This is a genomic window from Nocardioides sp. Root151 (genome assembly GCF_001427925.1).
GTDB lineage: Bacteria > Actinomycetota > Actinomycetes > Propionibacteriales > Nocardioidaceae > Nocardioides.
This window is the reverse complement of record NZ_LMGG01000003.1, coordinates 1-54,672: the sequence shown is the minus strand read 5'-3', so window position 1 is coordinate 54,672 and position 54,672 is coordinate 1. Positions and strand designations below refer to the sequence as shown.

At 69.5% G+C, this 54,672-nt stretch carries 60 protein-coding genes; 22 read left to right on the top strand and 38 right to left on the bottom strand.

From position 1 onward, the window contains the following. The first annotated feature begins 19 nt into the window (after positions 1 to 19). From ASD66_RS08320 to ASD66_RS08310, 3 genes are all read left to right on the top strand, one after another. The gene (locus ASD66_RS08320; protein ID WP_156388601.1) at positions 20 to 583 is read left to right on the top strand and encodes a hypothetical protein; all 564 of its coding nucleotides are present in this window, start codon (positions 20 to 22) and stop codon (positions 581 to 583) included. Positions 584 to 879: 296 nt separating this feature from the next. After that, positions 880 to 2,688, top strand: a complete 1,809-nt coding sequence (locus ASD66_RS08315; protein WP_235530009.1) for an integrase — start codon at positions 880 to 882, stop codon at positions 2,686 to 2,688. Then, positions 2,685 to 3,116, top strand: coding sequence for a hypothetical protein (locus ASD66_RS08310; RefSeq protein ID WP_056890662.1), 432 nt, complete (start codon positions 2,685 to 2,687; stop codon positions 3,114 to 3,116). The genes ASD66_RS08315 and ASD66_RS08310 overlap by 4 nt, the downstream gene beginning before the upstream one ends. Before the next feature lie 495 nt (positions 3,117 to 3,611). On the opposite strand, the gene ASD66_RS08305 is transcribed toward ASD66_RS08310, so the two are convergent. Next, complete coding sequence (locus ASD66_RS08305) at positions 3,612 to 4,814, bottom strand: PucR family transcriptional regulator (RefSeq protein WP_056890661.1); 1,203 nt, start codon at positions 4,812 to 4,814, stop codon at positions 3,612 to 3,614. Between the two features lie 332 nt (positions 4,815 to 5,146). On the opposite strand from ASD66_RS08305, the gene ASD66_RS08300 reads away from it, so the two are divergent. Then, positions 5,147 to 6,037 carry an AraC family transcriptional regulator gene (locus ASD66_RS08300; protein ID WP_056890660.1) on the top strand — a complete coding sequence of 297 codons (891 nt, stop codon included), beginning with the start codon at positions 5,147 to 5,149 and terminating at the stop codon, positions 6,035 to 6,037. A gap of 12 nt (positions 6,038 to 6,049) precedes the next feature. Here the strand turns inward: ASD66_RS08300 and ASD66_RS08295 are convergent, their stop codons facing one another. The 4 genes from ASD66_RS08295 to ASD66_RS08280 form a co-directional block, all read right to left on the bottom strand. Then, a complete protein-coding gene (locus ASD66_RS08295; protein WP_235530008.1) occupies positions 6,050 to 7,753 on the bottom strand; it encodes an AMP-binding protein in 1,704 nt (567 codons plus the stop codon). Beyond that, on the bottom strand, positions 7,750 to 9,255 hold the full coding sequence (locus ASD66_RS08290) for an aldehyde dehydrogenase family protein (RefSeq protein WP_056890659.1): 1,506 nt from the start codon (positions 9,253 to 9,255) through the stop codon (positions 7,750 to 7,752). Before ASD66_RS08290 ends, ASD66_RS08295 begins: the two co-directional genes overlap by 4 nt. 122 nt (positions 9,256 to 9,377) lie before the next feature. Further along, the gene (locus ASD66_RS08285; RefSeq protein WP_200949972.1) at positions 9,378 to 11,075 is read right to left on the bottom strand and encodes a flavin-containing monooxygenase; all 1,698 of its coding nucleotides are present in this window, start codon (positions 11,073 to 11,075) and stop codon (positions 9,378 to 9,380) included. 38 nt (positions 11,076 to 11,113) lie between these two features. Then, positions 11,114 to 11,464, bottom strand: coding sequence for a DUF4286 family protein (locus ASD66_RS08280; protein ID WP_056890691.1), 351 nt, complete (start codon positions 11,462 to 11,464; stop codon positions 11,114 to 11,116). A gap of 250 nt (positions 11,465 to 11,714) precedes the next feature. On the opposite strand from ASD66_RS08280, the gene ASD66_RS08275 reads away from it, so the two are divergent. Both ASD66_RS08275 and ASD66_RS08270 read left to right on the top strand, forming a co-directional pair. Beyond that, positions 11,715 to 12,650 carry an alpha/beta hydrolase gene (locus ASD66_RS08275; protein WP_056890658.1) on the top strand — a complete coding sequence of 312 codons (936 nt, stop codon included), beginning with the start codon at positions 11,715 to 11,717 and terminating at the stop codon, positions 12,648 to 12,650. Between the two features lie 231 nt (positions 12,651 to 12,881). Beyond that, positions 12,882 to 13,562, top strand: a complete 681-nt coding sequence (locus tag ASD66_RS08270; protein ID WP_056890657.1) for a DUF1097 family protein — start codon at positions 12,882 to 12,884, stop codon at positions 13,560 to 13,562. A gap of 296 nt (positions 13,563 to 13,858) precedes the next feature. Here the strand turns inward: ASD66_RS08270 and ASD66_RS08265 are convergent, their stop codons facing one another. From ASD66_RS08265 to ASD66_RS08250, 5 genes are all read right to left on the bottom strand, one after another. Continuing rightward, a complete protein-coding gene (locus ASD66_RS08265; RefSeq protein ID WP_056890656.1) occupies positions 13,859 to 14,077 on the bottom strand; it encodes a hypothetical protein in 219 nt (72 codons plus the stop codon). Beyond that, entirely contained in the window at positions 14,074 to 15,012 is a 939-nt protein-coding gene (locus ASD66_RS08260) for a helix-turn-helix domain-containing protein (protein ID WP_056890655.1), read from the bottom strand. Before ASD66_RS08260 ends, ASD66_RS08265 begins: the two co-directional genes overlap by 4 nt. A 14-nt stretch (positions 15,013 to 15,026) precedes the next feature. Continuing rightward, positions 15,027 to 15,740 carry a hypothetical protein gene (locus ASD66_RS08255; RefSeq protein WP_056890654.1) on the bottom strand — a complete coding sequence of 238 codons (714 nt, stop codon included), beginning with the start codon at positions 15,738 to 15,740 and terminating at the stop codon, positions 15,027 to 15,029. Then, positions 15,737 to 15,904, bottom strand: coding sequence for a hypothetical protein (locus tag ASD66_RS24395; protein ID WP_156388600.1), 168 nt, complete (start codon positions 15,902 to 15,904; stop codon positions 15,737 to 15,739). Before ASD66_RS24395 ends, ASD66_RS08255 begins: the two co-directional genes overlap by 4 nt. Positions 15,905 to 16,015: 111 nt before the next feature. Beyond that, positions 16,016 to 16,423: a hypothetical protein gene (locus ASD66_RS08250; protein ID WP_056890653.1), complete on the bottom strand. Its 408-nt coding sequence runs from the start codon at positions 16,421 to 16,423 to the stop codon at positions 16,016 to 16,018. Between the two features lie 133 nt (positions 16,424 to 16,556). On the opposite strand from ASD66_RS08250, the gene ASD66_RS08245 reads away from it, so the two are divergent. Beyond that, the gene (locus ASD66_RS08245; protein WP_056890652.1) at positions 16,557 to 16,820 is read left to right on the top strand and encodes a hypothetical protein; all 264 of its coding nucleotides are present in this window, start codon (positions 16,557 to 16,559) and stop codon (positions 16,818 to 16,820) included. Here the strand turns inward: ASD66_RS08245 and ASD66_RS08240 are convergent, their stop codons facing one another. The 7 genes from ASD66_RS08240 to ASD66_RS08210 all read right to left on the bottom strand — a co-directional run bounded on the left by ASD66_RS08240 (position 16,821) and on the right by ASD66_RS08210 (position 19,665). Further along, positions 16,821 to 17,171, bottom strand: a complete 351-nt coding sequence (locus tag ASD66_RS08240; RefSeq protein WP_056890651.1) for a hypothetical protein — start codon at positions 17,169 to 17,171, stop codon at positions 16,821 to 16,823. A gap of 51 nt (positions 17,172 to 17,222) precedes the next feature. After that, complete coding sequence (locus tag ASD66_RS08235; protein ID WP_056890650.1) at positions 17,223 to 17,429, bottom strand: hypothetical protein; 207 nt, start codon at positions 17,427 to 17,429, stop codon at positions 17,223 to 17,225. After that, the gene (locus ASD66_RS08230; RefSeq protein WP_056890649.1) at positions 17,426 to 18,061 is read right to left on the bottom strand and encodes a hypothetical protein; all 636 of its coding nucleotides are present in this window, start codon (positions 18,059 to 18,061) and stop codon (positions 17,426 to 17,428) included. Before ASD66_RS08230 ends, ASD66_RS08235 begins: the two co-directional genes overlap by 4 nt. A gap of 5 nt (positions 18,062 to 18,066) precedes the next feature. After that, complete coding sequence (locus tag ASD66_RS25190; protein WP_235530007.1) at positions 18,067 to 18,633, bottom strand: tudor domain-containing protein; 567 nt, start codon at positions 18,631 to 18,633, stop codon at positions 18,067 to 18,069. A gap of 3 nt (positions 18,634 to 18,636) precedes the next feature. Continuing rightward, entirely contained in the window at positions 18,637 to 18,831 is a 195-nt protein-coding gene (locus ASD66_RS08220; protein ID WP_056890648.1) for a hypothetical protein, read from the bottom strand. 16 nt (positions 18,832 to 18,847) lie between these two features. Then, entirely contained in the window at positions 18,848 to 19,036 is a 189-nt protein-coding gene (locus tag ASD66_RS08215) for a hypothetical protein (RefSeq protein ID WP_056890647.1), read from the bottom strand. An 83-nt stretch (positions 19,037 to 19,119) separates the two neighbouring features. Beyond that, positions 19,120 to 19,665, bottom strand: a complete 546-nt coding sequence (locus tag ASD66_RS08210; protein WP_056890646.1) for a winged helix-turn-helix domain-containing protein — start codon at positions 19,663 to 19,665, stop codon at positions 19,120 to 19,122. A 146-nt stretch (positions 19,666 to 19,811) separates the two neighbouring features. Between ASD66_RS08210 and ASD66_RS08205 the strand changes: the two genes are divergently transcribed. The 3 genes from ASD66_RS08205 (at position 19,812) to ASD66_RS08195 (ending at position 23,430) form a co-directional block, all read left to right on the top strand. After that, positions 19,812 to 20,213, top strand: a complete 402-nt coding sequence (locus ASD66_RS08205; RefSeq protein WP_056890645.1) for a hypothetical protein — start codon at positions 19,812 to 19,814, stop codon at positions 20,211 to 20,213. Between the two features lie 8 nt (positions 20,214 to 20,221). After that, on the top strand, positions 20,222 to 20,932 hold the full coding sequence (locus ASD66_RS08200) for an RES domain-containing protein (protein ID WP_056890644.1): 711 nt from the start codon (positions 20,222 to 20,224) through the stop codon (positions 20,930 to 20,932). A 467-nt stretch (positions 20,933 to 21,399) separates the two neighbouring features. Then, on the top strand, positions 21,400 to 23,430 hold the full coding sequence (locus ASD66_RS08195; protein ID WP_056890643.1) for an SAM-dependent methyltransferase: 2,031 nt from the start codon (positions 21,400 to 21,402) through the stop codon (positions 23,428 to 23,430). Between the two features lie 24 nt (positions 23,431 to 23,454). Here ASD66_RS08195 and ASD66_RS08190 read toward each other — a convergent pair whose 3' ends face one another. The 6 genes from ASD66_RS08190 to ASD66_RS08165 all read right to left on the bottom strand — a co-directional run bounded on the left by ASD66_RS08190 (position 23,455) and on the right by ASD66_RS08165 (position 30,662). Continuing rightward, on the bottom strand, positions 23,455 to 24,147 hold the full coding sequence (locus tag ASD66_RS08190) for a protein NO VEIN domain-containing protein (RefSeq protein WP_162254256.1): 693 nt from the start codon (positions 24,145 to 24,147) through the stop codon (positions 23,455 to 23,457). 230 nt (positions 24,148 to 24,377) lie between these two features. After that, a complete protein-coding gene (locus ASD66_RS08185) occupies positions 24,378 to 26,285 on the bottom strand; it encodes a DEAD/DEAH box helicase (RefSeq protein ID WP_156388598.1) in 1,908 nt (635 codons plus the stop codon). Beyond that, entirely contained in the window at positions 26,278 to 27,750 is a 1,473-nt protein-coding gene (locus ASD66_RS08180) for a hypothetical protein (protein WP_056890640.1), read from the bottom strand. Before ASD66_RS08180 ends, ASD66_RS08185 begins: the two co-directional genes overlap by 8 nt. A 36-nt stretch (positions 27,751 to 27,786) precedes the next feature. Then, positions 27,787 to 28,935 (bottom strand): hypothetical protein, encoded by a 1,149-nt coding sequence (locus ASD66_RS08175; RefSeq protein WP_056890639.1) that lies wholly within the window; start codon positions 28,933 to 28,935, stop codon positions 27,787 to 27,789. Positions 28,936 to 29,073: 138 nt separating this feature from the next. Then, the gene (locus ASD66_RS08170) at positions 29,074 to 29,883 is read right to left on the bottom strand and encodes a GIY-YIG nuclease family protein (RefSeq protein WP_056890638.1); all 810 of its coding nucleotides are present in this window, start codon (positions 29,881 to 29,883) and stop codon (positions 29,074 to 29,076) included. Then, positions 29,880 to 30,662 carry a hypothetical protein gene (locus ASD66_RS08165; RefSeq protein ID WP_056890637.1) on the bottom strand — a complete coding sequence of 261 codons (783 nt, stop codon included), beginning with the start codon at positions 30,660 to 30,662 and terminating at the stop codon, positions 29,880 to 29,882. The genes ASD66_RS08170 and ASD66_RS08165 overlap by 4 nt, the downstream gene beginning before the upstream one ends. Positions 30,663 to 30,767: 105 nt before the next feature. Between ASD66_RS08165 and ASD66_RS08160 the strand changes: the two genes are divergently transcribed. Both ASD66_RS08160 and ASD66_RS08155 read left to right on the top strand, forming a co-directional pair. Further along, positions 30,768 to 31,052, top strand: coding sequence for a hypothetical protein (locus ASD66_RS08160; protein WP_082599409.1), 285 nt, complete (start codon positions 30,768 to 30,770; stop codon positions 31,050 to 31,052). 8 nt (positions 31,053 to 31,060) lie between these two features. Then, on the top strand, positions 31,061 to 31,318 hold the full coding sequence (locus ASD66_RS08155) for a hypothetical protein (RefSeq protein WP_156388597.1): 258 nt from the start codon (positions 31,061 to 31,063) through the stop codon (positions 31,316 to 31,318). A 163-nt stretch (positions 31,319 to 31,481) separates the two neighbouring features. Here ASD66_RS08155 and ASD66_RS25510 read toward each other — a convergent pair whose 3' ends face one another. The 7 genes from ASD66_RS25510 to ASD66_RS08130 all read right to left on the bottom strand — a co-directional run bounded on the left by ASD66_RS25510 (position 31,482) and on the right by ASD66_RS08130 (position 35,881). Beyond that, positions 31,482 to 31,607: a hypothetical protein gene (locus ASD66_RS25510; protein WP_268238931.1), complete on the bottom strand. Its 126-nt coding sequence runs from the start codon at positions 31,605 to 31,607 to the stop codon at positions 31,482 to 31,484. 98 nt (positions 31,608 to 31,705) lie between these two features. Continuing rightward, entirely contained in the window at positions 31,706 to 32,743 is a 1,038-nt protein-coding gene (gene dprA / locus ASD66_RS08150; protein ID WP_056890634.1) for a DNA-processing protein DprA, read from the bottom strand. Continuing rightward, positions 32,740 to 33,423, bottom strand: coding sequence for a hypothetical protein (locus ASD66_RS08145; RefSeq protein WP_056890633.1), 684 nt, complete (start codon positions 33,421 to 33,423; stop codon positions 32,740 to 32,742). The genes dprA and ASD66_RS08145 overlap by 4 nt, the downstream gene beginning before the upstream one ends. 180 nt (positions 33,424 to 33,603) lie before the next feature. Then, complete coding sequence (locus tag ASD66_RS24910) at positions 33,604 to 33,759, bottom strand: hypothetical protein (RefSeq protein ID WP_200949970.1); 156 nt, start codon at positions 33,757 to 33,759, stop codon at positions 33,604 to 33,606. A gap of 11 nt (positions 33,760 to 33,770) precedes the next feature. Next, positions 33,771 to 34,799, bottom strand: a complete 1,029-nt coding sequence (locus tag ASD66_RS08140) for a DUF4192 domain-containing protein (protein ID WP_056890632.1) — start codon at positions 34,797 to 34,799, stop codon at positions 33,771 to 33,773. Between the two features lie 17 nt (positions 34,800 to 34,816). Next, on the bottom strand, positions 34,817 to 35,206 hold the full coding sequence (locus tag ASD66_RS08135; RefSeq protein ID WP_056890631.1) for a single-stranded DNA-binding protein: 390 nt from the start codon (positions 35,204 to 35,206) through the stop codon (positions 34,817 to 34,819). A 219-nt stretch (positions 35,207 to 35,425) separates the two neighbouring features. Further along, complete coding sequence (locus ASD66_RS08130) at positions 35,426 to 35,881, bottom strand: hypothetical protein (RefSeq protein ID WP_056890630.1); 456 nt, start codon at positions 35,879 to 35,881, stop codon at positions 35,426 to 35,428. Between the two features lie 311 nt (positions 35,882 to 36,192). Between ASD66_RS08130 and ASD66_RS08125 the strand changes: the two genes are divergently transcribed. From ASD66_RS08125 to ASD66_RS08095, 7 genes are all read left to right on the top strand, one after another. Beyond that, complete coding sequence (locus ASD66_RS08125) at positions 36,193 to 37,812, top strand: ParB/RepB/Spo0J family partition protein (RefSeq protein WP_056890629.1); 1,620 nt, start codon at positions 36,193 to 36,195, stop codon at positions 37,810 to 37,812. A 115-nt stretch (positions 37,813 to 37,927) separates the two neighbouring features. Beyond that, a complete protein-coding gene (locus ASD66_RS08120) occupies positions 37,928 to 38,932 on the top strand; it encodes a DUF932 domain-containing protein (protein WP_056890628.1) in 1,005 nt (334 codons plus the stop codon). Positions 38,933 to 39,006: 74 nt separating this feature from the next. Next, positions 39,007 to 39,303, top strand: a complete 297-nt coding sequence (locus ASD66_RS08115; RefSeq protein WP_056890627.1) for a hypothetical protein — start codon at positions 39,007 to 39,009, stop codon at positions 39,301 to 39,303. Continuing rightward, a complete protein-coding gene (locus ASD66_RS08110; protein WP_056890626.1) occupies positions 39,300 to 39,542 on the top strand; it encodes a hypothetical protein in 243 nt (80 codons plus the stop codon). Before ASD66_RS08115 ends, ASD66_RS08110 begins: the two co-directional genes overlap by 4 nt. Next, a complete protein-coding gene (locus ASD66_RS08105; protein ID WP_056890625.1) occupies positions 39,539 to 39,841 on the top strand; it encodes a hypothetical protein in 303 nt (100 codons plus the stop codon). The genes ASD66_RS08110 and ASD66_RS08105 overlap by 4 nt, the downstream gene beginning before the upstream one ends. Further along, positions 39,838 to 40,089 carry a hypothetical protein gene (locus ASD66_RS08100; protein WP_011755703.1) on the top strand — a complete coding sequence of 84 codons (252 nt, stop codon included), beginning with the start codon at positions 39,838 to 39,840 and terminating at the stop codon, positions 40,087 to 40,089. The genes ASD66_RS08105 and ASD66_RS08100 overlap by 4 nt, the downstream gene beginning before the upstream one ends. Continuing rightward, the gene (locus tag ASD66_RS08095) at positions 40,086 to 40,439 is read left to right on the top strand and encodes a hypothetical protein (RefSeq protein WP_056890624.1); all 354 of its coding nucleotides are present in this window, start codon (positions 40,086 to 40,088) and stop codon (positions 40,437 to 40,439) included. Before ASD66_RS08100 ends, ASD66_RS08095 begins: the two co-directional genes overlap by 4 nt. A 61-nt stretch (positions 40,440 to 40,500) precedes the next feature. On the opposite strand, the gene ASD66_RS08090 is transcribed toward ASD66_RS08095, so the two are convergent. Beyond that, positions 40,501 to 41,028: a hypothetical protein gene (locus ASD66_RS08090; RefSeq protein ID WP_056890623.1), complete on the bottom strand. Its 528-nt coding sequence runs from the start codon at positions 41,026 to 41,028 to the stop codon at positions 40,501 to 40,503. Then, the gene (locus ASD66_RS08085; RefSeq protein WP_056890622.1) at positions 41,006 to 41,389 is read right to left on the bottom strand and encodes a hypothetical protein; all 384 of its coding nucleotides are present in this window, start codon (positions 41,387 to 41,389) and stop codon (positions 41,006 to 41,008) included. Before ASD66_RS08085 ends, ASD66_RS08090 begins: the two co-directional genes overlap by 23 nt. A gap of 312 nt (positions 41,390 to 41,701) precedes the next feature. Here ASD66_RS08085 and mobF point away from each other — a divergent pair, with 312 nt between their 5' ends. The 3 genes from mobF to ASD66_RS24385 all read left to right on the top strand — a co-directional run bounded on the left by mobF (position 41,702) and on the right by ASD66_RS24385 (position 48,184). Then, the gene (gene mobF / locus ASD66_RS08080) at positions 41,702 to 47,626 is read left to right on the top strand and encodes a MobF family relaxase (RefSeq protein WP_056890621.1); all 5,925 of its coding nucleotides are present in this window, start codon (positions 41,702 to 41,704) and stop codon (positions 47,624 to 47,626) included. A 68-nt stretch (positions 47,627 to 47,694) separates the two neighbouring features. Further along, positions 47,695 to 47,988, top strand: a complete 294-nt coding sequence (locus ASD66_RS24390) for a hypothetical protein (RefSeq protein WP_156388596.1) — start codon at positions 47,695 to 47,697, stop codon at positions 47,986 to 47,988. Between the two features lie 25 nt (positions 47,989 to 48,013). Next, entirely contained in the window at positions 48,014 to 48,184 is a 171-nt protein-coding gene (locus tag ASD66_RS24385) for a hypothetical protein (protein ID WP_156388595.1), read from the top strand. Here ASD66_RS24385 and ASD66_RS08070 read toward each other — a convergent pair. The 6 genes from ASD66_RS08070 to ASD66_RS08045 all read right to left on the bottom strand — a co-directional run. Further along, positions 48,181 to 48,990: a M48 family metalloprotease gene (locus ASD66_RS08070; RefSeq protein ID WP_056890619.1), complete on the bottom strand. Its 810-nt coding sequence runs from the start codon at positions 48,988 to 48,990 to the stop codon at positions 48,181 to 48,183. The two genes, ASD66_RS24385 and ASD66_RS08070, sit on opposite strands and share 4 nt — an antisense overlap. 152 nt (positions 48,991 to 49,142) lie before the next feature. Continuing rightward, on the bottom strand, positions 49,143 to 49,514 hold the full coding sequence (locus tag ASD66_RS08065) for a hypothetical protein (protein WP_156388594.1): 372 nt from the start codon (positions 49,512 to 49,514) through the stop codon (positions 49,143 to 49,145). Next, complete coding sequence (locus ASD66_RS08060) at positions 49,511 to 50,230, bottom strand: hypothetical protein (RefSeq protein ID WP_056890617.1); 720 nt, start codon at positions 50,228 to 50,230, stop codon at positions 49,511 to 49,513. The genes ASD66_RS08065 and ASD66_RS08060 overlap by 4 nt, the downstream gene beginning before the upstream one ends. Further along, entirely contained in the window at positions 50,227 to 51,690 is a 1,464-nt protein-coding gene (locus ASD66_RS08055; protein WP_056890616.1) for a type IV secretory system conjugative DNA transfer family protein, read from the bottom strand. Before ASD66_RS08055 ends, ASD66_RS08060 begins: the two co-directional genes overlap by 4 nt. After that, the gene (locus ASD66_RS08050) at positions 51,687 to 52,286 is read right to left on the bottom strand and encodes a hypothetical protein (RefSeq protein WP_056890615.1); all 600 of its coding nucleotides are present in this window, start codon (positions 52,284 to 52,286) and stop codon (positions 51,687 to 51,689) included. The genes ASD66_RS08055 and ASD66_RS08050 overlap by 4 nt, the downstream gene beginning before the upstream one ends. 87 nt (positions 52,287 to 52,373) lie before the next feature. Next, on the bottom strand, positions 52,374 to 54,672 hold a 2,299-nt coding region (locus tag ASD66_RS08045; protein ID WP_056890614.1), incomplete at its 5' end, for a M23 family metallopeptidase.

Sequence of the window (54,672 nt, the reverse complement as noted above, 5' to 3'; positions counted from 1 at the left end):
GGCGCACACGGCGACCACCATGCGCGATAGCTACCTGATGCCCCAACCCGCCATCCAGGCCGAGTCCCGCGCCATTGTCGCGGCCGCATTGGACAACCAGGTGAGCAAGGCCCGGGACCATGCCCGGGTGCCGGTCTTGTCCCAGAGCTTCGTAGACCTCGCCCGGCGCGACCCACAGGCCGCCGCCAAGCAGGCCGGCATGAGCATGCGACAGCTGGTCGGGCTGATCGAGGGGAGTCAGGACACCGTCCTGGCGTCTTGCCAAGACCACCGGGCCGGCCCGTATGAGCCGCCCGGGGTCGCCTGCTCGGCGTCGTTCTTGGCCTGCTTGGACTGCGCCAACGCCCGCGCGCTGCCGCACCAGCTACCGATCCAGCTGGCCGCGGTCGACGCGCTGGAGCAGTTGCGTCCACACCTCCCCCCTGCCCTGTGGGCGCGCCGGTACGCGCCCCGCCTGGACCAGCTGCGAGACATCACCACCGGCTTCCAGCCCGCCGAGATCGACCGAGCCAAGGCCGGGATCACCGACGAGCATCGCCACCGCATCAACGATCTCTTGGAGGGCCGATGGGAGGTCCGCTAACGAGTGATGACGCCGGCCGCTTCGGCGAACTCATCCTGCGCCACCGCACCGTGCGCCCCGGGACCTCGCCGGGCAAGCTGTCCCACTTCGGAGACGCGGTCTGGCACCTGGCCCCCGCCCACCCCGACGCCCACGCGAAGATCAACGCGATCCGATGGGACCACTGGCCCGCCGAGCTGGTAGACGTGTTCAAGCCCGTCACCCTGGCCTTCCTGGAACACCCCACACCGCGCAGCGTCACCGTCACCAGCGACGGAGACCTGATGAGCATCGGCACTCTTGCGTACCGGCTCCGCATGCTGCGCGTGTTCGCCGAGTGGATGAGCCAGCAACACTTGCCCAACCTGCACGAGGTCACCGACCAGCAGCTGGACCGCTACCGCCAGCACGTGCTCCGCCTCGAGGCCAGCACTCACCACAAGAGCCACCTATTCATCGCGGTCCGCACCGTCTGGGACTACCGCGGCCGCCTTCCCCCACACTGTCGCCTGAACACCCACAGCCCGTGGGGCGGCACGCCGCCGGCTCGGCTGGCCGCGGCAGCGTCCCGGCCGGCGGGCACGGAGAACACGACCCCGCGCGTCGCCGCGGCCACCATGGAAGCCCTGCTGGACTGGAGCCTGCGCATGGTCGAGGTGATCGGCCCCGACATCGTGGCGGCTCGCGCCGAACTGGACCAGCTCGAGGCCGGCACGCATCCCAGCCAGCGCGCCTTCGACGGGCTCACCTCCCGGCAACGGCTCCAGGTGTTCGCAGCCGACGCGGTCCAGCGGGGTCATGGCCTGCCCGGGCATCCCCGCCGCAACTCGCAGGAACAACCACGGATCAACTGGAGCCAGCTCGCCAGAATGCTGCAACTGCCGCAACGCCAGGTACCCGCGAGCCTGCAGCCGGTCATCCTCGACAGCGACCTTCCCATCGATGACGGCTCACCCGTGGGCACCATCACCGGCCTGGTCCAGGGCCACCCTTGGCGCGAACGGCCCGCGACGACACAAGAGCTCCCCGGCCTGGTCTCTCACCTGTCCGTGGCCTGCTTCGTCATCATCAGCTACCTGTCGGGCATGCGACCCGGCGAAGTCCTCAACCTACGCCGCGGCTGCACCCGCCAGGACGAGACGACCGGCCAGCTGCTGGTGGCCGGCCGCTACGGCAAAGGGCACGCCCGCACTCCACGCCCCACCCTCGGAGACGACCCCTGGGAGCGCACCTGGGTCGTGGTGCGCCCTGTCCACCAGGCCATCGCTCTGCTCGAGCGGCTGACCGACGGTTCACCCTTCCTGTTCCCGTCCAGCCTCCACAAACCGCACGCGATCCGACCCGCCGACCGGCATGCCCGCCGAACCGGCGAGATGACCCGCGACCTGGGAAATTTCATCGCCTGGGTCAACGCCACCTTCCACCGGCTCGACGGCGACGCCGTGATCCCACCTGATCCGGCCGGTCGGATCTACCCCAGCCGGTTTCGCCGCACCCTGGCCTACTTCATCGTTCGTCGTCCTCGCGGGCTGATCGCGGCCGCACTGCAGTACGGGCACGTGTCCACCACCGTCACACTCAGCTACAGCGGCAAGGCCGACACCGGATGGCTCGACGACCTGGCCGTCGAACGCCTGGAGGCCATCCTCGAGCACAACAAGCACGACCATGCCCTGTTGGCCGCTGGAGAACACGTCAGCGGCCCCGCCGCCACCGACTATCGCGACCGGGTCGTGGGTGCCCACCGGTTCGCCGGGCGAGTCGTCAACCGCGTTCGTAACGTCGAACGCCTCCTGCAACACACCGACCCGAGCATCCACCACGGCGACGGGATGACCTGCGTGTACCGAGCCGAGACTGCCGTCTGCCGTACCAGCCGCCAAGACCAAGGGCTGCCGATCGAGGACGGCCCGCTCGAGGCGGAATGCCAGACGGGGTGCGTCAACCTTGCATACACCGACCGCGACATCGCCCGCCTGGGTGAACGCCTCGCCGTCCTCAATGCCGCCGCGGACGACTCGATGGCGCCGGCCCCGCTGCGCGACCGCGCAGGCGCTCAAGCCGAACAGATCCGCGCCGTCCTCAATCGACACCAGACAGCACCCAAAGAAGGGCGCACACCATGACCCGCAGGCGACGCGACCTTGACGCCGAACGCCGCGACCTGGCCGCCGCCGCGGACCGTCTCCTGGCTGGCACTCCGCTGCGCTCGCCCAGCGGAAAGCTCACCAGCACGGAGCTGATCACCGAGTCCGGCCTACGACGTGACGTCGTCTACGCCGACCACAAAGACCTCGTCGACGACTTCACGGCCCGCGTCAAAGCCCAGCACGCTACCCCAGCCTCGATCGCAAGAATCGCCGACGACAACCGCGCGCTCAAGGACGAAAACGCCAGCCTCAAAGCGCAGCTCGCGGCCGAACGCGAGACCACCAATACGGTGTCCAAGATCGCCGGCGAACTCTCCCTCGAACTCCTCCAAGCACGCGAAGAACTCGCCTCGCTACGACGGGTGCCACGCCTGACGCCAAGGCCGGCCCGCGGCCTCCCCTGAGCCGGCGCTCAGGGTGGCGCCAGAATTCATCGACGTTCCGGCTTGGTGGACTTTCGCAGTGCGAAAGTCTACGCCAGACCGACTACGACCCGAGCAGGTGGATCCGGGAGGACTGACACCGGGACTTCACAACTCCGGTCGGTAGTGCCAGGTTCAAAGGCACGAAGGACCCGGACCAGACGCCGCTTCCGCTGTGGCAGGCACCGCAAGGCGCTATGCCGTATCTGGCTTGGCGCCCGGGTCCTTCGCCATTGCGGCAGCCCGAACGAAGCCAGACGACCCGCCCGACAGACGAGGTCGCATACGTCAGCGTGGGCGCCCGGCACCCGACAGCCAGCGCCAGCCGACCAACAGCTCCTCCACCAGCCCCGCCCCGCGAGGCCCACTCATGCCCCTGACCGTTCTCGTCGCCGCACGAAACCGACCATCGGGCACCTGGATCTACCCCAGATGCCGCGCGCCTCACGGTGGGGCCAGGCGCGAATCGCATCCTCGTCAGGAGACGGTCGACTCCAGCGCGCCCGAGGTTCGCAGTGCTGGGTTGCTCGACTCGAGAGATCTTGCCTCGAGTGCCCACCACAGTTCCGCTAGGACCCGTGGGTCGTCAAGATCGCATTGGCTGACCTGTTGGAAGCGGGTCAGGCGGTGCTTGAGCGTGTTGGGGTGTACGTGGAGTGACCGCGCCGCTCGCTTGAGCTCGCATTTGGACTTGAGGTACTCGACCGCGCTGAGCTCCAGCACGTCCCCGAAGTCTCCCTCGGTCGCCAGAGGATCGATGTAGCGCTGCACGAAGACACGGCTCATCTCGGGATCCGCCACGATCGCAACTCGCAGGCCGAGGTCGTCGGTGCCGACGACGCCACGGACGCCGAACTGCTGTGCCGCGACGAAGACGCGTGTCGCGCTCTGGAAGCTTGCGTTGGCTTCAGCAAGCGGGTGCGGCTCGCCCAGTGCCACAACAGCGTGCCCCACCAGGTCGGGAGTCTCTGACACCAGACCGATGACCTCGCCGTGCAGCTCGACCACGACTCCGCCTCCTCGGTTCCACGTCGCGCTTCGTAGCTGGTCACACAGTCTCTGGTTGGCCCCGTCGAATGACAGGCCTCGCACGGCGCGGTACCGCCCGTCGAGGTTGAGACCGTGAGCGCGGACCTCGTTCCGAGACGGCTGGACGTCAGCGCGTCCCCACAGCAGCCGCTGTACGAAGTCGCTCACGTCGTCTGCATGAGTTCTCGACTCAGCATCGACGCTGCGGCGAGCGTGAACGAGGCGGGATGTCGCTACGTCGGCGACGTCGGTGAGTAGGGTCAAAACCTCGAACATCAGTGCATCGGAGGCGCCGCGCGCTCGTGCGGTTCGGACGAACTCGTCACGGACGACGCGGTGCTTGTGGCGGTAGCCGTCGAGCATGACGTCGAACGGCAGCCCTTGCTCGGCCCGCTCTCGGGCTACGAACATCTCCTGGTCTTCGGTCTCCACACACGGGCTCGTGGGAGAGGTCAGGGCGCGAAGTGCCCTGATGACGTTCCACCGGGCAGAGGTCGCGATGGACGTGTGCGGGACTCCGCGGCTCTCGTACTCCGGGAACGTCCGCAGGACAGACTCGATCTGGATCTCGACCAGGAATTCCTCTCGGCAGGCGATCGCCTCACCGAGGCGGTTGAACCGCTCCCCTGCTTCATGAACGACGGCGTCCACTCTGACCTCCTCATGTGACCACCGCCACCATGGCCCTCGCGACCCGGGACGTTCTTGCACGGAAGCGCGAGGGCCTTGTACCAGGTTGCTTTCAGGCGTGGGTGAGCCGGAACACCGCTGTTGACCGCCCCGTGCCAGGAGCACTTGTGACCCACCGTGTGGCACATTGGGTGTGTCTTGGACGTGATTGCTGAGTCTTTGCATGTAGTTGCTGCGTTGAGCAGCAGGACTGGATTCTGGTGGACAACCCGAGCACCATCAGTCGAGTGACCCACGTCACTCCTCCGAACGGCGCGGATTCGCCGGTCGCAGGAGATCCTCCCATCGACCCGATGTCGCCTGAGCTCATCACGCCTGATGACTACCCGCACTGGGTGCACGGTCGGTTGCTGCTGCGCAGCCCGGACCAGGCGTGGGACGGTGCCGCTGTCCGCGCGTTCCGCTATGGCGCGCACGACGTGACGCTGCCGCCGGTGCGCGACTACCTCGTGGTGGCCTACCACAAGGGTTCGGCGGACATGCGTCGCCGTTTCGACGGTCGGTGGTCCCACGAGTCGCTCGGTCCCGGTGATGTCACCTTGTTGACCCGTGCGGTGGAGACCCGGTGGGTGTGGCAAGAGGAGATCGACGTCGTGCACGTCCATCTCACCCACGACCTGGTGCGCTCGGTCTGCCAGCAGATGTACGAGCGCGACATCAGCGACGTCTTGTTGCAGGACAAGCTCCGTGCCGACGACCCGCTCCTGTTCCGGCTGGCGATGGGTCTTGCTCGTGAAGCAGCCAACGACGAGCCGGGAGCCGGGCTGCTGGTCGACTCGCTGTCGTGCCAGCTTGCTGTCCACCTTCTACGCCGCCACACCGAGGTCAGCTTCAAGGAGCTTCACCCCCAGCACGGCATGCCGGCGTCGATGCTGGCGCGGATCGACGGGTTCGTGACCGAGCAGATCCAATCCTCGCTCACGCTGCAAGACTTGGCCGGTGTCGCCGGCCTGAGCCACTACCACTTCGCTCGCCGGTTCCGTGAAGCGACCGGCACCACCCCGCACGAGTACGTGATGCGGAAGCGAGTGGAGGCGGCCAAGACCATGCTGGCGCGCCAAGGCTGGCGCTCACTGGCAGAGATCGCCTCGGCCTGCGGGTTCAGCGACCAGAGTCACATGACCCGGGTGTTCGGAGCCCACGTGGGGACCACGCCCGGGAGGTACCGGTCCAGTCAGAAGTAGCCCGCAGACCCGTCAGCGGCCAGTGCGCAGTTCCGGGAACTCGTCGTCTCGGAACTCCTCCGACGCTGCTGGCCGGTCGACTTCGCGGGCCCGGAGGTCGACTCGCCGGATCTTGCCGCTGATCGTCTTGGGCAAGTCGATGAACTCCAGTCGCCGCACCCGTTGGTAGGGCGCGAGCCTGTCTCTGGCGAAGGCGAGGATGTCGAGCGCGGTGTCCCGGCTCGCGTCGTAGCCGGGCGCGAGTGACACGTATGCCTTGGGGACCGCCAGCCGTACCGGGTCGGGTGCCGGAACGACCGCGGCCTCGGCGACCGCGGGGTGCTCGATCAGAGCGGACTCGAGCTCGAACGGGCTGATCTTGTAGTCGCTGGCCTTGAACACGTCGTCGGTTCGGCCGACGTAGGTGATGTAGCCGTCGTCGTCGATCGTGGCGACATCGCCGGTGTGGTAATAGCCGCCTCTCTTGGCCTCCGCGTCGCGCTCAGGGTCGTTCTGGTATCCGGTCATCAGCGCGACGGGGTACTCGGCCAGGTCGAGACAGATCTCGCCCTCGGCCCGGGTGGGTTCGCCGGAGAGCACGTCGACCAGCACGACAGGCATCCCTGGCAGGGGCCTGCCCATGGAGCCGATCTTGAGTTCGGACCCGGGGGTGTTGCCGACCTGGGCGGTGCTCTCGGTTTGTCCGAACCCGTCACGGATGGTCAGGCCCCATGCGGTGCGCACTTGCTGGATGACCTCGGGGTTCAGGGGTTCGCCCGCTGCGACGAGCTCGCGCAGTGCGGCGGGTCTGGTGCTGAGGTCGGCGTTGATCAGCATCCGCCACACCGTCGGTGGCGCACACAGGGTCGTTACCTCATGGTCGGCGAGCACCTGGAGGAACCTGCCCGCGTCGAAGCGTTCGTACGCGTAGACCATGACGGTCGCCTCGGCGAGCCAGGGTGCGAACAGCGAGGACCAGGCGTGCTTGGCCCAGCCAGGCGAGGACACGTTCAGGTGAACGTCTCCGGGTTGCAGACCGACCCAATACATGGTGGACAGGTGCCCGACCGGGTAGGAGATCTGGGTGTGCTCGACCAGCTTGGGCGCAGTGGTGGTTCCGGACGTGAAGTACAGGAGCAGCCGCTCGGCCGGCGTCGTCCCAGGATGGGGCAGCCGGCTGTCGTCGAGGCGCCCGACCTCCTCCCACCGGCTGGTCATGAGGACCTTGCAGGACCCCTCGAGGGAGGCGACCTTGCTGGCGTCGGCGTCGTTGCACACGACGAAGGTCGCCGCGGCACGTTCGACCCGGTCGACCAGCTCCAACGACCCCGCTGCGGGTGTTGTGGGCACGGTCACTGCGCCGAGCTTCATGATGGCGAGCACGGTCTGCCACAGCTCGACCTGGTTGCCGAGCATGACGAGCACCACGTCACCCTTGGTGACGCCCTGCTGCTGGAGCCAGCGCGCGACCTGGTTGGAGGCGCGGACGACCTCGTCGAAGGAGTATGTGCGTGCGTCGCCTCCGTCCTGCACGATGACCAGTCCCGGGTTCGGGTTGTCGGTGGCGAAGGCGTCGAACCAGTCGTGTGCCCAGCTGAACTTGGGTCCGACGTCTGGCCAGGTGAAGGTCGCGAGCGCGTGGGTGTAGTCGCTCCGGTTGGCGATGAGGTGGTCCCGAGCGGCTCGCAGGTTCGTGTTCGCGCTGGCGGTCCCGCCTTCGGTTCGTGGCTGGCTCACAGGAGGACGTTCACCGCCTTGGTTTGCGTGTAGCTGTCGATGGCACCTTCGCCGAGCTCACGGCCCCATCCGGACTGCTTATAGCCACCGAAGGGCAGGGCTGCGTCGAAGGCGTTGTGGCAGTTGATCCACACGGTGCCCGCCTTGATGGCACGTGCGGTGCGGTGCGCCTTGGAGATGTCCCGCGACCAGACGCTGGCAGCGAGACCGAACGGCGTGTCGTTCGCGGCCGCCTGGACGCCTTCGTCGATGTTGAACGGGGTGGCCACGGCTACCGGCCCGAAGATCTCCTCGCGGTAGACGCTGAAGGATGCCTCGACGTCGACGAGCAGGGTGGGTTCGACGTAGTAGCCGACCTCGCCGTGACGACGTCCGCCGGAAAGCGCCGTCGCTCCGTCTGCCAGACCTTGGTTGATGTAGCCGGTCACACGGTTGAGCTGCTCCTCCGAGACCAGGGGCCCGATGTCGGACGTGGGGTCCATTCCGGGTCCGATCTTGCTGTTGCGTGCGACCTCGGCGACTCCCTGGGTGAACTCGTCGAAGATCCGGTCCTCGACCAGCAGTCGAGACCCTGCCGTGCAGGCCTGGCCGTGGTTGAACAGGAACCCGCTGGCCGTGCCAGCGATGGCTGCCTCGAGATCGGCGTCGGCGTACACGACCTGCGGGCTCTTGCCGCCCAGCTCCAGGGAGACCTTTTTCAGGTTGCCCTTCGCCGCGTCGACGATGAGCTTGCCCACCTCGGTCGAACCCGTGAAAGCGACCTTGTCAACGTCGTCGTGGGCGGCGATGGCCGCACCGGTGTCACCGAACCCGGTCAGCACGCTGAAGACACCGGCAGGCAGTCCTGCGTCGGCCATGATCTCGGCGAGCCGCAGCGCCGTCAGCGGGGTCTGCTCGGCCGGCTTGAGCACGACCACGTTCCCGCAAGCGAGCGCGGCGGGGACCTTGAACGCTGCCATCAGCAGCGGGAAGTTCCACGGGATGATCGCGCCGCACACGCCAACCGGCTCACGCGTCGTGTAGGCGTGCCAACTCGCCCCAGGCGCCCACGGGACAGAGACCGGCACGGTTCGACCCTCGATCTTGGTCGCCCAGCCGGCGTAGTACTCGAACAGCTCGGCAGTCCACACCATGTCCACTGCCTGGGCGACGCCCGCGGACTTCCCGTTGTCGAGTGCCTCCAACTGCGCGAGCTCTTCAGCATGCTCGTAGATGGCCTCACCGATGCGGAACAGCAGGCGCTGGCGCATCGCGGGTGTCCACAGCGACCACTCGCCATCGAACGCGCGACGTCCTGAGGCGACGGCGCGGTCGACATCCTCGGCGCCGGCGCGGGCCACCGAGGTCAACGGCTGTCCAGTGGCGGGGTCGTAGGTCACGAAAGTCTCGCCGGCAGCGGCGTCGACCCACTGGCCGTCGATGAACAGCTGCTTGTCGTTGCGCAGAAACTCCTGCACAGACGGCAGGACGTTGGCGAGCGATGAGTTGATTTCCAGAGTCACGTGAAATTCTCCTGTGATGAGTGGGCGCGGTCGTCCGTGCCTCGAGTCGCGGGGTGAGCCGCGTGGGTGGTCGAGCTGGTGGTTGGGGTGGGCCGACTGTCGTCGACGTGACGGCGTCGTCCTCAGCCGACGGCCGCGTGCTCGGCCGTGGTCGAGAGCGTGAAGCCGGCGAAGTCGTCCTCACGTGCCCGCTTCCAGGCGTCTGCGTAGGCGGCGGCGCCGCCGAAGTAGAAGAGGATCTTGCGGGGCTTGCCGGGGATATTGGCACCGAGATACCAGCTCCCGACCTTCTCGCCGTCGGTCAGAACGGTCGACTGGAAGACATCATCCAGGTGCTGCGACCAGGCGTCCGCTGCCGCCTTGGTGGCCTCGACTCGGTCGAGTCCCCGCTCTTGCATGCTTCCCAGCAATTCCCCGAGCCACTCAACGTTCATCTCCGACACCATGGGGAAGTTGGCGTAGAGCGTCTGCGGTCCCGACACCATCAGCAGGTTCGGGAACCCGGGAGTGCTCAGTCCGAGGAACGTGTTGGCACCTGCCGACCAGTGATCCTTCAGCGCAACACCATCCGAGTTACGGATGTCGATCTGCTCGAACGGGCCGGTGACCGCGTCGAAGCCGGTCGCCATGATGATCACGTCGGCCTCAAGCTCGCGACCATCCCGCGTGCGCAGACCGTGCTCGGTCAGCGCGTCGATGGGATCGCCGCTCACGTCTACCAGCTGCACGTTGTCTCGGTTGAACGCCTCGTAGTAGCCGTGAGACAAGGGCGGCCGCTTCCCGACGTACGGGTAGCCCTTTGGGCTGAGCAGATCCGCCGTCTCCGGGTCCGTGACGATCGAGCGGATCTTGGAACGGATAAACTCGGCCGCGGCGTCATTCGACCGCCGGTCGATCACGATGTCGTCGAAGGTCTCGAACAGGAACTCCCAGCCACCGCGCTGCCAGTTCTCCTCGAAGATCCGCTGGCGCTCCGCGTCGTCGACGTCGTCATACATTCGGCCCGCCGGGTCCAGCGGGAACCCGAAGACGTGGCGCCTGGCCTTGCCCCAGATCTCTTCGTAGTTCGCCCGGATCTGGGCACGCCTGGCGTCGTCTAGCTGATAGTTCTGGCCCGGCACCGCGTAGTTGGGCGTGCGCTGCACGACGGTGACCTGAGCGGCGGTCTCGGCAACCACCGGAACCACCTGAATGCCAGTTGCTCCCGTCCCAACCACGGCAACCTTCTTGCCCGTCAGGTCGTAGCCACCGCTGGGCCAGTTGGCCGTCAGCAAGACGTCGCCTGCGAACGAGTCGAGGCCCTTCCAAGCCGGCATGACCGGTTGGGACAGGATCCCCAGGCCAGTGACGAGGTAGGTGCAGGTGAACGTCTCGCCCGCCTCGGTGGTGACGGTCCACTGGTTGCTCCCAGCGTCATGCTGCGCAGAACTGACACGGGTGTCGAACTGGAAACCGTCGCGCAGGCTCATCTTGTCGACGACGAACTTGATGTAGGCGTTGACCTCCTCCCACTGCGGGTAGCGCTCCTTCCAGTCCCACTCCGCCATGACCTCGTTGGAAACGGAGAGGCAGTAGACCCAACTCTCGCTGTCAGTCCGGGCGCCCGGGTATCGGTTCCAATGCCAGGTGCCGCCGACGTCACTTCCCGCGTCCAGCACGAGGGCAGACATGCCCAGCTTGCGAAGTTCGATGAGGCTGCGGACACCAGAGAACCCGGCGCCGATCACGAGTGCGTCGACGTGCGTGATCGAGGTGTCGCCGGACGGCTTGGTGAGCGCACCACCGGGGTGCATCACGGTGATGGGCGATTCGTGGTTCATGAGATGCCTTTCGTGGTGGGAGGTCGGTTGACCGCAGGTCAGGCCTTGACACCCTCGTAGTAATGGATGAGCGGACCGGCCTCAGGGGACATGTCGACCGCCTCAGACATGTCGAGAGTGCCGTCGCCGAGCGCCTCGCCCAGTCGGTTGGCGCTGCCCTGAAGGTCGTCGGTGTCAATGTCGTACTCGGTCATGTAGCGACGGACCGGAAGCGCGTCGGCGGGGAGCAGCTGCTCCTTGGTGAGGCGGAGCCGACGAGCGCCGACCACCCCGGGGATCCGCTCGACAACCTGCGGGATATGCACCTCGTCGTACCAGCGGTTGAACTCGGCCTCCACCGCCTCCGAAACCGGGTTGATGAGCACCACCATCGTTGCGGACCTAGCCATGAATATCACTCCAGTGCGTGTCGTGTGTCGTGGGGAACGCGGCCAGCACGTCTTGTGCGGCACCACCCAGCCTGCGGCCGACCGGGCTGGGTGGCGGAGTTCACATCGACAACGAGGTGACCCCGTCGGTTGTCGATTGCGACAACGGTGCGGAGCTCAAGCAGTCCTAACGTCGAGAAGCGTCCCGACCAGGGACCTTCACCGCAGGTTCGGCAAGGCGGACATCCGCCGGCCAGTCAGGAGACAGATCGTGTCACTTCACCCCGAAGCCGAGGCCCTGCTCGGCGCACTGTCGGCCGCAGGGCTTCCACCCTTCGAGCACATGACCGTCCCACAAGCCCGGGGCGCCGCCCTCGGCTTCTTGCCGCTGCAGGGAGAACCCGAAGAGATTGGCCAGGTCGAGCACCTGACCGTGGACGGGCCCGCGGGCGACATCCCGATCCGCGTGTACGCACCGGCGGGCACCGGACCGTTCCCCGTCATCGTCTACTTCCACGGCGGAGGATGGGTGATCGGCGACCTCGACGTGGTCGACACCCCTCTGCGCAACCTTGCCCACAACGTCAGGGCCGTCGTCGTCTCGGTGGGCTACCGGCGCGCTCCGGAGTCGCGGTTCCCTGCCGCGTTCGATGACTGCCTGGCCGCAACCGAGTGGGCCGCGAAGATCGCCGCCGACTACAAGGGCGACCCTTCCCGTCTCGTCGTTGCCGGAGACAGCGCCGGCGGCAACCTCGCCGCTGGTGTCTCGCTGGCGGCCCACGAGTCCGGGAGTGTCGCCATCGCCGCGCAAGTCCTCCTCTACCCCGTCACCGACTTCGACTTCACCCGCGAGTCCTACATCGAGAACGCCGAGGGCAAGCTTCTGACCCCTGCCTCCATGCAGTGGTTCTGGGCGCATTACCTCGGGGCCGCGGACTTCGAGGAGGGCACCTATGCCCTGCCGAACCGGGTCGAGAACCTGGCCGGCCTACCGCCGGCATTCGTCGCGACGGCCGAGTGCGACGTACTGCGTGACGAAGGGGAGGCCTACGCCGCCCGCTTGGACGAGGCCGGAGTGCTCACGCAAACTAAGCGCTACGAAGGCATGATCCACGGCTTCTTCTGGGCGCTCGGTGCACTGCCCAGCGGCGCCGCGATCTACTCCGACATCGCACAGTTCCTCGACAAAGTGCTCCCCGAGAAATAGTCCGGGTCGCCACGCCCGCACAACCCAAGGTCTGCTGCCCTAGGGAAGTCCGGGCTGACCGCCATGACTTTGCGCGCTGGACGTTGACTTGCGTCCCGGCACGGTCAGCCGCCCTGCGGGCACACCCTCCGCCGTGACGGCTCCTCAGCCCTCCCTCCGGGACGCAACAGGGCGATTAACGATCGCCCTACACACCCACATGCACCACCCCAACACATCACGGAGTATCAGATGACCGAACGACTCAAAGCCACCACCCCGCTTGCGCTCTCCGTCGCTGTCCTCGCCGCCCTGTGGATCGAGTTCGGGGCCAACTTCACGTTCCACTGGTTCACCAACGGCGACTTGGGCAACGGTCTGAGCCTGCCCGATACCTTTCACATGGTCCTGCCCGCCGCCTTCATCTCCTGGGCCATGTTCTTTGCCGCCGGCGCAGACCGCTCAGCGTTCAACAAGGCCGCCATCGGGTCCGTGATGGGAGGTGTGGGGGCACTCGTCCTGATGTTCCTGCTCGACAAGACGAAGGGCCTGCCCGACTTCTGGCCCATCGCCCTCATCGTCGGCCTGCTTGCATTCGTGGTCGTCCTGGGCTCCGCCCTCGGCGACTGGTACTTCGTGCCCGCGATCTTCGCGGGCTTCGCCTCGACCCTGTTCTGGTGGATCGCGACGGGGATGGATGGTTGGGCAGCGGGTGGTGGGGGCGGCGCCAACACGGTGGCTTCGCTCGGCAATCCGGCAACGGCCGGTACCGGTGCCTTCGGCGGCGTGATCTCGACGCCTTACGTGTGGGTGTGCGTGGACACCATTGTCTCGCTGCTGATCGGCTGCGTGCTCGGGATCGTGTCGGTACGTCTCGCTGCTCTGATGACGCCCGCCCAGCAGGCAAAGGCGGAACAGGGTGCTACCGCCTGAGGCTTGCCCTCGGATGTCGACGCGGAGGGGCGGTGTCAGAGTTCAGATGCCGACCCGCTCCGTCCAAGTTTTTGCGAGGCGAGTCACCCGACCATCCACCCCAGGCCCCAGAGCACCATGCCGTTGGAGGTTTCCCTCCAACCTACTCTTCGCGATTTCGGTGCCGCAGCGGCGATACATCTCAACGGCCAGGGCCAGCGTACGCCCCCTACTTTGCGGTTGAGGACAGCTTTGGGAGTTCCGCGCGATCTACGGATCGCTGAGCCCGACACAGCCAATCCCGACAGTTGGCTTGACTAATGAACGATGCCGAGCAGGCGTACTCGGCCGAGCTGGCGGCCGTCGAGGGTCTCGACGCGGATCGTGTCGCCGTCGACGACCGCGGTCACGCGCACCTGGCTGGTCGTGCCCTCTGCTGGTTCGGGTCCTGTCTGGGCTCCGGGGAGGGCGGCCTTGATGCCGCCGGCGGTCAGCGCGAGGATCGCTGCCGCGGCAAGGCCGATCAGGGCCTTCACCGGGCGACGCTCAGCTGCGGGCGCTCGGCGGCACCGGGGATCGCACGCTGCTGTTCGCGCAGCCCGGGGGAGTGGTAGCCGCTCTCGGGGATCTGCTCGGCCACGTCGAGCCGACCCGCGTCGGCGCCTGCCGATTGCTCGGGGAGATCCGCGGCGATCTTCGCTGCCAGGTCGCGCAGCGGTGGGGTCTTCTCGATGCGACGGGTGGCGTGGAGCACGGTGGTGTGGTCGCGGTCGAAGTGCCGCGCGATCGTGGGCAGGCTGTGCCCGTGGATGCGGGCCGCGGTCATGGCCACCGCGCGGGCATCCGAGGCAGTTCGGGTCCGGTCGGCGCCCAAGAGGACTTCGGGGGTGGTGTTGAAGGCCGCGGCGGCCGCGACGACGGCGTGCTCGACCGGACCATCGGGCTCGAAGGTCGACGCCGGGGGCTCCTGGCGGAGGGGGACCACAGTGGCTTCGGGGCGGGGGAGCTGGGCGGTGTAGCGGTCGTTGACGTGCTCGCTCACGCGGGCCGCGGCGTCGGCCAGCCGGGGCCGTTCGGCGGTGCGGCGTACGGCGTGGATCACCGAGCCGTGGTCCTTGTTGAAGTGCTCGGCGATCGCCGGCAGGGACAGGCCGGTCTCGCGGGCGGCGGTCATGGCCACCGCGCGGGCATCGCTGACCGGTCGGCTGCGCTCGGCGCTCAGGATCGCCTCTGGCGTGGTGCCGAACATCGGTGCGGCTGCGTTGATGGCCAGCTCGCACACCGCCGCCGGGCTGGTTGCCGGGGACGACGGCAGGGTCTGGTCGACCTGGACGGCGAGGACGGTCACCAGAGACCGCAGCTGGTCGACGTCAAGCGGCGCGATCAGGTCGGCGACCTGGTCGTGCTGCCCGCGGCTGGCGGCGTCGAGGACGAGGCCAGCCAGCTGGCGGCCGCCCGGATCGAGGTCCATGCCCGTCCTCCCGCCTACCGCGCCAGCGACCCGACGGCCGGGGCCGCTTGGCGCGGTATCTGGCCGCGGCTCTGCTCGGCCATACGCCGTCGGGCGTTGTCGGTGATCTCGGTGGCGATGCCGGCCGACTGCCGGGCGCTGGCCGCGGCGTGGTCGACGACGTTCTCCAGCAGGCGTACGTCCTCGTCGGCGCGGCCGAGTTCCTTGCCGGCGGTTGCGATGCTTCGCTCGAGGGTGACCGGCTCCAGTAGCGCCGGCGGAGTCACCTGCTGGGCCGCGAGCTGCGCGCTGTCGATGTGCTGCGCGGTCAGGCGGGCCATTGGCTTGGCCAGGTCGATCATCTCGCCCACGACGGCGAGGCGCGGCTTCAACTGCGCGACCTCGCTGGCGAGCTCGGGATCGGAGGTGTCGGCCTCCTGGAGGAGATCGTGGGCATCGGCGATCGCGTGCGATGCCCGTTCCAGGTGTCCGGTGAGTTCATCGACCAGTTCGGCGTTGTCGCTGCAGCGCCGCTGCAGGCGGCTCAAGTGCTCGCCGGCGGCCTCGAGGTAGTAGTCACCACGGTCGCTGAGGCGGGCCTTGGCCGAGTCGAGCTCGGCGTCATCGAGAACCTGGAGCGCCGAGTTGATCGTGGTGTGCAGCTCGTCGACGACCCGGCGGGCGCGTCCCACGGACTGCTCGGCCATGAAGACGGCGTCGGCGGCGTGCAGAGCGGTGTCGGTCGTCATGACGACTCACTGCCTCGCGTGTTGGGCGGGGGCATGCTGCTCGACGCGGGCAGAACCTCGCGGAGGCGGTCGAGCGCGGCCAGGGCCTGCTCGAGGTAGTCGCGGGCCTCCTGAACCGGGTCACGATCGTCCGCGGCGGAGGGAGAATCGGTGGGCGTGCTCATGGGCAGCTCCTTGGTGGACCGGGGTCATCTCTCAGTCACCAAAGGAAGGTCGACCCGCTCGGGCGATCACCCGACGCGAAGAAATCTCGCGGACGCTCAGCGGGGCCGGGGTCAGGGCTGGTCCCAGGGCATCGATTCCTGCCCGTCGTCGACGCCCTGGCTGATGATGTGCGCGGTGGCGTTCCGGGCGGCGTTGAGGTGCTTGTGGAGGTCGACCGCGAGACCGCGGGCCTCCTCCAGGTGGAGACGAGCGACGCCGATCGCCATGGCCGGGTCGGACTCGTCGGTCATCGAGTCCATGCTGAGCACCTGGTCGGCCAGTGCCCGCTCGAGCGTGCTGGAGAGCTGCGAGAACGCCTGGGGCAGCGCGGCCGCGATGTCGGCGAACTCCGCGAGCTCGTCGGAGGTCTCAGCCGGGATCTGATCGCGCTCCCACATCGTGGCGCGGTTGAAGCCGTAGACATGCTGGCGGGCCGCCGTCGCGTGCCCGCCTGCTTCGAGCTGGTCGTTGTCGTCCACCAGGTGCCCTTCCTGCCGAGAGGTAGGGCTTGAGTCTCGCGGATCTCGCCGGCGTACGCGTGGCCGCCGGCGGCGGCTGTGGATAAGCCGCAGGGGTTCCCTCCGGGGCGCTGGGGCAGGAGACTGAGCGACCATGGACGATCAGGCGGCCTTGATCGCACGGCGGGTGGCGCTCGCCGCTGCGGCCTGGTTCAACGCTCCCGCCGACGTCGAGGCCTACCGCCGGCTCGCCGCGGCGGTGGGGGAGTGGAACGCCTACGCTTCGCCACAGCTCGAGGACAGCGACGTCGACGAGCTGCTCGACGACCTGGCCGACGTCACCCCGCCGACACCGCTGGGACAGGGCGTTGCCGAACTGGAGGCGGTTCTGCGCCGTCAGGCCCGCCGCGAACTCTGATCAGCGGGCGATGCTGGCACCGGGCGAGTTCGGGCTGCCGCCGGCGTGCGGTGACCTCGGCGAGAGTCGGCGTCGGGCGGCCTCGTCGGGGCTCTCTGGCAGCGGCCCGACCTCCTCAACGTCGAGGCCCTCCTGCCTTGTGGTCGCGACTGGTTGCTCGGTCTCGCTGAGGGACTCGGCCAGGTCCTCGATATCGGCCTCCAGGACCCGCTCGAGGATGTCCGCGATGCTCGTGGGGGAGCCGTCGCACTCGGCCGCCAACGCCTCGGCCAGCTGGTCGAGGGCAGCGTTACCGCGGGCAGTGAAGGTGACGACTCCAGGGACCGGGTTCTCAGCTGGGGAAGTGCTCATGGTCCACCTCGCTTTCCTGGTCACCTACGTGCGCAGGGGAGCCGGGAACGATCAATCCGTCGCGACTCGTTCGCGGTCAACCCGCAGGGCGATGATCCGCCACCCCTCGGGAACACGCCGGCGCGCGGCCGCGAGCGCCTGGTCGTAGTCGACGTCCTCGACGATCAGCTCGTCTCGGCCGAGGGTGTAGCCGCCGCGGTGGTCGGGTGGGATTTCCTGCACGGTGGCGTACAGGGTCACGGCTTGCGCGGCCGTCACGGTCTCTTCTCCTGCTCGGCCATGGTGCGCAGAAGGTCGACGTCGCGGCGGAAGGCCGAGGGGAGCCCCTCGCTCTCCTGGGGGTCCGCCTCGTAGCCCACCAGGCCCGCCTCCACCAGGTCGGCCCCGGTCTCGAGGGAGCGTGCCACGCGCAGCAGCAGGGCAGGTGGCATCTGGACCGAGGGCTCGTCGTAGAAGTCGATGGTGGCGACCTGATCGGTGAGCAAGAGGCCGAGGTGGCTCTGCGTATGGGCGATCTGGGCGACCCGGTCTCGGGTGTGCTCGAGGTCGTCACGCTCGACCATGAGGATCCGCTGGACCTCGCCCAGGCCGGCCACGACGCGGCCGAGGAACCGCACCGGCACGGCGGAGGTTCGCGGTGCGCTCATCAGGTCTGCACCGGGGGTCTCCTCGACGAAGCCGAAGACGATCTCCCGGGCCATGCCCGCCAGGGCCTCCTCGGTGAGGTAGGTCCGCGCGGTCGCTGGAGTGACGCGCATCTGGTTCGCTACGAACTGCACCCGCTCGTCGAGCAGCTCGCCAGCAGCCGCGCGGGACATCGTCATGCCGAGCTCGGAGACGGCTGCCAGGAGGTCGTCGATGCGCCCCTCGCGCCAGGATCGCGCCGCCACCCCGGTCAGCCGGCCTCGGGGGAGTGGGGGCGCAGCTCCTGGTGGTCGCGCCAGACCTGCTCGCCGTCGTCGTACTCGACAGTCCACTCGTCGACGGCGGTGCGTTCGACGATGGTGGCCGGCACCCAACTCGCCTCGTCGCGGGCCAGGACGTCGACGCGGAGCTCGTCGGGGAAGGGGTTGTGGCTGCCGAGGTACTCGCTGATGGTGTCCTGGAGCGAGCCCGGGCCGTCGGGTGCTGCGTTGACCCAGCGCTGCAGTGGGTCGTTGGCCGCCCACTCGATCGCGAGGGCGGCGACGTGGGAGGGCGCCGCGGCGGTCGCGGTGGCGAGGTTGTGGGCGTCGGTGATCATCGCGATCCACAGCTCGAGCGGGAGTTCGTCGCAGCGGTGGAGGCCGAGGAAGTACTTCTCGACGATCTCCGCCGGGACGCCGCGCTGTGCGAGGTCGCTCTCGACGGCCGCCAGGTGCTCGGTCTGCATCCGGACCGGGACGGTGTTCTCACCCGGCCGGGTCAGGGGGAAGGTCGCCAGGGCCACCAGGTCGTCGCGCGTTGCGGTCGAGGTGGTCATGGGTCAGCCCTCCTCGCGGGCGAACAGCTGCTCGACGTAGCACTCGCGATCGTGGTCGGCCGCGTGCTCGAGCTCGCTGGCGACGTGGTCGGCCTCGGTGGAACCGAACGGCCCCGCGAACCAGGTCTCCCGGTCGTCACTGGCCGGCCGTTCGATAACGCGAACGATGTAGTGAATGGTGTGCTGGTACTTGGCCATGTCCTCAGGTCTCCGATCAACGTGCCGCGCGGTCGAGCGCAGCCTTCGCCTGGGCGGTCAGTTGGCGAGCCTCGAGGGCCCCTTGCCCCTGCTCGCGGGTGGGTCCGGTGCCGGAGCGCCAATCTGAGCGCAGGTCGTCCTCGGCGTCACCGAGGAGCCTGTGCGCCCGACGGCGCATGTCCTCGAACGTGGGCTCGGTGCTCATCGCGATCTCCTGTCGTCGAGCTCTTCTGCAGTCTCGCTCATGCGTCCGACACTCCGTTCGTTTTCCACAGCGGGGCCAGCCGCTCAGCGACGCTCGCTCGGGTAGTTCGACTTCCCGCCGGGCCAGCGGTAGTAGACCTGCGGCGGCTGGAGCGGCGGGTGGTTGGGGTAGTAGATCGAGTACGTGTTCGGCCAGTCCCGTTCCTCGGGGTGCGCGGTGTCGGTGTGTTCGTCAGCCCAGGCCACGAGCTCGGCCTGATCAGAGCTGGACAACGTCGCATCGCAGAAGCCGCAGCGGTAGGTGGTGGCTGTTTCGTCTGAGACCGGGGCGGCCTCGGCAAGTGCGGCAAGCGCGTCGTCAATCGCCGCTCGCGCGGCCTTGAGGCGTTGGACGACGTCGATCGTGCGGGGTCGAGGCGCTGCACTGACCACGAAGGCTCCGACGCCTTGACGGGTCACGATCATGCCCTGGTCGAAGAGGATCTGCTGGGCCTGCCGGATGGTGCCCAGGCCGGGCACGTCGTAGTGCTCCTGGAGCGTGGCGATGGAGGGCAGCTGATCACCTACGTCGAACTCACCCTCGGTGATTCGGCGGCGCAGATCGTCGGCGATCTCTCGGTAACGGGCCATGGGGGGGAGTGTACTACATAACTGATGTGCTCATGCTCTCTGTCGTTATGTTGACATAATCTATGTTATCGGCGGTGTGATTAAGGGTGTGATGAAATACGGGATTAGGTATTGGATCGGGCTGCGGCACGTGACACACTGCAGGAATGAGCACTCAGTCGACCATCGCCCGCGGCGACCTGCGCGCCTACGAGGAGTCGGTGCGGCTGGCCACGCCGGAACTCGTCGAGCGGCTGCGTGACCTGCTCGGCGCCAAACTGGTCGCCTACCTGGGTTCGGTCCAGGAGACCCGAGCGGTTCGGCAGTGGGCCGACGCCGGCGACGCGCGCACTCCGTCGACGGACGTGGTCAACCGGCTGCGGATGGCCTACCGGATCGCGGCGCTGCTGCGCGGCAAGGACTCGGCCGCGGTCATCCAGGCGTGGTTCCAGGGCATGAACCCGCGGCTCGACGATGTCGCACCCGCGCGGCTGCTGCGTGAAGGCGACCTCGAGCAGGTCGGCCCCAGCATCCTGGCGGCCGCGCGCGCGTTCGCCGCTGCCGGATGACGTCGCCGGTGGCTGAGGCGCCCCAGCTGGTCGTCGTCGATGCGGCCGAGGAGGTCTGGCGGGTCGGCTTCAAGCCCGAGCCCTGGGCCTGGTCGGGTTGGGAGTGGGCCGGCACAGACGGCCGGTTCCACGGTCGATGGGACGACCGGCAGGGCAACTTCCGCACCGTCTATGCCGGCTCCACGCTCCTGGCCTGCCTGCTCGAGGTCCTCGCCGGCTTCCGGCCGGACCCGACGCTCGCGCTCGAGCTGGACGACATCGTGGAGGACGACGAGGACGGGGCGGTGTATCCGACCGCGCGGGCCGGCGAGATCTCCTACTCGTGGCTGGAGCCTCGTTCTGCGGCGAGTGCGACGCTGACCGGCCGCTTCTGTGCCGTCACGGCGGCCGAGTCCATCGCGGCGCTGCGGCCGCAGTTCGTCGCCCTCGCCCACCTGCTGAACCTGCACGACTTCGACGCGGCGGCGCTCAAGGACGGGCGCCCAAGGGCACTCACCCAGTCCGTCGCCACCTACCTGCACGCCAGCACCGAGCTCGACGGAGTCACCTTCGCCTCCAGGCACGGTGACGACCTCGCCCTGTGGGCCGTGTTCGAGCGCGCCGAGGACCCCGCGATCAGCCGGTCCCTCGACGCGATCGAGCACCACGCGCTCTCCCCCGAGCACCCCGACCTCCAAGAGGCCCTCAGGATCCTGGGCCTGACTTGGGCGAACCACTGAGCATCCGTGTCGCGCCCGGATGTTCTGCCGCCTGCACGCGTGCAGCGTGGGTTCCGACACACGTGTCACCGCCCTGGGCACACGTCCACGACAACCACCTTCAATCTTGATAGGGTTTCTAGAACGACGATCAAGGATCGTAGATCGCGGGAGGTGGCTCGAGTGACTGCAGCCGAACATCGGCGCCTGCTGCCGACTGGAAACTGCTGGTGCGGATGCGGAGACGAAGTCGCCCTCGGAGCATTCTTCGCCCGTGGCCACGACAAGGTCGCCGAGGCGGCGCTACTCGCCGCCCGGTACGACGGCTCCGTCGCGCAACTGCTTCGCGGCCATGGATACGACGCGGACCACTCGGTTACGGCTGACGCAGTGCAGTCCGGGATCTGGGAACGGTGTCCTGACTCCGGCTGCAACTACGCCGGCGCGCCTGCGAGCGTTCGGAACCACCGGACGAAGGCTGCCCACTGATGGCGCGGTCTTCTGCCCAGCCGCGCGCTGCGGCGTCGGCCTCGCTCAGATCCAACCCCGAGCAGCTCGCCACGACGATTCGCAGCCCCCTTAGGCACTTCGACGCAGCAGCGGTGAGTTTGAAGGTCCGCCGCGAGGTCCGAAACCGCGAGGTCCACCTGCCGCCCGTCAGCACCTACCGCTGGTGGGCTCGGCGGACCGAGGCAGTGAACGGGTCGATCATCGACGCCGTCAGCGCGGATCGCCCAGGGAGGATGGTCGTCAGCGACCCCTTCGCCGGCGGTGGCGTAATCCCGTTGGCGGCGGTGATGCGCGGACACTCCGTGTACGCCCAGGACCTGAACCCGTGGGCGGCGCGGGGACTAGCGTCGATGCTGGCTCTGCCAGACCCAGAGGCTTTGAGAGATGGCATCGCGGCGCTGACACAACGGGTGCTGGCGAGTGCACAAGCGGCGTACGGCACCGTTCTGACGGATGGAACCCCGGCGCTCGTGAGCCATACGTTCAGGGTGGCCGTTGCACCCTGCACAGCCTGTGGCCGGGGCCAGCGCATCTTTCCGCACGCACTTGTCAGTCTCACGAGTCGCGTCGAGAGGAACCTCCCTGAGGCGTTTCTGGCGTGCCCGAACGGACACCTGTTCAAGGGGCGCCGTGATGTGGCCGCTGCATGCTCAACCTGCGGAGAGCTGACAGATCCGGCTCGTGCGTACACCCCGCGGCGCGTCGTCACGTGCCATTGCGGCCACCAGGACCGGCTTGAGGAGCGGGCGAAGGCGACGGGGCTGGCGTGGGAGGTTGTGCTGGTTGAGCGGGCGGGCGGCGGGCGTCGCGAGCTCTCGCTGCCGACTCCCGGTGAGTTGGCCGCCGCAGAGGCGGAACATGCTGACCCGCGGATGCAGCTCGGCTCAATCCCGGCAGGTCAGGAGACCGCGGTCCTCAGGCGTCATGGATTCCGCAGCTGGGAGGACCTCTACCCTCGCCGCCAGCGAGCCATGGTCGAGAGGCTTCTCGAGCTAGCGCCTAGTTGCTCCCCCGATGCCGACGTGGTCGCCGCGCTGAAGCTCGCCATCGTCGGGTCAACGGAAATGGCCGGCCACCTTTCCCGCTGGGACCGGTACTACCTCAAGAGCTACGAGTCGATGGCGGGCCACCGATTCAACTTCACAACGCTGCCGGTGGAGCCGAACGCGTGGGGCACTACAACGAGTGGCCGAGGCACCACCCTGCGGCGACTCGTGCAACTCATCAAGGCTGCCGAGTGGCTCAAGGAACGCACCGGCGGCGGGCTGCGAGTTGCGGGCCCGATCGCGGCTAGCGCTCCCACGGTTCCCGCCCTGCTCGGCCAGGATGTGGACGGTCAGTCGCTGGACCGTCCCGACGTCCTGGTGGTGGTCGGAAGTTCCCAAAGGCAACTCCTGCCCACGGGCTCGGTGGACCTGGTCCTGACTGACCCGCCGTACCACGACGATGTCCAGTACGGGGAGCTCTCGCAGCCCCTGCAAGCATGGGCGGGCCTGATCTCCGCAGACTCAGGCGGCGATGCAGTCGTCAACCGAGCGACGGGGCAACTCGTGGCCGCTGGTAGCTACACCGCACTGCTTGCCTCGATCTTTCGGGAGTCCGCTCGGTTGCTGCGCGACGATGGGCACCTGATTTTCAGCTACGCGAATCGTGACCCGCGTGCATGGGCGCAACTCCTGGAGGCGCTGCAAAGCGCAGGTCTCCGGGCTGCTGGCTGCACGATCGTTCACAGCGAGAACGAGACGGATCACGCGAAGCGGAACGTCCGCGCGTGCACCCTGGACCTGCTACTGGACCTGGTGCCGGTATCTAGTATCTCGGTCACCAAGCATCGGCCGACCGTGGGCGACACTGCCGAGGAGGAGTTCCTCGGCATCGTCGCCGAGTACGTTTTGGCGGTGGGTGACCTAGCTGGCGGCTGGCAGGAGGAGTTCCTCGAGGCGCTTTCCTCCGCCGAGTTCCTACAGCCCCTCCGGGTCCGTCGTGCGGAAAGCGCCGTGACCAAATAGGACGGACCGACCGTCGATCGGAGCTCAGCTCTGCGCGTCCAGCGGGAGCCCCGGCTGAAAGTCGGTGATGGCGATGCTCAGCCGAACGTTCGCCCAGCGGCCCTGGCCAGAAACGTCGCGCGGGAGGTGCGGGACGAGGTTGACGGAGGAGCACCAGCCGATGAGTTCCAGGCTGTCGTCGCGGTTGCGTCGTACGGCGACGAGGGACCATCCTGGATCTCTTGCGCCGACTGTCGCCTCGTTGCGTGAGAGGAAGAACTCCACGCGGCCCACAGATGCGCTGCTGGTCGTCTTGACCTCGATGCGGTGCCGATGTCCGGTGGTGTCGGGGCTGGTCACGTCGTAGCCCAGTTCGTCGCTGCGGAGGCTGACCCGACTCACCGCGGCGGCGAGGTCGGGGCGATCCAGGTCGCAGAGGTGCTTCCGGCAGAGTTCGACGACGAACTCTTCGCCTTGTGCCCCCTGCTCGGCGAGCTGGGCGGCGTCCAAGGTGCGCCCGACGCTCATCAGCAGCGCCTCCCTGCGGGTCGCATCCTCGAGCAGCTGTTCTAGGGCCTCTTGGTCGGACTCCGGGACGTTCTCCCACCGGACCTCGTCATCGACAACCGCCGCGTACAACCACAGGGGTGGCTCCTCGACCATCAGTTCCTGCAGGAGGAGTTCGGCGGCGACGTCGTCGGGTAGCCCGCACAGGCTGAGGAGCGTCGGGGTGGGCACGTGGTTGCTGCCTTCAACGACCACCAGGTGCGCCCGTTGAAGCAGCGCGTGCCCTGCTTGAAGGTCCTGCGAACGGTAGAGGCCGCCCGTCGCCAGCTGGTCGTAGCTCACAACGAGGGAGGTCTCGGAGTTTCCAGCTTGGTCCAGTACACGGCCCGCCAGAACCGCGGCCTGCAGCTGGTAGGCCGTCGGCGTCGACCGGGCGGGCCGGTTCTCGTGGGCAGCGTCGTTCACAGGTCCCCGCGGAGGTGGGCGAACAGGGCCACCATGTCGGCCGTCGAGTCCAGCGCTGGGCCGTAGTCTTCGTCAGATGGCAGTGCCATCGTGCTCAGGTCGGGGTCGTCGAGCATCTCGCCGAGGCGCTCCGCCTTCTCTCTGATTCTCGAGTCGATGATCTCGTCGATGGTGCCGGTGGTGAGTAGGAACGTGATCCGGGTTTCCTGTCCAGGCGCGAGTCCCAACCGGTGGATTCGGTCGACGCTCTGGAGGTATTGGCCCGCGTTGAAGGTCCGGTCCAGGTAGACGGCGTCGTGGCAGACCTGATGCAGGCTGACGCCCTCGCTCATCGCGGCCGGGTTGGCCAGGAGCACGGCGCATGCAGGGTCGGTCCTGAATCGGGCTAGCTCGCCCTCCCTGGTCCGCGCGGCGTTGGGGTCCGCGAACTCTGAGGGGATGCCTCCGTAGATCAGCGCTGGCTGGTACACCGCCAGCATCCGCTCGAGCGCCTGGAGATTCCTCACGAAGTTGCTCCAGATGAGGGTCTTGCGGCCCTGGGAAGCGTTGGCCTCGACCATCTCCGCGAGCTGGCGGAACTTCGCCGGCGTTTCGTACTGGTTGTACTGCTGCAGCAGGTCCCACAACGCGCTGCCAGGTGGAACGTCGAGAGGGGGGTGCCGGAAGGTCATGACGTCTTCCGAGCTTGAGCCCGCCGTGAGCAGTTGGGGGTTGGTGGCAGCCTCGAGGAGGTACATCACGATGTCGCCCATGTTCGCGAAGCTGGCGCGATCCGTCATGCTGAGGTCGAACGCGCCTACGTAGCGGTCCTTTAGGGCGTTGTAGATCTCTGCTTGAAGGGGGTCGAGGTCGACCTCCACGACCTTCATCGTGGGCTGGTCCAAGCCCAGCTCACTCTTGCGGGTCCGCGCGAATAGTGGCGCGATCGCTTCGGCTACCAATGCGCCGGCGTCCAGTGGAGGTGGCGACACGAGCGCGTCGGCGGGGAGGATCCGTCGGCCCTGCCCCGGCCACAGGTAGTCCATGAGGGCGATGAGGTCCTGCGGACTCTGCGGGGCTGGCGTTCCCGTGAGGATGTCTCGGCGTGCTGCCAGGAACGCAATGCTCAGGCACGCGCTGCCGAACGTTCCATCCCATCCGCGCTTCATGCGGTGAGCCTCATCGAGGAGGACCAGGGTGGGCTTGCGGCTGACCCACTCGGCGACCGTGTCGTAGCGGCTGTCGAGGCGGTGATAGTTGACGACGAGTACCTCGGCATCGCGTGGTGGCTGATCGACTAGCGGAGCCACGACTGGGCGCTGCCCCTCGGGAAAGCAGTCGTTGACCTCGTTCTGCCATGCGTCGAACGCTGAGAGCGGGGCGACGACAAGCATCTGCTCAACTCGCCCAGCGGCCCGCTCGGTCTCGTAGACGGCGTAGGCGACGGTGGTCTTGCCTGCTCCTGGCACCGAGAAGTTGGCGCCGTTGGCGAGCCCCAGTAGGCGTCCCAGATCGCGGGTCTGGAAGCTGCGGAGCTGGCGTGAGAAGCGCGTGCCGGTGAGCCTTGCTCCTACCGCGGAGTCGTCCAGCGGTTGCGGTGCGGCGAGGGCCGACTGCAGCAGCCGTCGTTGAACCCGCGTCTGCTGGAGAATGCTGTCGAGGTCCGGCGTTGAGACAATGCCGACGCCGTAGCGCTGGCAGGCCGTGCGCAGCCACGCCATGTTGCTCAGCAGCCGTTCGAGCGGGAGGACGACCTGCTCGCCGGGCCGGTCGCCGTCCGAGCCCCACTCGCCCAGGAGCTGCAGCCAGAACCCCTGGGGCACGTCGCCAAGTCGGGTGGCTTGCACCGCCGGCGGATGCCCGGTCAGAGCCAATCCGAGGGACGGCCCGGGTGCTGCGTTGGCGGAGGCCGCTGGCTCAGTCACCCGATTCCTCGCTCGGCGACACGACGGACTGGAAGGCTGCGGCCGCCCGCTCGTACTCCTGCACCGCGGCCTCGAAGTCGGTGCGCTTGAACCCTGGTCGGTCCTTGACGTCGGCGTACGCTGTGGCGGCCTTGTCCAGGACTCGTGCGGCCTCCTTGAGGTGCACCATCGGAGCCGTCAGATCATCGATCTGGCGGGCGTCCCGCTTCTTGTTCTCGATCGCCGTCGTCAGTCCGCTGAACAGCTCCGTTGCGACCACCACCCGGGGCAGGCTGACGCTGTCGTCGCCGGACGCTCCCGGACTCGGCATTGTGATGCCTTCGTCGGGCTTCGTCTGGGCAAGCAGGGTGTACATGCCAGAGAGACTGGGCTTGCCGGAACTGGCCGTGGCGGGTGACCCACCAGGCGCACCCACTTCATCGCCGTCCTCCTCGTCATCACCGAAGAACTCGCTGACGCCCGCGGGCGCTGCGGTCCCTGGCGTCCCGCCTGTCCCGTCAACGGAGAGCAAGGCGTCGATGTGCGGGGCCAGGGTCGAGGACTCCCCGAGCGCCGGAACCACGTAGTTGTCCAGGAGGTTCGAGTCGATTTCTCGAAGCCGGCGGTAATCAACACCGGCGATCATCGCCGCCAGTTGCGCGTCGCGAACGCGACTCGCCTCGTCCGGTTTAGTGCTCTTCAAGCGCTGGTAGTCCTGGTCGATCTCGATCAACGCCTGGCGCTGATCGTCGAAGTAGAGGAAGTTCAGGACACCACCGCTCGCGCTCACGATTTCGCGGATGAGGCCGAGCAAGCGCAGTTCGCCCTCGACCAGGTCGACTGCGGCCTTGGTGTCCTTCTTGCTGGTGGTTAGCGAAGGGCGGAGCGCGCGGCCGACTTCCAGAGTGGTGTAGTTGCCGCTGTTAATGAGGTCCTCGATGAAGAGCAGCTGGCTGGTGAAGCTGTAGTCCTGCTTGACTTCCTGCTCCATCTGCAGCTGGAGCTCGAGCTCGGTGATCTCCTTCGGGCCCGCGTCGGCCGGCAGGATGATCGCCTTGATGTACTGCTCGCGCAGATCCCGGAGCGCGACGGCGCGGGTGTTGGCGTTGACGAGAACGCCACCTGTCGTCAGGACGCCGGCGTACAGCTGCCCGTCGTTGGCCAGGGCGTTCTTGATGCGGTCGAAGCCCGGGGTTTCCCGGAGCAGGTGGGCGATCAGGCCCTGGGCCTGCGGGCCGTACGGGTCGGCCGCGACGAGGTCCTGTTCACTCTGCGGCAGCGACTGCAGTTGTGCCTTGATCCGGTGGCTATGCGGGCTCAAGAGGACGACGTCCAGGTCGACGGTGGCCACCGGGAGGACTAGCTTGCCTCCCTTCCACCGCAGCTCTTCGGCGGTCCCACCGCCATTCGCGACGGCCTGCTTGGCCGCGTCGGTGGCGGCCTGGATGGAACTCTCCCGAGTGGCTGTCGTGATTGGCTGGCTCATGTACCTCTCCTGTGCGATGTTCGTCGGTCCAGCATCTCAGTCCTCACCGACACAAGCCGCAAGGCTGGCCAGTCCGTCGAGCGTTTGCTCGGTGTAGAGGCGTCCGCCGTAGGCGCGCACCAGGTCATCGCTCTCGCCGCGGTCTGCCCATCCGGTACCGAATAGAACAAGGACTGCGGGCACGCCGATCTTCTTGGGTAGCTGGAGCAGGGTAGCTGCCGTCTTCCGGGCCGTCCCTCCATCTCTGGCGATCGCCACAAGAACCGCCAGACCGGCAGCGCCATCGGCGCTGCGGGTCACGACAGAGAGTTGCCCGGGGGGTTTGCCAGCAACGCCTGCCCGTCCACCAAGGAACGTCTTCGCGACGGGCTCGTCCCCTTCGGTCGACCAGTAGCCGACACTGTGGTCGTCGAGTGCGCTGAGCACCCGACGGACCATGAGCTTGCTGATCTCGTTGTTGCTCCGGTTTCGGTGAGCGCTCCAGGCACTGCCTACGTCGCGCTGCGCGAGAAGTGTCCCGTAGCCGACTCCGTCGGCGCGAAGCTTCTCGATCGCATCCCACCCAACCGAGCCGTCGAGCAGGAGCTCGAGGGGCCGGGCAGCGACAGCGCCGACGAGCTGCGGTTCGACCTGGGCTCGCACGATTTCGTCGATGACTCGGAAGGCCCCGAGCACCTGGCTGGGGTTCCACGTCCCCTGAGAGTCGCCTGGTAGTGAAACGCCGCGCGCGTGCGAGCGAGCCTGGAGGTCGCGCCAACTCAGGCCGGCTACGAGACCCAGCGTCTCGATGACCAGCGGGTCGGCGGCCTGAGCCGCCATCACGGTCGCGCTCGTGATATCCGACAGCGTTCCGCTCGGCGTCCGGCGCGCGACGTTGGCCAGCGCTGCCTGGTACCGATGCGGCGGCACAATCGAATCAGTCAGGACGAGGTCAGCGCTCGTGTCGAGTGTGCTGCGCAGTGCCGACCGCACGGCTGTCCGGAGTGCAGCGTCCGCGCCCCGGACTCCTGAGTCGGCCGCCGCAACGACGGCCGTGAGGATGCTCGCTCCGTCCACCCCTGACACGGGTCTACCCTCGGCGATCCAGTGGAGCGCATCGACCAGATCTGTTCTGCCGGTACCCGCCAGCAGCGCGGACTCATGCTCCGGCGCAAGCGCGCGCCCGTTGACTTCACCCTCAACCATGCGGCCATCTTGCCGTGGATCAGTTTTCAGTTGTGGGTAAACGGTTGCGTCGAGCTCTGCGGCGACGGGCGTGCTGCGCCGACAGTGGCACGCCCGTTTGTTCTGCCGCAGGGGTCCGACATTGACGATGCGGGGGATTCAGTTGCGGTTGAGCCCGTGGCGCCGGGAGTCGAGTGCGTGCTTGAAGTGGCTCTCCGCCGCGTCGATCTCCCTGGTGGGGGTAGCGGGGTCGAACACTCGGAGAACCGACAGCCGGAAACTCACGGGGTCCAGGGTGCGGAGTTCGACGTTGCCTCCGTGGCCGTTGGTCGCGTACGCAGCCCAGCGCTGCCAGATGGTCTCGGCGACGTCGGCTTTCCCGACGTAATGGCGACCGTCGCGGGTGTCGGTAATCAGGTAGATCCCGATGACGGACGACAGTGCGGTTCGCCAGGCGGCGTACCGATGCTCACGGATGACGGCCTGCAGCTGGGGGTAGTCCAGCGTGAGCGCGTCGAATCCCGGGAACCGCACAGGCTCTGAGTCGGCGATCTCCACCACCGGGTACGCGGCCGCGGTTGTCGCGTTGATCCTCCAGGTGCGCGGAGACCGCCAATGAATCACCAGCCTGTTGCGCAGATCGCTCATCAACTCGGTCTGCTCCAGGTCGAAGGTCCGCAGCGCGCCATCGTGCGACAGCTCGCCGTGATTGACCAGGACCGACCACAGCCGTGCGCGATCGCCACCCTCGGGCCGGAACACGATCCAGAGCCGGGGCGGCATGGCGGGGAAGGTGCGGGTGTTGGCCGACTGGACGCGCGTGTAGGCCATGATCTCGTCGTCGGAGGAGTCTCCGTGGATCCCCACGGTCCCGTCCTCGTGCTCACGCACGTAGGCGTGCCTGATCACCAGGGCCTCGGCTGGGTCGATACCCGCGCTCGCGATGACCGACGCGAAGGTGAGTGTCACGGACGCTGCACCGAGCCCGCCTGGTCTACCCACCAGACCTCGATCTGCGCGGCGGCAAGCGAGCCGGCCGTCTCGGCGTGCAGGTCGCGGTAGCGCGAGAAGTCGGGCAGAGCGATGACGCTGCACCACTGCGGCTCCTTGCCGCGCAGACGCATCGCGGCCAGCACCGCCTGGGAGTACCAGTGGCCGGCCTGCGTGCTCGGGCTCGTGCGCTTGACCTCTCCTGCCCGAGCGGGGTCGGCGTATCCGCGGCTCGGGTACCCCTTCACTTCGACTCCGGCGGTCTGGCCATCTCGGGAGGCGATGACGTCGATGCCGTGCTCCCTGGTCGCTGTGTTGGCTACCGAGAGAATCCGCCACCCCTCTCCGGCCAACGCCGTCACCAGGGCCGCCTGGACGTTGGCCTCGGTGTGCCACTCGCCTTCGACCTCGACCGCCGCGGCGAGATCCCGGCGCGGCGGTGTCGGCACCGATGGGGTCGCGAGCGCTGGACGGGCTGCCGGCGGTGTCGTGCGCGTCTCGACGTTACCTGCCACCTGGTAGCCCAGGGCCGCCAGGTGCCGGCGCGCTGTGTTGGACATGAACTCCGATCGCGGGATCCCGGTGGCCAGCTCGAACGCCTGAATCACCGGGAACCACGTGTCGTTCACCTGCACGGCGTGCTTGCGGATCGCGTCGGGCGCGACGTCGACAAGGCAGCTCTCGACGCCCTCACGGCTCAGCTCGTAGCGCTGACCGTTCAGGGTGAACTGGATCGACGCGCGGCCCTGACTGCTCATGGGCCGAAACTACGGCACCCTGCCGACACGAGGAGGCCGGTTCGCCCGCATCGGCGGTCCGATCCGTCGGCCATGCGGTTCGAACACTTGTTCTACCCTAGGGGTATGGCGGGCGGTTACGGGCGCGGGGCTGGCATCCCCTTGAAGGACCGGGTACGCGTCGACCAACCGTCGGAGCCGGTGAGCGCGACCGGGGCGGAGCATCCGGGTCGGCACTGCTGGGTCAGCGTGCCCGTCGACGCGTCGTCGCCGCGCCCGGGCCTGCTGCTGGAGTGGCGCCGCGCCGGCCACCTGTGGGAGGGCCGAGTCGTCTACGTCGCCCAGCTGAGGCCCGGGCGGTGGGCAACGGTCGAGGAGTGGATCCCGGCCGAGCTGCTCACCACCGAGTGAGGGCCGTCTTGTCTGCCAACCCGCCGAAGAACGACGCATGGCGGCCGTACGGCGATGTGCGGTTCGTGCTGATCCGAAACTCGGGCCGGCTCAAGCCGTCCCGGGGGCTGATCCTCGACTGGAAGCGCGAGGGTCGACACTGGGAGGCCCTGGTGGTGTGGCATGACGACGCGTCCCTCAAGCCGGTGGTCAAGATGGACTGGCTGTGCACTGAGGATCTGATCCCCGTGCCGGTCGACCCAAACTGGACCGGCCCAGGTCGCTGAGGTCCAACCCGTCCAGTGGCGGTCGCTGGTCACGCGACGCCGAGCTCGCCGGCATCGTCGAGGTCCTCAAGCGCTCCGTCCGCCGTTCGTGACGCAGCTCGAGTAGCGAATGTTCAGCCGGTCCAGCATCGACCGTTCGGTGTGGGCGCTGCGCATCGCCGGCTCACTCGGTGCTCGGCGCGTCGGCCCACGTGAGCAGGTCGGGCACTGCGCCCAGTACGCGCTCGACGCTCACGGTCCACGTCCAGTCGACGCGGACGACCGGCGGCTGGGTGGTCAGGGTGAACATCGGAGGTTCCTCCTTTGATTGTGGGAGACCAGGCACTCTCAGCAGAGTAAGTGAGGGTCCGGCTCAGATCGGGTTATCCACAGGCATCGGTAGGGCCGTCATCGGCGGGGTGCGGAGGCCCCGGCTGCCGGGGTGGGAATCGCGCGCTGCGTGGAACGCACGGGGCCCGGCACGAAGGACTCGTCGAGCTGCTTGGCGCCTCCGTCTCCCCTGGCAGCGCGGGTCGTGACGTCGGTGATGACGTCCTGGGCGGTGGTGACCATGCTGGCCTGGCCGAGGCGGATCAGTTGGTTCACGCCGGTGGAGGCCGCGCTGCTCACGGGGCCGGGGACGCCCATGAGGGGTCGGTGCAGGTTCGTGGTCCAGTGGGCGGTGTTGAGGGCGCCACTGCGCAGCGCGCCCTCGACGACCACAGTCCCTTCAGAGAGGCCGGCGACGATCCTGTTCCGCGCCAGGAAGCCGGTCCTGGTGGGTCCGGCTCCCGGGGGTGCCTCCGAGACGACGAGGCCACGTTCGGCGATGGCCTCGAGCAGCTGGGCGTGTGCGGCCGGGTAGGGCCGGTCGACGCCGCCGGGCAGAACGGCGATGGTCGGGCCGTCAGCGATGAGGGCGCCGCGGTGCGCGGCCTGGTCCACCCCGTAGGCGAGGCCGCTGACGACGGTGTGGCCCGTGGCCGCGAGCTCGCGACTCAGCTCGGTGGCCTGCTGCATCCCGTAATCCGTCGCGGCGCGAGACCCGACCACGGCCACAGCATTGGCTCCAAGCTGGGTCAGGTCGCCGGCTCCCCTGACCCACAGGCCGACCGGCTCGCCGCCTCGCTCGTGCAACGCGCCGACGTCGCGGAGGTCCGCGAGGCGGTACGGCCACTCCGGGTCGCCGGGGATGATGAACCGGATGCCGACTACGGCGGCCTGCTCGAGCAGCCTGGCGGAGTCGGCGCGGGCGAGCTCCTGGCCGATGCCGAAGCCCCAGTGGCTCTCCACCTCGCCGGCGGCCTCGAGGTAGTCGAGGACCTTGACGGCGCCGAGCTCGTCGACCAGCCCGGTGACGCGGAGGTCGCCGGGCTCGATGGCACTGCTCAGCTTGACGCGGGCCAGCCTGTCGGCGTCGTCGACGTCGGCGTGCGGGGTGCTCATGACGCCTGCTCGTAGGGTCCGAACAGCCAGCAGCGGGCCTCCCAAAGGGTGAGGTCCAAGATCTCCATGTCCGCTACGCCGGCGAGCCGGAGCGCTTCCCTCCCGTTGCCCAGGAGGTCCAGTGCCTGCCAGACATCGCAGGATTGCATCAGGAGGTAGACGCGCTCCCCCACCTTCTCCTCGTCGCCCAGGAGTTCGTCGTCGTCACGCGAGAACTCGAAGGCCACGTCGGCGCTTAGCCTGTTCAGCAGCTGCGCCGCTTCAACTTGCTCCTGGTCGCAGCTGGGAGTGGGGCCGGTGAGCCGAGCAACCAAGAGTGCGCTGAGCAGATGCACCAGCGCAGTTGCGGTGTCCCAGGGAACCGCGAGCTCGACTCGCGAACTCTGGGGGTTCTCGGGGTAGTAGGGCTGGCCTGCGTAGTGAACGGCAGCGCAGGCGACAGACTCTGCGAACCCGGTCTCCTGCCAACGGGGAGTTTCCTGCTGGGGCAACGGAGTGAACGTGCCACCGTCGTCGATGACGAAAACCTGCCCGGACAACAGTTCGACGGTGCGTCGCAGCCGTTCCGCTGCCTCCGACCACGTGATGGACACGCCGTGGCGTGCAACATTCCGGGCGACCTCCGCCGCGCTCGCGAGCACCCATTCGTCGACACCCGGATCCGGTGAGGGGTTGGGCATGACTGGTTCTCCTTTCATGGGCTCAGGCGATCGCTGAGCTGTTTTGGCGTCGTGCCGGGGCCGAGATTTCGCAGTGGCCACCGGGCCTATCCAGTAATCCGCAGGTCGCCGGGCTCGCTGGCGCTGCAGCTTTGACGCGGGCCAGCCGGTCGGCGTCGTCGACGTCGGTGCGAGGGGTGCTCATTCCTCGTCTCCCCACAGCAGATCGAGGTCGGGTTCATGGATGACGTCAAGGCGCTTGTCGGCGGCGTAGGCCGCGGGCTCGGGCACAACCAGGCGGCGCAGCTGTCGCTCGGTGACGCTGGGCTGCACCGGGGTGTCGTGGTGGTGGTTCATCGCGGTCCTCCTCAGCGGCCCGGGGCCGGGCGGTCGGTGACGGGCTGCGCGCCCGGGATGTCGCGCTGCTGGCCGGGTGGCTTGGGGACGAAGGACTCGTCCAGGTCGGCGGCGATGTCGCGCATCTGGGTCTGGTATCGCTCCCACTCGCGGGGGTGGATGCCGTTCTGCAGGGCCGAGGCGACGATGGCGGCCATGGCGTAGGGCCGGTCGGCGGGCACCTGGTCGAGCGCGCACCAGGCCTTGGCACCGTCGCCGTGCAGCCAGCTGGCGAAGCCAGACATGGAGGCCGGCGCCGCGCGGACCTCGTCGGGGGCGCGGCGGGTGAGGTCGTTCCAGAGGGCCATGTGTGAGGTGTGGTTCTCCCTGGTCATGTCCTCCCAGACCGTGTCGCGGGTGCTGATCGTCTCCAGCGCGACGAGCATCCGTGCGCCGTCGACGTCGGAGAGCCGGTTGCCGTCGGCGTGGAACTGCTCGAGCCGGTCCAGTGCCCAGTCCCGCTCCATGGCGGGGGTACTCGCTGCGGCCGCGGCTCGGGCTGCGGGGATCAGCTGGGTGATCGGCTCACGGTCACCGACCATGGAGGCGGCCAAGGAGTCCCGGCTGGCGGCTGGCTGGGCGGCGCCGGTCAGCACGGTCGCGGCCGCGATCCGCCCAGCGGTTGCCGAGGTCTGCAGGCCGGTCTGACCGGTGTTGAACTCACGCCACCGCTCGCCGTCGGCCCACAGCCGGATGTGGGTGGTGATGCCCACGGTCTCGAGGCGGTTCGACAGATGCTGGCTGGCCAGCTCGGCGCTGCGGCGGTCCTCGGTGAAGCAGAGGATCGCCAGGCGCGCGCCGGGGCGGGCGTGGCGGCCGTAGGGGCCGCTGATGGCGTCCCACACTTCCTCGCGGTCGGCGGCCGTCTTCGGCAGGTCGACGCGGGTGATGGGGAGCCCGGGCCGGAAGGGAACGAGGACGATCGACTCCTCGGGCTTGAAGCCGAGGACGTGCGGCACTGCGGCGAGCAGCTCGTCCGGGGACTGTACGACGAGATCCATCGGAACCCTCCGCGCGGTCAGCTGGCCTGGGCCGGGCGGGCGGCGCGCTCGATGCGCGCGGAGATGTACTTGAGCGAGACGCCGACCTCGCCGAAGCGGTTGTCGACGACCACGACGTCCTTGGTGCGCTTCTCGCCGGACTCCTTGTCAGTCCAGCTCTCGGTGCGCTCGAGGCCGTGGACGAAGATCGGGTCGCCGGATCCGCAGCTGTCGTGCACGTGCGTGGCGGCGGTGCCGAACACCTTGACGTTGTGGGCAGTGGGCTCGTCGTTGACCCACTCCCCCTCGTCGTTCTGCACGCGCCGGTTGACCAGGACCCGGCAGCTGACGAACGGCTTGTTCTCGCGGGTGTAGAGCAGCTCGGGAGCCTCGGCCAGGTTGCCGGCGAAGGTGACGGTGGTGGACATGACTTCCTCCTAGGTGACTGCGAGACCGTTCGGATCGGTCCTGCAGTCACCTAGGTCCCATTGGTGCCCGGCAGCGATCACATCGGTCGAACTTGTTCGGATCCGCTCGTGCTCGCGTGCGCAAAGAAGCGCCCCGACCGGCTCTCGGGTACCGGATCGGGGCGCTGAGAAGCACGCTAGGCGTAGACACCGACACAACCGTGCCGGCGGGCAGTTGAACTACCGTGCCGGCCGGCGCCGCGGCGGCCGGTTGCTGAGCTGCTGTGGAGGCGGCGGCAACTCGCGGCCCAGTCGCCGGCGGGAGTCCTCGGCCGCGACGATCACGGCCTCCTGGGCGAACGCGGAGCGGGCAAGCATCCGGCCTAGTTCCTGGCGGTCGGCCACCAGCGCGTCTTCGACCGCTTCGATGGTCGAGGCCGGCAGGTCGTGCTTCTTGTTGAAGCTCTTGCGGGTCACGCTGACCAGGGCGGGGTGCTTCTCGCCCGCGGCCGCGAGCTCGGCCCGCTGCTGTGGTGAGCGCCGGGCGTGCAGCTCGAGCGCCTGGGCGAGCCAGCCAACGAACGAGCCGGGCGAGTCGGCGTCGGTGTCCAGGTCGGCGATGTAGGCCGATCGCGCGAAGTCCCACACGCCGGGCTTCCAGTAGATACCGACCGGGATCGTGGTCTGGCTTGTCACCGGATCACTCCCCTGGTCTCGGCCGCCGGCGACGAGCTGCAGCGGCTAACACCAACGCCGCTGCATTCCCGGTCGGGGCCCTGCGCAGCCGTTCCCACTCTCGCTCGGTTCCTTCCGTTCCAGCCAGCTACGAGGTGCAGCTGCGCCGCGCCGCCGCAGCGGAGTCCGCGCCCGTGAGGCCGGGATTTATCCCCACCCTCACCGGGTGCCCACCTTTCCACAGGTCCGCCCTGTGCCCCGGTAGGCGTCGGCCCCCGCTGGGAGACTAAGTCCTGTCAGTTCTTTCTATTCTACTCACGGAGGACAGCAGCATGACCGACACCATCCAGACCCCCGCCGACACCGCCGCCGACGAGGCCACCACCGACGCCGTCCAGGCCGAGGAGTTCCTGCACCTCGACCCCGCCGACATCATCATCGGCACCAACGTCCGGAACGACCTGCGCCCCGACCACAAGGAGTTCCGCAAGTCGATCAAGGAGCGCGGCGTGCTGGAGGCCGTCACGGTCTACCGCAACGAGGACGGCCAGTACGTCCTGCTGCGCGGCCAGCGTCGGACCGTCACCGCCGCCGAGGTCGGCACCCCCACCGGCCTGATCCCGGCCCGTGTCGTGCCCCAGCCCGACGACGCCGACCGGATCGGTGACCAGATGGTCGAGAACATCCACCGGGCCGGGATGCGCGAGACCGAGATCGTCTCCGGCATGGAGCAGTTGGCCCTGCTCGGCGTGAGCGCCGCGCAGATCGCCAAGCGCACCAGCATCGACCGCCCCACCGTCAACGCCGCCCTGGCGGTGAGCAAGGCCGGGGAGACCCGCGCCAAGTACGAGGCGGGCGACCTCACGCTGGAGCACGCCGCGATCTACGCCGAGTTCGAGGACGACGAGGCCGCGATCGAGCGCCTGGACCGCGCGCGGACCTCCCGATGGGGCGACTCTGTCGAGCACGTGGCCCAGAAGCTGCGGGACGAGGCCGCCGAGCGCGCCGCGTACGACGCCGAAGTCGAGCGCCTGCGGGCCGAGGGCCTGCCGGTGCTGTCCTTCGATGAGGCTGACGACGCGGACGGGTCGCTGCTGCTGGAGGACATGCGGACCGTCGAGGGCGAGCCGGTGCCGGTCGACCAGTGGGCTGCCCTCGATGGCGTCGCGGTGATCGTCACCGAGGAGTGGGAGTACCCCGAGACCGAGACCGACCCTGAGAGCGAGGACGACGAGGACGCCACCTACGACGACGAGGCCGAGGCCGTGAAGGTCTACCGGCAGATGTGGGTCGTCACCGACATCGAGGCCAGCGGACTCATCCACCGAAGCCGGGTCGGACGCACCGACGACGACCTGAGCGACGACCCCGAGACTCACGACCCGGAGGCCGACGCCGCCGCCGAAGCCGAGGCCGAGGAGCGCCGCGAGGAGCGCCGCCGCGTGATCGCCTACAACAAGGCCTGGGCGAGCGCGGAGACGGTGCGCCGGGAGTGGCTGGCCGGGTTCGTGGCCCGCAAGACCGCCCCGAAGGGAGCCGAGGCCCTGATCTGCGAGGCCGTCGTCACCGGCCACCACTCGCTGAGCAAGGCCATGGACCACCGGCACCCGATGCTCTTCACGCTGCTCGGGATCGACGTGCCGACCGGCTACTACGGCGCGGGGCACGAGGAGTGCCACAAGATCGCGACCAAGGCGAGCACGCCGAAGGCCGCGACCATGACCACGCTCGCCGCCGTCGTCGCCGCGTGGGAGGCCACGACCGGCAAGCACTCGTGGCGCAACCCGACCGCGTGGGACGCCCGCGTGCTCGGCGCGCTCGTGGAGTGGGGCTACCAGCCCAGCGATGTCGAGCGGATCCTGCTCGGCGAGGAGCCGCAGCCGAGCACCGAGGACGACAGCGACGCCGACGCCGCCGAGGCCAGCGACGAGGCCAGCGACAGCGCCGCCTGATCGGCTCCCCTCCCCCATCTGAGGGCGGTTCTTCCTGTAGAGAACCGCCCTCAGTGGAATAGAAACCATAGAATGAACTCAGTTCGTTTGATCCGCTACCCGGGAGGACCCCGACATGTCACACGAGATCGAGACCCACGGCACGCAGGCAGCAGCCGTCTTCGCCCGCAAGGACGCCTGGCACCGCCTGGGCACCACCGTTCGCGACCGCGCGTTCACCGCCGAGGAGGCCATGAGGCTCGGCCACCTGGGCGGCTGGGACGTTCGCAAGTTGCCGCTCACCACCGCCGAGGTCAGCGAGGGCGGCGTCACCGCGATCGAGGTCCCCGGCTTCGCCACGGTGCGCACCAACCCGTTCACCGGAGCACCCGAAGCGCTCGGCGTCGTCGGCGGCGGCTACACCCCGCTGCAGAACGAGGACCACGCCGAGTTCCTGAACCTGCTGGCCGACGAGTCGGGCGCGATCTTCGACACCGCCGGGTCGCTGCGCGGCGGGCGGCAGGTGTTCATCACCATGCAGCTGCCGGACTCGCTCACGGTCGGCGGCACCGACCGCGTCGACCTCAACATCGCCGCGCTCAACAGCCACGACGGCTCCAGCGCGTTCCGCATCCTCGTCACCCCGGTCCGCGTCGTGTGCGCGAACACCCAGAGCGCGGCGCTGCGCAACCACGAGTCGTCGTTCTCGATCCGGCACACCCGCAACGCCAAGGCCGCCGTGCAGGCCGCCCGCGACGCGCTCGGGGTGACCTTCACCTACCTCGACGCGTTCCAGGTCGAGGCCGAGCGGCTGATCCAGCAGACCATGACCGACGCCGCGTTCGACGCCCTGATCGACGCTACGTTCGGCAAGACCGAGGCCAACGCGACCAAGCGAGTGCGCGAGACCGAGCGCCGCCGTCGCTCCCGGCTGCACTGGCTGTTCGCCGACGCCGAGACGCAGGCCGGCATCCGCGACACCGCGTGGGCCGGCTACCAGTCCGTGGCCGAGTACGTCGACCACTACGCCCCGGTCCGCACCAAGGGCGACGAGCACGCCGCCCGCGCCACGCGGGTGCTCACCAGCGACGACCCCGACCGGATCAAGCGCCGCGCCTGGACCGCGCTCGCCCCGGCCTGACCGTCGCCAGTTCCTCCGGTGGCGGGCTGAGACCCAGAGTCCGGCCCGCCACCGGCCCAACCGAAGGAGGAGCCATGACCGACACCACCAGCCACGCCAGCGCAGCACCGACGACGCCCGACCCCACGCCCGTGGAGTGGCACGCCGTGGACGCCGACGACCGCTGGCCCGGTCGCTGGACCGCGCACACCGCCAGCGTCCACGCGCACGGGCGCATCTACCTGATCCGGATCACCCCCGGCGACTGTGCGACCTACCTCGCGCCGGGGTTCTACGCCGACATCGACGGCGGCTACGGGCAGCGCTGGGGAATGCGCACCGCCACGCTCGACGAGGCCAAGCGCCGCGCCGTCGAGGACGTCCTGCGATGAGCCAGCCGCCCGCCACCGCCGCCGACGTCGAGGCCAGCGCCGTCAAGGACCGGCACACCCTCAGCGAGACGGCCTGCGACCTGATCGTCATCGAGCACCGGCTGCGCGACGTCCGCAGCTGGACCCCCGATGCCGCCCGCGCCCACCTGGACGCGGCCCTGTCCAGCGTCGCCACGGCGCTGGACGCCCTGCACGCCGAGCACACCCACCGCACCACCACCGAACAGGAGCAGTCATGACCAACCACGACGCAGCTTCAACCACGACGGTGATCAGCGAGCGCGACCAGCGCCGCATCCGAGCCGCCATGTCCGCGATGCCCTACGCCGCCACCGAGCGGGTGCCCAAGCCGTGGGTCGCCATGGGTGCCGCCGTCGACGCCGACGCCGTCGTGGCCTTCCTGGAGGGCCTCGCGGAAGTCCTGGGCGAGGTCGCCACCGAGAGCGACAAGCACCGGCGCCGCCTGTTCTCCCTCGAGGCCGACGTGGAGGCTTTCCGCCGCGTCATCGGCACCGCACCCGCCGAGGTGACCCCGTGAGCGCGCACATCGAGTGGCTGGCAGCCCGAGAGACCAGCGTCCAGGTGTTCACCCCCGGCGAGGACTGGGTGGGTGCCGGTGAGCACCGCCAGCCGGTCCTGACGCTGGCCGGTGACGACGTGGTCGCGATCCAGGGCACGCCCGCCGAGTTGCGGGCGCTGGCCGCCCGGATCACCGCCGTGGCGACCGCCGCATCCGGGCGGCTCGACCTCGCCGCCGCGACCGCGCGGGAGGACCAGCCAGCATGAGCGACGACGACGCCACGCTCCGCGCCCTGGTGGAGCGCGCCACCCCCGGCCCGTGGACTCCGGCAGGTGACAAGATCCGCGCCACCGCCGCCGACGCCCTGATTCCCGACAACATCCTCGTGGCCTACTACACCGGCCACGATCACCGGCTCGGCCTCAAGACCACCGGCCACGCCGCCGACGTGGAGTTCATGGCCGCCTCGCGCACCGCGCTGCCCGACCGGCTCGACCGGCTCGACCGCATCCGCGCTCTTCACGCCAAGTGGGGCGAGCAGTCTCCCGAGGACGCGGACGGCTACCTCGACCTGTGGGAGACGCTCGGTCGGCTCCTCGACGGCGAGCCAGCCTGACCAACAACCGCAAGGCCGCCCGCACCATCGACGGTGCGGGCGGCCTTCTGCGTCGGGCTGGTCACCAAAGGGTCAGTTGCTCGCCCAGCAGTTCCTGGAGCCGCGCGAGGTCGTCGGCCACCAGCTGCGGGTCCTCACGCGCCAGGTCGCGCAGTTCCCGCGCCCGGCGACGCGGCCCGCGCGGGTCGGCCAGCGGGCTGTAGGGCAGTCGCCGTTGGACGGCCCACTCCTGCCGGTTCTTGCGTGCCGTCGAGACCACGACGTGTTCCGGTGCGATCCGCTGGCACAGCGGGTTGTGACAACGGTGCCCGAGCAGCCGCGCCTCTGCGAGCGCGTCCACGCCGTGCATGACCGCGAACGCGAACCGGTGCGCGATGATCACCCGCCCCGGCGCGTACCAGAACCGGCCATGGCCACCGCCGTCGGTGCGCTCACGCTCGGACCGGCCCGAGACCGCTCCGGTCCACCACAGGCACTCACTGTCCGGCACCGTGGCGACCTTCGCCCGATACCGCGCGAGCACCGCCGGATCGCTGATCGCGGCCGCGACCGCCGCGAGGCCGGCGTCATCCAGCCGACGAACCGGCACCCGCTCCCCCACTCCCAGCGGTCGCCAGCGCCGTGCCGTCGCCGCCCTGGTCGCCGTCGTCGGCCTGGGGCTCACTGGCGAGCCGCCGTAGCCGCGTCGCCTCGCGCACGGTCACGGTCTCGCCGCACCACTCGACGGCCTCGCCCAGCGACAGGCCCTCAGCCTCGGTCAACTCCCGCAGCGCCTCACCGGCGCGCTTCTCGGTCTCGGCCACCGCCGCGTCGCGCTCACCGATCGCGACCATGACCTGTTCGGCCAGGTCGATCACCCGGCGCTCGCGCTCCTCGCGCTCCTTGCGCCGCTTCTCGGCCATCTCCCGCGCCGTACGCCGCGCCTGCTGCTTGATCGTCTGCTGACTCATCCGGTCCTCACTCGTGTCGACATGGACTGTGACAGTCACCTACGACATTTCCCGGTCCCCGAGCGATCACCGAACCCCAGAAACCTTCAAAACCGCTCCCCCAGCGACCCAGCCCAACCCGTCCAACCCAGCCGATCCGAACCCGACGCCCCAGCCGTCACCGACGCCCCTCAGCGTCCCCCCAGATTTCCGCGAACTCCCAAGTGCCACACACCTCTTGCATTCTCGGTTCGCCGAATAGAAAGAACACACAAGAAATCCGGCCGGAAGTGATCGCACAGCACGCCCGCGCGCACGTAGGTGACCGTGACGATGAGCCTCCACAAGCTGACGGCGGGGTCGGGGTACGACTACCTGACCCGCCAGGTCGCAGCGATGGACGCCACGGACAAGGGCCACACCGGCCTCGCGAGCTACTACACCGAGAAGGGCGAGACCCCCGGGGTGTGGGTCGGCTCCGGCATGGAGGGCATCGAGGGACTCGACGTCGGCGACGTCGTCACCGCCGACCACATGCAGAGCCTGTTCGGCTCCGGTCACCACCCGCTGGCCACCCAGCGGAGCAAGGACCTGGACCTGCGCATCGGCCGCCCAATCGACGGAGGTGGCGTCGACCGGCCGACCGAGGCGGACTACAAGACGGCCCGCCAGCTCGGCACGCCGTACAAGGTCTACGAGAACGACATCAGCCCGTTCCGGATCGAGGTCGCCAAGCGCATCGCGGCCATCAACGAGGCCGCCGGCCTGCCCGGTGACTGGCCCGTCCCTGCGGCCGACCGGGCCAAGGTCCGCACCGAGGTCGGCACCGAGTTCTTCCGTGCCGAGCACGGCCGCGATCCCGTCGACGCCCGCGAGCTGGCCGCCGCGATCGCCAAGCACTCCCGCCCGAAGACCACCGCGGTGGCCGGCTACGACCTGACGTTCTCGCCGGTCAAGAGCGTTTCGGTGCTGTGGGCGATCGCCGACCCGAAGACCGCCGCGGTGATCGAGCGGGCCCACCAAGCGGCGATCAAGGACGCCTTGGGCTTCATCGAGTCGAAGGCCCTGTTCACCCGCCGGGGCACCAACGGCGTGCGCCAGGTTGACGTCCGCGGCCTGGTGGCCACCGCGTTCACCCACCGCGACTCCCGCGCCGGCGACCCCGATCTGCACACCCACGTCGCGGTGGCGAACAAGGTCCAGACCCTCGACGGCAAGTGGCTGGCCATCGACGGCCGGCCGCTGCACAAGGCGGTCGTCTCGGCCTCGGAGACCTACAACACTGCGCTCGAGCGGCACCTGGTCGACGCCCTCGGCGTGCGGTTCGAGGAGCGCCCGAACGAGGACGCCCGCAAGCGGCCGGTCCGCGAGATCGTCGGCGTCGACCCCGAGCTGAACCGCCGCTTCTCCAAGCGCCGCGCCAACGTCGAGGACCGCCGCAAGGTCCTCGCGGCCGCGTTCCAGGCCACCCACGGGCGGCCACCCACACCGGTGGAGACCATCCAGCTGTCCCAGCAGGCGACGCTGGAGACCCGCGAGGCCAAGCATGAGCCGCGCTCGCTGGCCGAGCAGCGCGAGACCTGGAGCCGTGAGGCCATCGAGGTGCTGGGCACCCCACAGCGGGTCAAGCAGATGGTCCACGGCGCACTGAACCCGAAGGGCGCAGCGCGATCGCTGGCCGACTCGGCCTGGTTCGCCAAGACCACCGACCGGATCGTGGCGACGATGGAGGGAGGTCGTAGCACCTGGCAGTACTGGCACGTCTACGCCGAAGCCCAGCGGCAGGTCCGTGGCGCCAACGTGCCCACCAACCAGGTCGCCCAGGTCGTCGACCTGCTCGTCAGCGAGGTCCTCGACGGCCGCTCGGTGAGCATGGCCCGCCAGTGGGACGCCATCAGCGAACCGGTCGAGCTGCGGCGCGCGGACGGGGCCTCGGTCTACACCCAGAGCGGCGCCGAGTTGTTCACCTCGGGCAAGGTGCTGGCCGCCGAGGAGCGCCTGGTCGAGGCCGCCGGCCGCCACGACGGGTACGCCGTCGAGGCATCCTCGGTCGACCTGGCGCTGCTCGAGTCGACCGCCAACGGCATCACCCTCAACGCCGGGCAGGCCACGCTGGTCCGCGAGATGGCCACCTCCGGCGCCCGGCTCCAGCTGGCGATCGCGCCCGCCGGATCCGGCAAGACCACCGCGATGCGCGCCCTGGCCAGCGCCTGGACTGACGGCGGCGGCACCATCATCGGCCTGGCTCCCTCAGCGGCGGCCGCGGACGCCCTGCGCTCCCAGATCGACACCCAGACCGACACCCTGGCCAAGCTGACCCACTCCCTCGAGCAGGCCCGCGAGACCGGAGCCGCGATGCCCGCCTGGGTCGCCGGCATCGACTCCTCCACCCTCGTGGTCATCGACGAGGCGGGCATGGCCGACACCCTCTCGCTGGACACGGCGGTGTCCTACATCCTCGAGCGCGGCGGCAGCGTCCGCCTGATCGGCGACGACCAGCAGCTCTCCGCGATCGGCGCCGGCGGCGTGCTGCGCGACATCCGCGCCACCCACGGAGCACTGCAGCTGACCGAGCTCGTCCGGTTCAAGGACCCCGCCGAGGGCGCCGCCTCGCTCGCGCTGCGCGAGGGCAAGCCCGAGTCGCTCGGCTTCTACCTCGACCGCGACCGGGTCCACGTCGGCGACCTGGCCACCATGACCGAGGACGTCTTCGCGGCCTGGCAGGCCGACCGCGCCGAGGGTCTGGACTCGATCATGCTCGCCCCGACCCGCGACCTGGTCAGCGAGCTGAACCAGCAGGCCCGCGCCCACCGGCTCGAGGGGATCGACCCGGCCGACGTCGCCGCCACTGGCCCGGTTCGCCGGCTCGCCGACGGCAACGAGGCCTCGATCGGCGAGCTGATCATCACCCGCGAGAACGACCGTCGCCTGCGGACCTCGGCCACCGACTGGGTCAAGAACGGCGACCGCTGGCACGTGCTGGAGATCCACGACGGCGGCGAGCTCACGGTCCAGCACACGCAGCACGGCCGCACCGTGCGGCTGCCCGCTGACTACGTCGCACGGTCCACCGAGCTCGGCTACGCCTGCACCGTGCACACCGCCCAGGGCGTCACCGCCGACACGATGCACGGGCTGGCCACCGGCAGCGAGTCGCGCCAGCAGCTCTACACGATGATGACCCGCGGCGCGCACGCCAACCACGTCTACCTCGAGGTCGTCGGCGACGGCGACCCGCACTCGGTGATCCACCCGACGCTGGTCCGCCCGCTCACGTCCACCGACATCCTCGAGTCGATGCTGGCCCGCGACGACACCCAGCGGTCCGCAACCAGCCTGCTGCGCGATCAGGCCGACCCGGCCACCCGACTCGGCGAGGCCTCCCAGCGCTACCTCGACAGCCTCTACGTCGCCGCCGAGGATCTCCTACGACACGACACGATCCCCGGCGCCGACGGCACCCCGGTCAACGTGGTCGACGCCCTGGACAACGCGGTCGAGACGCTGGTCCCCGGGCTCTCGGAGGAGGCCGCCTGGCCGACCCTCCGGGCCCACCTGCTGCTGCTCGGCGCGGCCGGCGAGAACCCCGTCGACGCACTCCGGGCGGCCGCCGGCGACCGGGAGCTGGAGAGCGCTCACGACCGCGCCGCGGTCCTCGACTGGCGCCTGGACGCCTCCGGCCTGCGCAACGCCGGCGCCGGCCCGCTGCCGTGGATGCCCGCGGTCCCGGCCCGGCTGGCCGACGACCCGCACTGGGGCGCCTACCTCTCCCAGCGCGCGCACCTGGTCGAGCAGCTCGCTGACCAGGTCCACACCCGCGCGGCCGAGCAGTCCTCGCTGCCGGTGTGGGCGCAGAACGGCATCCGGCCCGAGGCCGCCACGGTGGCCGACGTCGAGGTCTGGCGGGCCGCCATGCAGGTCCCGACCGACGACCGACGCCCGACCGGTGCGCCGCAGCTGCAGAAGGCATCCGCGACCTGGCAGCGACGGCTCAACCGCGCCGTCACCGGTGATCACACGCCGGCGCTCAAGGAATGGCGTCAGCTGCTCTACTCGCTCGCCCCGCAGGTCCGCGACGACGAGTTCACCCCACTCCTGGCCGAGCGGCTCGCCGCGATGTCGCGCGCCGGCGTCACTGCCCACCAACTGCTGCGCACCGCCACCGCGGCCGACCACCCGGCCGGGCCGCTGCCCGACGAGCACGCCGCGGCCGCGGTCTGGTGGCGCATGGCCCGTCAGCTCACGCCGGCAGTCGCCGCGCAGATCGGCGACGGCTCCCACGGCGAGGCCGTCACCACCGACTGGGCCCCGCGGCTCTCCGATCTGTTCGGTCCCGAGCGGGCCGCGAGCATCCAGGCCAGCACCTGGTGGCCCGCGCTGGTCTCCAACGTCGACCACGGCCTGCAGCGCGGCTGGCAGCTCGAGGCACTGCTGGGCGCCGGCCGCGCGATGCCGAGCGACGGCTGGGAGGGCGTCGACGAGTGCCAGGCACTGGTCTGGCGAACCTCGATCGCACTCGAGACCGCTCCCGACGAGCACGCGCACGAGTACCACGTCGAGGAGCCGCCGGCAGACCTGTGGGAGGGCTTCGAGCCGGACCCGGCGACGCTCGTCGACCACGCCACCGACACCGACTGGGCCGACTGGCCGCTCGCCGAGGACCCCGGCCCGTACGACGAGCACCTCGTCGACGCGCCCGACGAGGCCCTGGTCGACGTCGACGCCGGCGCCCAGGTCGACGTCGACGAGGACCAGTTCGTTGAGCCCGACCTGACGCTGGCCGCCTACATCCGCGACCTCGGCGGTAGCCGACTGGAGCCCACCGACGCCGATCTCCGACTCATGTACCAGCGGGCCGAGGAGTGGCAGCCCTCCCCCGTCACGCGGGAACGCATGGTCGAGATCAACGAGCTCACGCAGGCCTTCTTCGAGTCCCGGTTCACCGACTCGTGGGGCCGCGACTACCTCACTGGCCGGTTCGGGGTCGACCTCGCCGGCGACGAGCGGTTCCGTCCCGGGCAGGCGCCGGCCGGGTGGACCAACCTGGTCGACCACCTCCGCGGCCGCGGTGTCCGCGACGCCGAGATGCTAGCCGCCGGCGTCGCCACCGAGGCCAGCACCGGTCGCCTCATCGACCGGTTCCGCGACCGCGTGATGTTCCCGGTTATCCACCAGGGCGAGGTCCTCGGCTTCGTCGGCCGGCGCCGGCCCGACCTCACTGACGCCGACAAGGGCGGCCCGAAGTACCTCAACACCGCTGACACCCCGCTCTTCCACAAGGGTGCCCAACTGTTCGGTGTCGTCGACGAGCTTCTCGCCGAGGGTGCGGTCCCGGTGATCGTCGAGGGCCCGATGGACGCCGTGGCGGTCACGATCGCCAGCCACGGCCTCTACGTCGGTGTGGCACCGCTCGGCACGTCGCTGACCGACGAGCAGGCCGCCCAGCTGGCAGCGGTGGGCCGCGACCCGATCGTGGCCACCGACGCCGACCTCGCAGGCCAGGTCGCGGCCGAACGCGACTTCTGGATGCTCACACCGCACGGCCTGGACCCCGGCTACGCCCGGTTCCCCGACGGCCTGGACCCCGCCGACCTGCTCACCCAGCGCGGCCCGGCCGCGCTCACCGCGGCGGTGGCCAGCGGCCAGCCGGCCTTCCGCGCACTGGGTGACCAGCTGCTCACCGAGCGGCTCGACAACCTCGCCCCCGAGCAGGCGCGGGTCGCGGCCATGCGGATCCTCTCGGCCCGTCCCAGCCGCGCCTGGGAGCCGGGAGTCAACCAGGTGCAGGCCCGCCTGCAGCTCTCCCAGCTGCAGGCGCGACGAGACCTGCGTGACGCGGTGAAGAGCTGGGATGCCGACCCGCGCAAGGCGGCGCTGGCCGAGCTCCACAAGAGCAGCGAGGTGCGCGCCCGTCTTTCGGCCGCGGCCGAGAAGTCCCCGGCCGAGCGGTGGGCTCCGCTGGCGCGCGAGCTCGACCCGCGGCTCCTCGAGCAGGGCGACTGGCCGGCCACCGCGGCGATGCTGCAGGAGGCCCACGAGCAGGGTCACGACGTCGGCGCCGCCACGCGCGGCCTGGTCGCCGAGAAGCCGCTGGGCGACAGCCCGGCGCGCGACCTGCGCTACCGGATCGTGTCCCGCCTCGAGCTGCCGATCGACGGCGAAGGCGCACCGGCGCCGACGCCGTCGCAGGGAGCTGCTCGCGACCGGCAGGACGTGAACCGTCCGCGGCCGCCCCGCCCCGGCACTCCGCGTCGCTGAAATCGGGCCGCGCGGCCCGTGGCGGTCGCTAGCCTTGGGCGGCCCCGTCCCCGGCCGAGCAAGGTGCCATGCCCGACACGAACCAGCCCCGCCGCGCGACACGTACCCAGGTACGGAAGTTCCTCGCGGCCGCCGGCTACGAGGGCACTCCCCCGGACGACCTGGTCACCGAGTACGTCGACCTGGTCGGTGCTGCGGGCCGACCCGGGCTGCCGCGTCATCGGCTGGCGGTGCATCTGACCGCGCAGTCCGGGGTGGGCCGCCCCAGCGTTGGAGGTCTTCGAGGCTGCCTGGCGAGAGCAGCAGCAGGCACGAGCGCAGGTCTCTTCCGCGGCTCGCGACACGGCCGCGCGCGACGCTGAACGGGCCGCGGCCTATGTTGCCGGCGTGTGGCAGCGCACCGGTGCAGGGCCGACCTGGACCGAGCTGGGCGACGAGCTGGGCTGGCCGCCGGCGTTGCGCGCCAGGATCGTCCGCCTGATGGCGAAGGAGGGTGTGCTGACCTACGGCACGGAGCCCCGGTCGCTGGCCGCGGCCGAGGGAACCATCGAGCGCTAGTCGGTCTGCTGGTCGACCAGGTGCCGACGCATCGCTGCGAGCCGGGCACGGGGGGTCGGGTGGGTCGCGAACCAGCGGCGCTCGAGGTGTGCCCACGCTCGGCCGAGACCACCGGCGGGCGTGGGCTTGGCGACGTTCTCCTCGTAGAAGCCCATCAGCTCGGCGGCCGCCTCGAGGTCGCGGGTCAGGTCGACGGCGAACAGGTCGGCGGCGATCTCTTCGCGCCGGTCGAACGCGACCTGGAGACCGAGGAAGGCCACTGCGGCGCTCATCGTCGCCAGCATCGCCGGCCCAGCCATCTGGGGCGCGGCGAGGAGAGCCGTGACGGTGAGACCGCCGCCGGCCAGCATCAGAGCCAGGTAGCCGGCCAGCCAGCCGTAGCGCGCCGCGGCCGAGGAGCGCTCACGTCGGACGACGTGGCCGAGTTCGTGCGCGGCGAGGCTTTGCAGCGCGGGGCGGCTCAGGCCGGTGAGTGCGGCCTGCGCGAACACCACGGTGGCAGGGTGCCCGGCCCGGAAGCGGGTCACGGCCAGACCACCGTCGCCCGCGGGACGTGCGTCGTCTCCGGTGGGCGTACCGAGGTAGGCGACGACGTCGGCCGCCGGGGGCGCGACGTTCGCCAGCGCGGCGACGGCCGCCATCGCCGCGGCGGCCCGGGCCTGCAGGCGCTCGTCGACCGGGTCAGCGTGGCTGCGCGTGCGCCAGCTGGCGGACCAGGACGAGAGTGCCTTCGCCAGCGCCGCGATCACCAGGAAGGCGCCGCCGAGGTAGGCGATCGCCACGATGAGGAGCAGCGCTGGGGTCATCAGATCGGGCCCGTTCTATGCCTGGACGTCGACCGCGGCGAGCGCGCTCAAAATCGCTCCCTGACAATCGGACGGGTCGAGAGTGCCCGCCAGGCGGGGTTCGGCGTCTCTCAGAAGCGCTGTGAGGCCGATTCGGCCCCGTCGCGGCCGCTTCATCGCGATGGAGTGGGCGTGAGGTCCACGTCCGTGGTCGCCGACGTCGACGGGATCGCGCGGTCCTCCGCAGCTCGGCCGCGTGCGGCTGTCGCCGGCTCCTCGAGGTCCTCGCCCGCTGCTTCGAGCTGCTGCCGCTGCTCCTCGGTGCTCGGCACGCCGTAGCGGCGTTCGGCCATTGCCTCGACCTGCGCGACCGCATCCCACACTTGCTCGCCGGAGGCGTGGGAGTAGCAGGCGTTCACGTGCTCGCGCGCGTGGCCGAGCTCCTTCTTGCTCGAGCGCGGGTGCTCGCCGAGCGCCTTGAGTGCGCGCTGGGCGCGCTGGATCGCCTCGGAGCGTTCCTTCACGTGCATCGTTGCCTGTGTCATTCCCTCGGCCCCTTCTCGGTGCGGGTGCGCGGCCCGGCGCCGCCCACCTCGTCGTCGTCGACGTCGTCGTGGATCTCGCCGGTGTCGAGGTCGACCAGGCCCAGCCGCGGCGGGCCTGCCGGGGCCGGCGGCTGTTCGTGGGCCCGCCGGTTGACGGGCAGGGCGTCGATGTCGTGGGCGAAGGTGTTCTCGCGGCGCTGGCGGCTGGCGTCGGCCAGGTGCTCGTTGTGGCGCGGCTTGGCCGGCCAGCTCTTGTGCTCGTCGTCGCAGTGCGCGCGCAGCCTGTTGCGCATGCGGTCGGTGAACGCCGTCAGGCAGTAGCGGTGCCACTCCTCGAGCGCGTCGCTGGTCAGCGCCAGGCCGGCTCGCCGGCGCTGGTCGGCCAGGACGGCGATCTCGTGGACCAGGTGCGGGTGCCGGGGCCAGCAGCTGGGGATGAGGCCGGAGACGTCCCAGGTGTACTCGCGGTTGAGCCAGATCACGACGTCGTCGAGCCACTCCCACAGGTCGTGACGCAGCTCGGGGTCCAGGCAGGTTGCCGGCTCCCAGGGCCGCGGCAGCAGCGCGTGGTTGCCAAGCGCCTTCTTCTGCTCCTCGGTGCCGTTGATGGCGATGTGGAGCTCGCGGTAGGCGAGCCGGACGTGGTCTCCGGGGACGGGGAACGGGAAGACCATCAGTGTGGGCGCCGCCCGGCGGGTCTGCTGCTCGGTGGTCACAGTTCACTCCTCGTGTGGTCGTTCTCGTCGTCGACGAAGCCGAGGCGGCGGGCCTCGACGAGCGCGGCGGTGGCGCGGGCCTCGGGGGTGATGACCATGCGCCGGTCGTTGGTCAGGCGCTCGCGCAGTGCCCGCTGGTCAGCCAGGAGCCGTTCGCCGGCCTTGCCTTCGACGCAGCGGTGCAGCTTGGCGATGATCGGCTTGCCGTTCTCGGCGATCACCAGGGCTTGGCGCTCGGGCAGCTGGCGGACTTCCTCGGGTCGCATGATCGCGATGTCGTCGCCCTCGTACCCGCCGCCGCTGCCGCGGTGGGTGCGTCGACCGATCCGGACCTGGCCGAGGAGGTCGGAGATCTCCTGGTTGAAGGCGACGTCCTTGGACCCGCCGAACATGACCAGGGTGTTGGTGAGGCCGAGCAGCGCGCGAGCCTCGTGCTCGCCGAAGATGCTGGTGAGCTGGGGACGGGTCTGGGCAGCCCAGATGAAGCTCAACCCCAGGGCGCGCTCGTTGGCCATCCGGGTGCGCAGCGTGGGAAGCGGGGCGGTGGAGGGCAGCTCGTCGAGCACCGAGACCAGGGGCGGGCACAGCCGGCCGCCCCACGGGGAGCTGTTGGCCAGCAGCAGCCCGGTGTCCAAGACGTGCTCGGCTACGGCGGTCATCAGCGGGCTGGCGGATGCGTAGGGGTCCTCGCGGCCGAGGAGATAGATGGTGCCGCGACGGCGGATCACGTCGGCCAGGTCGGTGGCCGGGTGGCCGGGGCTGGGAATGCAGCGGCGGCGGATGTCGGCCTGGAAGAACAGCGACACCGCCTGCTGCACCGTGGTGACGGTGTTGCCGGCGGTGCGGTCGTCACCGTTGAGCGCTCCGTGCAGGAGGCCGTGCCAGAACGGCTCGGCGTGGGGGTGGCGGCGCAGGATCTCCATCGGCTCGTTGGCCGCGGTGGGGTTGGCCACCCACTGCAGAACGTCCTCGAGCGTCTTGCCGGTCAACGCCGCGGCGTGGAAGTAGCCCTGCAGCACCTTTGCGGACTCGGCCGCGTAGAACCGGGCGGCGTCGTCGCCGGTGCCGCCGGTGATCGCGCCCTTGACGGTGCCGGCGGTGAACGCCTTGGCGCGCCGCTCGGCCACCTTGGGGTCGACGCAGCCGGCGATCGGGTCCCAGATCAGTTCGTCGACGACGCCCTCGGCCAGGCCGAAGGGGTCGAGGACCACGCATGGCCGGTCGTCGCGGGATCGCTCGCTGAGGCTGAGCAGGAGGTCCTCGACCTTGGTCAGCGTCACCAGGGCGGCACCAGGTGCACCGAGCAGCGCCGGGGTGAGCAGGTCGAGGGTCTTGCCGGAGCCCTGCGGGCCGATCACTCCGGCGGTGCGGTCCCACGGCACCCACAGCTCGCCGCCGCGCGGCTCGTGGGCGTTGCCGATCCGCCAGCCCACGTCCCAGGGGTCGAACCTCAGCTTCATCGGTCCTCCTTCGCTCGACGGCCGTCCAGGAGCCACGGGCTCAGGCCGTGGCCCAGCTGCGGGCCGGGTTGTTCGGTGAGATCGCCCGCGGCGCGCTGGACCGGCGCCGGGGTCGCGGCGTGCTTGCCGTAGAGGTCCGGGCGGACGATGCCGGCGACCTTGCGGAGCCGGGTGATGCCGAGCAGCTTCTCGGCCTCGGCCGCGGTCGCCATGCCGCGCATGCGGCCCGGGCCCCAGCGCTGGTAGGCCCAGACGCCGACCCAGATGGTCGCCGCCAGCAACGTCAGCTCGGTCAGGGCGACACTGCCCCAGACCAGGCCGCGGCCCGCCAGGTCGTCGGGGGCAGGGCTGGGCAGCCCGGCCTCGGCGTTGCCGGCGAGGACGCGCGGCAGGCTGGTCCAGAACGCAGTGCCGATGGGTGAGGGGAACGCGCCGGCGTTGGCGTCGGGCCAGGTCCATCCGGCGCCGGCGAGCAGATTGGCGACGGAGCGGCCGAGCTGGATGCCGATGACGAGGACGAACAGGGTCGCCAGGGTCACCGCCAGAGGGACCTCCCAGGTCCAGGGGTAGGGGTCTCGTCGTCGCTCGCGCTGCATCGGTCTGGCCACCTCCAGGCGGTCGTGGGTCTAGGTCACGGGTTGGGCCTCGCTGGTCACCTATGTGCTCTCAGTGCCCCGGTGCGATCACACGGCGAGGCTCGGGCGCGATGCGTTCTCTGCGAGCCAGGTCGAGGGGTCGACGTTGTCGGGGCCGTAGATCGAGCCGTTCTTGAGGTGGACCTCGAAGTGGAGGTGGCAGCCGGAGACGTTGCCCTCCTTGCCGACCTGGCCGATCGGCTCGCCGGCAGCGACGGTCTGGCCACGGCTCACACTGATGTTCTGCATGTGGGCGTACCAGGTGGTCAGGCCGCCGGCGCCGGTGGTGACCTTGACGAGCTGGGGACCGGCCCAGCCCTGGCTGGTGTCGATCTCGATGGTGCCGGCGTGGGCGGCGTAGACGGTGGTTCCGCAGGGGGCGGAGAAGTCGGTGCCGGTGTGCCAGTTCGACCAGTAGGGGCCGGTCTCGTGCCAGTTGTGATTGTCGGACCCGACGTACTTCGCCGGCACCGGGTAGACCACCTCGTCGCATGAGGCGCCCTCGAGACCGACCGGGGACACCTTGGCGTCGGGCAGCACGTTGATGTGCGGGTGGTCCATGTGGTTCGCGGTGGCCGAGCCCCGGTCCTCCATCCGCCGCCAGCCTTCGTCGGCTCGAGCGACGGACCAGATGCGCTGGTACCAGATGATGTAGTCGATGCCGAGCTGGCGGGCGTGGGCCTGGGCGTACGCCGCGAGGGCGTCTCCTTGGGCCTTGCCCGCGGGCGTCAGCGGAACCATGAAGTCGGCCGCCAGACCGGCGGGGTGACCGTTGGGGTCGGTTGCGCTGGCGCGGTAGCCGCCGACGGTCTTGATGTCGAACATGGGGCCGAGGATGTTGACCAGCTGGGTCAGCTGGGGCTTGACCGCACCGAGGTTGTAGTTGGCGTTGGTGGCCACGGCGCACCCGGCGCTGCTGCCGGCGGTGGTGGCGGTCACCAGAGGGTGGTCGGCGATCTTGCTGGCCTTGGTGCTGTTGTCGACCTGGGCGCCGGCCCAGGTGAGGTTGGCGCCGTAGACGTGGTCGATCGGCGCGTCCTGCTTGGGCTTCTTGCAGGGCTCGGCCGAGCCGCCGAAGGCGTTGCTCAGCTCGGGAGTCAGCGCGCAGTGGGAGGAGTCGTTGCCGTCCTCGCCGTCGTTGAAGTCGCCGAGGATGACGGCCGGGATGCCGGTGCCGGCGAGCTCGGCCATGGTGGCCGCCTGGCGGCGCAGCGCTTCCTTGCGGTGCGCCGCGGCGTTGCCGTGGGTGTTGGCGGGGTTGTGGATGCTCCAGACCCAGATCACCTGCCCGGCGCTGGGGCCGCCCGCGGTGCCGGTCAGCTGGACCAGCGGCATGCCGACGTTGTTGCCGTTGAAGTAGGGGATGTCGACGAGGCGGGCGTCGGTCTGCTCCCACTCGTTGCGGTCCCAGATCACCCGGTTCTGCGCCTTGCCGCTGGCCGGGTACATGCCCCACTTGGCTGCGTACTGGGTCTCCAGCGCCTTGGCTTGAGGGCCGTGCACCTCCTGGAGGCCGGCGATGGAGACGCCGGCGTTCTCGATCGTCCTCATGGCGCCGGGCAGGCGCTTGTCCCAGGTGTCGTAGCCGGGCCGCTCCCCCGGCTTGTCGGTGTGGCCGGCGCCGAGGATGTTGAGGGTGCCGACGGTGACCGGGTTGACGGTGTCGTGGCAGTTGGAGACGTTCGTGGTGGAGCCGTCGTCGGGGAGGTCGGGCAGGTCGCCGCCGAGCAGGTCGGTGATGTCGCCGGCGACGTCCTCCCACTGCGCGTAGGCGTCGGGGTAGCCGGAGCGCTGGACGGCCTGGGCGGCCTGGGTCAGCGGCATGTTCTGCCAGCCCGGGATGTCGAGCAGTCCGGGGTTGCCGGTGTGCTGGGCCTCGCCGAAGAACGCGCGGGCGGCGAGCACCGGGTTGGTGACCTCGGCGCGGCTCCCCCAGCCGGTGGAGGGACGCTGCTGGAACAGGCCGCCGGAGTCGCGGTCGCCGCCGGTCAGGTTGACCAGCTTGGACTCCTGGATCGCGGTGGCGATCGCGATCTGCAGCCCGTAGCGGGAGATCTGGAGGTCGCGGGCTACCTGGGCGATGGTGATCGCGTTGCGGGCCTGCTCGGCGGTCATGGTCGGGTAGTTGGACGCGAACCGCAGGCGCATCAGCTGGGCGAGCACGTCGCCGGACGGCGGCTCGGCCGAGGTCCTCGTGGTGTGGGCGGCGTTCACCACGCCATCGCTGGTGGCCGCGGGCGCGGGGGCGGTCTCGGGGCCGGCCCCGTTCATCGCGATACGGGCCGAGAGCCAGTGGTGGTCCGACACCATCGTGCCGTCCCAACCCTGCTCGAGGCGGGCGCCCTGG

Excerpts from the sequence above, each read along its gene's own strand:
- ASD66_RS08320 (WP_156388601.1), top strand. The coding sequence starts at position 20 with ATGCGCGATAGCTACCTGATGCCCCAACCCGCCATCCAGGCCGAGTCC.
- ASD66_RS08315 (WP_235530009.1), top strand. The coding sequence starts at position 880 with ATGCTGCGCGTGTTCGCCGAGTGGATGAGCCAGCAACACTTGCCCAAC.
- ASD66_RS08310 (WP_056890662.1), top strand. The coding sequence starts at position 2,685 with ATGACCCGCAGGCGACGCGACCTTGACGCCGAACGCCGCGACCTGGCC.
- ASD66_RS08300 (WP_056890660.1), top strand. The coding sequence starts at position 5,147 with ATGTCGCCTGAGCTCATCACGCCTGATGACTACCCGCACTGGGTGCAC.
- ASD66_RS08285 (WP_200949972.1), bottom strand. The coding sequence starts at position 11,075 with ATGAACCACGAATCGCCCATCACCGTGATGCACCCCGGTGGTGCGCTC.
- ASD66_RS08280 (WP_056890691.1), bottom strand. The coding sequence starts at position 11,464 with ATGGCTAGGTCCGCAACGATGGTGGTGCTCATCAACCCGGTTTCGGAG.
- ASD66_RS08270 (WP_056890657.1), top strand. The coding sequence starts at position 12,882 with ATGACCGAACGACTCAAAGCCACCACCCCGCTTGCGCTCTCCGTCGCT.
- ASD66_RS08260 (WP_056890655.1), bottom strand. The coding sequence starts at position 15,012 with ATGGACCTCGATCCGGGCGGCCGCCAGCTGGCTGGCCTCGTCCTCGAC.
- ASD66_RS08255 (WP_056890654.1), bottom strand. The coding sequence starts at position 15,740 with ATGACGACCGACACCGCTCTGCACGCCGCCGACGCCGTCTTCATGGCC.
- ASD66_RS24395 (WP_156388600.1), bottom strand. The coding sequence starts at position 15,904 with ATGAGCACGCCCACCGATTCTCCCTCCGCCGCGGACGATCGTGACCCG.
- ASD66_RS08245 (WP_056890652.1), top strand. The coding sequence starts at position 16,557 with ATGGACGATCAGGCGGCCTTGATCGCACGGCGGGTGGCGCTCGCCGCT.
- ASD66_RS08240 (WP_056890651.1), bottom strand. The coding sequence starts at position 17,171 with ATGAGCACTTCCCCAGCTGAGAACCCGGTCCCTGGAGTCGTCACCTTC.
- ASD66_RS25190 (WP_235530007.1), bottom strand. The coding sequence starts at position 18,633 with ATGACCACCTCGACCGCAACGCGCGACGACCTGGTGGCCCTGGCGACC.
- ASD66_RS08220 (WP_056890648.1), bottom strand. The coding sequence starts at position 18,831 with ATGGCCAAGTACCAGCACACCATTCACTACATCGTTCGCGTTATCGAA.
- ASD66_RS08215 (WP_056890647.1), bottom strand. The coding sequence starts at position 19,036 with ATGAGCACCGAGCCCACGTTCGAGGACATGCGCCGTCGGGCGCACAGG.
- ASD66_RS08210 (WP_056890646.1), bottom strand. The coding sequence starts at position 19,665 with ATGGCCCGTTACCGAGAGATCGCCGACGATCTGCGCCGCCGAATCACC.
- ASD66_RS08205 (WP_056890645.1), top strand. The coding sequence starts at position 19,812 with ATGAGCACTCAGTCGACCATCGCCCGCGGCGACCTGCGCGCCTACGAG.
- ASD66_RS08195 (WP_056890643.1), top strand. The coding sequence starts at position 21,400 with ATGGCGCGGTCTTCTGCCCAGCCGCGCGCTGCGGCGTCGGCCTCGCTC.
- ASD66_RS08180 (WP_056890640.1), bottom strand. The coding sequence starts at position 27,750 with ATGAGCCAGCCAATCACGACAGCCACTCGGGAGAGTTCCATCCAGGCC.
- ASD66_RS08175 (WP_056890639.1), bottom strand. The coding sequence starts at position 28,935 with ATGGTTGAGGGTGAAGTCAACGGGCGCGCGCTTGCGCCGGAGCATGAG.
- ASD66_RS08165 (WP_056890637.1), bottom strand. The coding sequence starts at position 30,662 with ATGAGCAGTCAGGGCCGCGCGTCGATCCAGTTCACCCTGAACGGTCAG.
- ASD66_RS08160 (WP_082599409.1), top strand. The coding sequence starts at position 30,768 with ATGGCGGGCGGTTACGGGCGCGGGGCTGGCATCCCCTTGAAGGACCGG.
- ASD66_RS25510 (WP_268238931.1), bottom strand. The coding sequence starts at position 31,607 with ATGTTCACCCTGACCACCCAGCCGCCGGTCGTCCGCGTCGACTGGACG.
- dprA (WP_056890634.1), bottom strand. The coding sequence starts at position 32,743 with ATGAGCACCCCGCACGCCGACGTCGACGACGCCGACAGGCTGGCCCGC.
- ASD66_RS08145 (WP_056890633.1), bottom strand. The coding sequence starts at position 33,423 with ATGCCCAACCCCTCACCGGATCCGGGTGTCGACGAATGGGTGCTCGCG.
- ASD66_RS24910 (WP_200949970.1), bottom strand. The coding sequence starts at position 33,759 with ATGAACCACCACCACGACACCCCGGTGCAGCCCAGCGTCACCGAGCGA.
- ASD66_RS08140 (WP_056890632.1), bottom strand. The coding sequence starts at position 34,799 with ATGGATCTCGTCGTACAGTCCCCGGACGAGCTGCTCGCCGCAGTGCCG.
- ASD66_RS08135 (WP_056890631.1), bottom strand. The coding sequence starts at position 35,206 with ATGTCCACCACCGTCACCTTCGCCGGCAACCTGGCCGAGGCTCCCGAG.
- ASD66_RS08125 (WP_056890629.1), top strand. The coding sequence starts at position 36,193 with ATGACCGACACCATCCAGACCCCCGCCGACACCGCCGCCGACGAGGCC.
- ASD66_RS08120 (WP_056890628.1), top strand. The coding sequence starts at position 37,928 with ATGTCACACGAGATCGAGACCCACGGCACGCAGGCAGCAGCCGTCTTC.
- ASD66_RS08115 (WP_056890627.1), top strand. The coding sequence starts at position 39,007 with ATGACCGACACCACCAGCCACGCCAGCGCAGCACCGACGACGCCCGAC.
- ASD66_RS08110 (WP_056890626.1), top strand. The coding sequence starts at position 39,300 with ATGAGCCAGCCGCCCGCCACCGCCGCCGACGTCGAGGCCAGCGCCGTC.
- ASD66_RS08105 (WP_056890625.1), top strand. The coding sequence starts at position 39,539 with ATGACCAACCACGACGCAGCTTCAACCACGACGGTGATCAGCGAGCGC.
- ASD66_RS08095 (WP_056890624.1), top strand. The coding sequence starts at position 40,086 with ATGAGCGACGACGACGCCACGCTCCGCGCCCTGGTGGAGCGCGCCACC.
- ASD66_RS08085 (WP_056890622.1), bottom strand. The coding sequence starts at position 41,389 with ATGAGTCAGCAGACGATCAAGCAGCAGGCGCGGCGTACGGCGCGGGAG.
- mobF (WP_056890621.1), top strand. The coding sequence starts at position 41,702 with ATGAGCCTCCACAAGCTGACGGCGGGGTCGGGGTACGACTACCTGACC.
- ASD66_RS24390 (WP_156388596.1), top strand. The coding sequence starts at position 47,695 with ATGCCCGACACGAACCAGCCCCGCCGCGCGACACGTACCCAGGTACGG.
- ASD66_RS08070 (WP_056890619.1), bottom strand. The coding sequence starts at position 48,990 with ATGACCCCAGCGCTGCTCCTCATCGTGGCGATCGCCTACCTCGGCGGC.
- ASD66_RS08065 (WP_156388594.1), bottom strand. The coding sequence starts at position 49,514 with ATGACACAGGCAACGATGCACGTGAAGGAACGCTCCGAGGCGATCCAG.
- ASD66_RS08055 (WP_056890616.1), bottom strand. The coding sequence starts at position 51,690 with ATGAAGCTGAGGTTCGACCCCTGGGACGTGGGCTGGCGGATCGGCAAC.
- ASD66_RS08050 (WP_056890615.1), bottom strand. The coding sequence starts at position 52,286 with ATGCAGCGCGAGCGACGACGAGACCCCTACCCCTGGACCTGGGAGGTC.